This is a genomic window from Arthrobacter sp. SAFR-044 (assembly GCF_059414985.1).
In genome coordinates, this window is sequence record NZ_JBPFDN010000001.1 from 274,669 (window position 1) to 332,339 (window position 57,671).

Genomic DNA, 57,671 nt, shown 5'->3' on the forward strand with positions numbered 1-57,671 from the left:
CAGGCACCGCCTGTCCCGCAGGCTCCCTATGGCGCTCCTTACGGGCAGCAGCCGTATGGCCAGGCACCCTATGGCCAGCAGCCGTATGGCCAGGCACCCTACGGCCAGCAGGGCTGGGGCACGCAGCCCCAGAGCATGACCGACGACCAGCTGCGCCAGATGTACAGCCAGCCGTCCGCCGGCCCCGCAGACACCGGCCGGATGACGTTCGACGACGTCATCATGAAGACCGCTGCATGCCTCGGTGCCGTGCTGGTGGGCGCCGCCATCACCCTCACTGTGGGCCTGCCGCTGGCCTCCATGCTGATGATTGTCGGAGCCCTGGGCGGCTTCGTGCTGGCCCTGGTGAACACCTTCAAGAAGCAGCCCTCACCGGCGCTGATCCTTGCCTACGCGGCCCTCGAGGGCCTCTTCCTCGGCGGCCTGACCAGGATCCTTGACACCATGTACCCGGGTGTTGGCCTGCAGGCAGTAATCGGCACGCTCTCGGTGTTCGCCGTGACACTGGTCCTCTTCAAGAGCGGCAAGGTCCGGGCCACACCGAAGGCAATGCGGTTCTTCATGATCGCCATCATCGGATACGCCCTGTTCTCCTTGGTCAACATGGTGCTGGTCTGGACTGGCGCCGTACAGAGCCCGTTCGGCCTGCGCACCAGCGTCGAAATCTTCGGCATCCCGCTGGGTGTCTTCATCGGCCTGCTGGCCATCGGTCTTGCGGCCTTCTCGCTGATCATGGACTTCACCAGCATTGAGGCGGGCGTCCGCAGCGGCGCCCCGCAGCGCTTCTCCTGGACAGCGGCCTTCGGCCTGACCGTCACACTGGTCTGGCTGTATGTGGAGATCATCCGCCTGCTGGCCATCCTGCGCGGCGACGACTAGCTACTCCGGCAATTTCCGCCGTCGTACGTTAAGCAACCGTGGGCCCCACCAAACTGGTGGGGCCCACGGCCGTTAAAGCGCGTTGATGCGGCGGGGAACAGGCTTAGGCGATGCGCATGGCTCCGGCGGCGGGGGTGACGGTAAAGATGTCCGGGGCTGCAAAGCCGGCGGCCGAGAAAGCCTTCACGACGGCGTCACGCACCTTCTGCTCGGCGGCCACGGGGGTCAGGGCGATCGCCGCTCCGCCGAAGCCGCCGCCCGTCATGCGCGCGCCGATGGCGCCAGAGGCGCGGGCGGTGTCCACTGCCAGGTCCAGCTCCGGGCATGAGATTTCGAAGTCGTCGCGCATGGAGGCATGGCTGGCGTCCAGCAGGGGACCGATGGCGCCCGCGCCGGGGCCGCCCAGGAGCTCGACGGTTTGAAGCACCCGGTCGTTCTCCGTGACCACATGCCGCACGCGACGGAAGGTGACCTCGTCCAGCAGCCCGCTGGCTTCCTCGAGGTCCGCCACTTCCAGGTCCCGCAGGGCCTTCACCCCCATTACCTCCGCGCCCAGCTCGCAGGATGCGCGCCGCGAGGCGTAACCCCCGTCGGCGTGCGAGTGTGACACCTTGGTGTCGATCACCAAGAGCACCAGGCCGGCGGGTTCGGTCTCAAACGGGACCAGTCGCGCCGCCTGGTCCCGGCAGTCCAGGAAGACTGCGTGGCCCTTTGAACCGCGCAGGGACGCGGACTGGTCCATGATCCCCGTGGGCGCCCCGACGAAGTCGTTTTCCGCCCGCTGGGTGGCCAGCACCATGTCCTCGGCCTTGAGCCCGGCGCCCGTCAGGTCATTCAGCGCGGTGATGACGGCGCATTCGATGGCGTGCGACGACGACAGGCCGGCACCGAGCGGCACGTTTGAGTCAAGGAGCAGATCCAGTCCGGGCACGTCGATGCCACGTTTCCGGAGGGCCCACATCACGCCCAGGGGGTACTTGGTCCAGCCTTTGGCCGTTCCGGGCTGCAGCGACTCCAGCGATGTGGTGACCACGCCCTGGTCACCGTAGGTGGACAACAGCCTGACGCCGGCATCTTCCCGGACGCCGACGGCCACCCGGGCGGTGCGGTCGATGGCGAAGGGCAGGACGAAGCCTTCGTTGTAATCCGTATGTTCGCCGATGAGGTTCACCCGTCCCGGCGCCTGCCATACGCCGTCGGGAGCGCTGCCGAACTCCTGCTCAAAGCGGCCGCCCAGATCCTGCAGCGCGGCAGCTGCGGCCTGGTTGTCGGCTTGGTTATGGGTGGTCACGCGGAGGCTCCTTCCGGGGTGGCTGCCAGGGCGGCAGCAGGCGCAGACGACGGCGGGACGGCAACATTGCGCAGCCGTTCCGCGACGCTTTCGGGCGTGGTGTCATTGATGAATGCGCCCATGGCTGCCTCCGATCCGGCCAGGTACTTCAGCTTATCGGCTGCCCTGCGCGGGGAGGTCAGCTGCAGGTGGAGGTAGCCAGCGGGACGCAGGACCTCATCCAGCGGTGCCTGGTGCCAGGCGGAGATGTAGGGAGTGGGCGTGGGGTACAGGGCGTCGACCCGTTTGAGCAGGTCCAGGTAGACCTGGGCGAGCTCATCCTTTTCCTCCCCGCCCAGGGCGGCGAGGTCGGGGACCTGGCGGTGCGGGACCAGGTGGATCTCCAGCGGCCACCGGGCGGCGAAGGGCACGTAGGCGCTGAAATGTCTCCCTTCCACCACCATCCTGCTGCCGTCCTCCCGCTCAGCGCGCAGCAGTGAACCGGTCAGGGTATCCCTGCCGTCCTTTGCGTCGTAGTACCTCCGCGCCGCCGCACCCAGGACGCCGGCGCGCGGCGTGACATAGGGGTAGGCGTAGATCTGCCCGTGCGGGTGATGCAGCGTCACCCCGATGTCGGCGCCCCGGTTCTCGAACGGGAAGACCTGCTTGACGCCCGCCATGGCACTGAGTGCAGCGGTGCGCTGCGACCACGCTTCAACCACGGTCCGGGACCGTTCCTGGCTCAGCCCGCTGAAGGATCCGGTGTGGTCCGGGGTAAAGGACACCACCTCGCAGCGACCGTACGCCGGGCCTTTCGTTCCCCACGCGGCATCCTCCGGGACTGGTCCCAGAGCCGGCCCCAGGGAGGGGAACCGGTTCTCGAAGACCACCACGTCATAGTCTGCAGCAGGAATTTCGGAAGCATTTCCGGGTGTGGTGGGACAGATGGGGCACTGGTCTGCCGGCGGCAAGTGGGTGCGGGCCTGGCGGTGTGCGGCGATGGCCACCCATTCGTCCGTCAGCGCATCGAAGCGGACCTCGCCCGGTTCCCCACGCGGCGGCAGGCCGCGGTGGTCGGTGGTGAGGTGTCCGGCGCGGGAGGTGCCGGTGCCGGCGTCGTCAAAATAGATCAGTTCCCGGCCGTCGGAGAGTGTGGTGCTCGTAATCCCTGTCATGCAAAAAGTCTGGCACAAACGATCAAAAATGAATAGTTAACAACAAAAAGTAACAGGAAGGGGATGCGGGTACGGCGCCGCCCGTTGTACGGTAATCCCCATGACTGCCTCTTCCGAACAGGGAACTTCCGCCCCTGCATCCGCAAGGTCGTGCGCCACCGGCCGGCAACACGAACTTCGGCGGGGTGACGCCGTGGCCGTGGTCACCGAGCTTGCCGCCGGACTCCGCTCTTTCAGCAGGGGCGGCGTCCTGCTGACCGAAACCTACGGTGATGGCGAAATCTCTCCCGGCGGGGCGGGCATCACGCTGGCACCCTGGGCCAACAGGGTGGAGGACGGGCAGTGGTTCCTCGACGGCAGGAAGCAGCAACTGGACATCACCGAAGTGTCCCGCAACAACGCCAGCCATGGCCTGCTGCGAAACACCGGCTACGCGGCCGTGGAGGAATCCCCACATGCCGTGGCGCTGGAGGCAGTGGTCTTCCCGCAGCACGGGTACCCCTTCCTGGTGCGGCACCGGGTCGATTACCAGCTTTCGGAAGACCTGGGGCTGCGGGTCCGGCAGACCCTGGCCAACGACGGTGCGGCAGCCGCTCCCTTCGTCCTGGGCGCGCACCCCTACCTGCGGGTCGGTGACGCCCCGGTGGAGCAGCTGCAGCTGACCGTTGCCGCCGATACCCGGCTGGTGACCGATGACCGCTTGATTCCGCGTAGTTCGGCCCCGGTTGACGGGGATGTTGATTTCCGTTCGGGGCGGCACATCGCGGACCTGGCAGTGGACGTTGCCCTGACTGACCTCCGCTTTGAGGGCGGCGTGGCCCGGCACACCCTCTCAGCGGCGGACGGCAGTGCGGTGTCGCTTTGGCAGGATGAATCCTGCCGGTACGTCCACATCTACGTGAGCACGGTGTATCCCGGCCGGGCCCGGGCAGTGGCAGTGGAGCCAATGACAGGGCCGGCCAATGCCTTCAAATCCGGTGACGGCCTCCGGTGGCTACAGCCGGGGGAGTCCTTCAGTATGGAATGGGGAATCGACTACACACCGCGCGCGGCCCAGTAGTTTGCATTGGGCCACCGCTGGGGAAGTATTGGGATATGACGCCAAAAGAGGACGACGTTACCCTTGCCCGCCCAGTACCGGCCCCCGCGCCCGCACCGGCCGCGGCTGCGCCCCTGCGGGTCCTGACCGACCGTGAACTGGACAAGGACATACCGTACGGCATCCGCATTGCGGCCTCCTGGTCGTGGCGGCTGGGCCTGATCCTCCTGATGGTGGGAACGCTGGTGTGGCTGCTCAGCCACATCACCCTCCTGATCATCCCGGTCATGGTGGCTGCGCTTCTCGCCGGACTCCTCAGCCCGGTGACGGCATGGCTGAAACGTCGGGGGCTGCCCGCAGGCCTGGCCGTCGCCGTGACCGTCCTGGGGTTCGTCGGCGTCATTGCCGGTGCGCTGACCCTGGTGGGCAGGCAGCTTGTCGTAGGTTTCAGCGAGCTTTATTCCCAGGCACTCGAAGGCGTGCGGCAGGTCCAGGACTGGCTCTCGGCGGGACCGCTGCACCTCACTGCAACTCAGATCGACCAGTACATCAAGGAAGCCACCGACGCGCTGCAGAACAACAGCAGCAGCATCCTCAGCGGTGCCCTCTCTTTCGGCAGCACCGCCGGGCACTTTGCCGCCGGCATGCTGCTCTCGCTGTTCATCCTCATCTTCTTCCTCCTGGAAGGAGACCGCATCTGGGCATTCCTGGTGAGGATGCTGCCCCGCAAGGCCCGGGCCGCCACGTTCGGCGCAGGCCGCAAGGGTTGGGCATCCATGGTCAGCTACGCACGCATCCAGATGTTCGTCGCCGCAGTGGATGCCACCGGAATCGGCGTCGGGGCTGCCATCATTGGCGTCCCGCTCGCGCTTCCCCTGGGCGTGCTGGTCTTCCTTGGCTCGTTCATCCCGGTCGTCGGGGCCCTGGTGACCGGCGTCGTCGCAGTCCTCCTGGCACTGGTGGCCAACGGCCCCGTCAACGCCCTGATCATGCTGGCAATCGTCCTGCTGGTCCAGCAGCTTGAGGGCCACATCCTGCAGCCCCTGGTCATGGGCAAGGCAGTGTCGCTCCATCCGGTGGCAGTAATCCTCAGCGTGGCGGCAGGCTCCTACCTTGCCGGCATTCCCGGAGCGCTGTTCTCCGTACCCATCCTGGCCGTAGCAAACTCGGCCGTTCGCTACATTGCCGCAAGAACGTGGGAACATGAACAGGTGCCGGTTATTGCCGGGAGGCCCATCACGGCCGGAGCAGGCGGAGACAACACCATCGAGGACGTTGTGCCGCCGTCTGCATCCGACGCCGGGAGCGGTCCGGCGGCCGGCACTCCATCCCAACACCGTGATGCCCGCACCGCCTCTACGGAAGGCACCGGGGCAGAACCCAGAGGAGAGTAGTCCGTGAAGATCCTTGAAACCCTTCCCGTCACACTGGACGATGTCCTTGAGGCGCAGAAGCTGCTCGACGGGATCATTGCGCGCACCCCCGTTGAATCGTCGCGGGCCCTGGGGGGCATGGTGGGCGGCGACGTCTATTTCAAATGCGAAAACCTCCAGCGCGCCGGCTCGTTCAAGGTACGCGGTGCCTATGTCCGGATGGCACGGCTCTCGCCCGAAGAGAAAAAACGTGGCGTGGTGGCAGCCTCGGCAGGCAACCACGCACAGGGTGTTGCGGTTGCTGCCAAGAGCCTTGGCATCAAGGCCCGGATCTACATGCCGCTGGGCGTCGCACTGCCCAAGCTTGCCGCCACGCGCAGCCACGGTGCCGAAGTCATCCTGCACGGTCACAACGTGGACGAGGCGCTCGCCGAAGCCCAGCGGTACAGCGATGAAACCGGCATGGTCTTCGTCCATCCGTTCGACAACGTGGACGTCGTGGCCGGCCAGGGCACCGTGGGCCTGGAGATCCTGGAGCAGGTTCCGAACGTTGACACCGTCCTGATGGGCGTGGGCGGCGGGGGGCTCCTGGCGGGGGTCGCCGTCGCCATCAAGGCCCGTGCAAAGGAACTCGGCCGGGAGATCCGCATCATCGGCGTCCAGGCGGAGAACGCCGCCGCCTACCCGCCTTCGCTTGCCGCTGACGCACTGGTGCCGCTGAAGAGGGTCTCCACCATGGCGGACGGCATCGCCGTGGGACGGCCGGGACAGCTGCCTTTCAGCATCATCCGCGAGCTGGTTGACGATGTGGTCACCGTCAGTGAGGACTCCCTGGCCCGTGCGCTGATCTTCCTCCTGGAACGGGCCAAGATGGTAGTGGAACCGGCGGGCGCCGTGGGGGTGGCAGCGCTCATGGACGGCAAGATCGAGAACCCCGGAACCACGGTGGCGGTCCTCTCCGGCGGCAACATCGACCCGATGCTGATGCTCAAGGTCATCCAGCGCGGCCTCTCCGCCGCAGGGCGTTACATGACCGTACGGATGATGCTCGACGACCGCCCGGGCTCGCTGGCAACCATTGCCCGTATCATCGCCGAAAACGATGCCAACGTCACCGGCCTGGACCACACCAGGGTGGGCGGATCCATCAGCATGGGCGACGTCTCCATTACCGTAAACCTGGAGACCAAAGGCCACCAGCACGGTGAGCAGGTCCTCAGCGCACTCCGTGCCGAGGGTTTCCAGCCGATCGTTGTGCATTAGGAGCGGCCATGGCCGGACTGGGTAACGGACTGACGGGCAACGGGGGCGTCCCCGGCCGGCAGGCTATCGCGTCGCGCGCCAAGGGTGGCCTGCTGGTGCTGGGTGGCTTCGTGGCCCTGTTGTTCGCCATCGAAGTGGCCAACACGCTGATGATGGGCGCACTCACGCGGACCTTCGGTCTGCGGCCCAGGAGCGCCGACGGGCTGCTGGACATCTTCACCTTCCCGCTCCTGCACGCCAACCTGAACCACCTGCTCTCCAACAGCCTGCCCTTGGTCATCTTCGGCTTCCTGGTGTTCCTTTCCGGGCTGCGCGTCTTCCTCACCGCGCTGGCCTTCAGCTGGCTGGGCAGCGGTTTGACGGTGTGGCTGATCGGCACCGGTGTCACGGTGGGCGCGTCAGGCCTGGTCTTTGGACTCTTCGCGTTCCTCCTGGTGCGTGGATTCTTCAACCGCAGCTGGCGGCAGATCCTGCTCGCGGTGGTCCTCTTCATGGGTTACGGAAGCATTCTGCTGGGTGCCCTGCCGTTTGTGGCAGGCTACGTGAGCTGGCAGGCACACCTGGGCGGCGCCGCCGGCGGGATAATCGCGGCCCTGCTGCTTCGTCCACGCGTCCCTGCGCTTCGTCGCCAGTTCTGAGCGCAGGTCCTGCCGCGCAGCCCCCGCGGCACAGACAGAAAAGCGGCGGCCGTCCCCTGTGGGGACAGCCGCCGCATTCGCCGCGCAGGCTTCCTGCTTTTCCTGGCGCTAGCCGGCATAGGGCTTGGCGGAGAGGATCTCCACCTTGATGTCCTTGCCGTTGGGCGCAACGTAGCTGAGGGTCTCGCCCTCCTTGTGCCCCAGGATGGCCGCACCAAGGGGGGACTTTTCGCTGAAGACATCCAGGTCTGAGTCGCCCGCGATCTCGCGCGACCCCAGCAGGAAGGTCTCTTCATCCCCGGCGATCCTGGCAACCACGAGCATGCCCGGCTCCACGATGCCGTCATCGGCAGGCGCTTCACCCACATGGGCGTCCCGGAGCAGCGCCGTCAGCTGGCGGATGCGGGCTTCAATTTTGCCCTGCTCCTCCTTGGCTGCGTGGTAGCCCCCGTTTTCCTTGAGGTCCCCCTCTTGCCGCGCTGCTTCAATCTTCTGGACGATCTCCGCCCGGCCTGCGCCGGAAAGGTGGTCCAGCTCTGCCTTCAGGCGGTCAAAAGCTTCCTGGGTAAGCCAGGCTGCAGATGCGCTGTTGGTGGTAGACACGGACTTCTCCTCTAGTGGTCCTACATGCAAAAGACCCCGCCACGGTGGCCACTTGTGGAACAGTAACCAGCTCAGCGGGGTAAAGGTATCTCTCCATTGTAGTCAATCCCTTGGAGATAACCCAACAAGCAAGCGTCGCACATCACATCTCTTACGGCGCGGCGCCGGGAATCCAGCAGCTGTCCACCACGCCGGATACGGACGCCGACTCCGTGCGCAAGGTGACGCGCTGGGCGACTGTCCTGCCGCCGTCGGGCGTTCCATCCGCCGCTGATGGCGGAACGTCCACCACTTTCCAACCCACCACCGCAAACTTGGAGTCCAGGGCCTTCACGGCGCACTTGACGGGGTTGGCCGGTTCCCTGGTCACCTGGAAGTCCACTTCCGCGAGCGTGGCATCGGTGGTGCTGTAACCCACGTCCTTGAACGTCACGCCCGAAAGCGAGTTGGACGTGGTCACCCAGGCCAGGAACCCGATTCCCGCAACCAGAGCGACACCGACGGCCGCCCGGGCGGCCCTGGGGGAGAGCCGGCGCTTTTTAGCACCATACCGATTGGCTAGGCTAGTGTCTGCGGGCACGGATTGGGCCGGCTGGTCCGGGGAAGTCACCAGACCAGTTTAGTGCCCTTTCCCCGGGCTCTTTGCGGTGGCTCCAGCTGCCACCCGGGAATGCACCCGCGATAAACATCCGAAAGCTGCCACAAGCCGCGCAAGACGAATAAGGAGCCGTCCTTTCCATGACAGCGTCCAGCAACTCCCAGGTGCCGCTCCGGCTGCTCGCGGTCCACGCCCACCCGGATGACGAATCCAGCAAGGGCGCTGCGACCATGGCGATGTATGCGGCTGCCGGCGTTGACGTCCTGGTGGCAACGTGCACGGACGGCTCCCGGGGCGACATCCAGAACCCCGCCATGGAAGGCGTGCCACATCCCAAACGCGACATGGCCGGCGCCCGCAGGCTGGAGATGCAGCGGGCCGCTGCCATCCTGGGCATCCGCCAGCGGTGGCTTGGCTTCGTTGACTCCGGCCTCCCCGAAGGCGACCCGCTCCCGCCCCTGCCGGCAGGCTCCTTTGCCACCCTGCCCCTGCAGCAGGCCGCGGCGCCGCTGGTGCGCCTGGTACGGTCCTTCAAGCCCCACGTGATCCTCAGCTATGACGAGAACGGCGGTTACCCCCACCCGGACCACATCATGGCGCACCGGGTGGCCGTGGAAGCCTTCGACGCCGCGGGCGACCCGGACCGTTATCCGGAGGCAGGGGAAGCCTGGGAGCCAAGCAAGCTCTACTACGACCGCGCCTTCAGCCCCGAGCGGTTCCGCGCGCTGCACTTCGCGCTGGAAGAGGCAGGTCTACAGTCTCCGTATGCAGAGCGCCTGGCGGCCTGGCTGGAGTCCGACGCCGAGGGGCACACTCCGCCCCCTGCCGCCCATCCCACGACCACGCAGGTGGACTGCGGCGACTTCTTCGAGATGCGCGACGACGCCCTCCGTGCGCACCAGACGCAAGTGGACCCGCTGGGGTTCTTCTTCGCAGTCTCGCCGGACATGCAGCGGCGGGTCTGGCCCTGGGAAGACTATTCCCTGATCCACTCCCGGGTGCCGTCCGAACTCCCCGAGAAGGACCTGTTTGCAGGGCTAAGATAGACAGGCAGGCCATTTCTATCTTGCGTAGAAGACAGGCGCGGCGACAGGCCGTTCCTTCCGCATCCTGCTGCATCCGTTCCACCAGAAGGTATTAACCGTGCATTCTCTGCTCCTCAGCCTCGCCACTACGCCGAGCCCGCTGCCCACTCCGACGCTCCGGGACGGAATTTCCGAGGACCAGGTCACGCCGGGCCTCCTGGGGTTCATCATGACGGCCTTTTTCGTCGTGGCCACCGCCCTGCTCATTGTGGACATGGTGCGGCGAATCCGCAGGGTCCGCTACCGGGCGCAGGTGGAGGAAGAGCGCCTGGCGGCCGCTGCCGCCGCCGACATTGACGCCGCGGACGCCCAGGACGGGCTCGACGGCGGCACGCACCCGGCAGCGCCGGACGCCAAGGGAAACGGCCCGGCCGACGGCGTTTCGCGGCCCCGCGAGTAGGGGAATTCCGCGCGGGAACCGCCTTAGGCGAGGACCGCCAGGGCGATCGCGACGAAGTGTGCCGCGAAGGCAAACACGGTGAACGCATGGAACAGTTCGTGGAAGCCGAAGTGGTAGTAGCTGAAATTCGGCTTCTTCAACGCGTAAAAGACAGCGCCTGTGATGTAGAGGACGCCGCCCACGCAGATCAGCACGGCCGCGGGAATGCTGGCCTGGAAAAATTGCGGCAGGTAGAAGAGCGCGCCGCAGCCCAGTGCGATGTAGATGGGAACGTAGAGCCAGCGCGGAGCATCAGTCCACAGCAGCCGGAACAGCACACCAAGGATGGCACCGGACCAGATGACCCACAGGAGCACCACCGCCTGCTGGCGTTCCAGGAGCGTCCATGCCAATGGCGTGTAGGTGCCGGCGATCACCAGCATGATGTTGGTATGGTCCAGCCGCTTCAGGACCAACTTGACCCGCGGGGACCAGTTGCCGCGGTGGTAAACGGCGCTGACACCGAACAACAAAACGCCCGTGGCGGCGTAGACGGCAGACGTGATCCGACGGTCAACCGTGGGGGCGAGGACCACCAGGATAATCCCGGCAGCGAGTGCCAGCGGGGCCGTGACGGTGTGGATCCAACCGCGCCACTTGGGCTTGATCATCAGTAGTTCCGCCAGGCGGACCGCGGCGTCATCCACTGCGCTGGGCTCCGGATCCGAACCGGCGTTTCTGTCCTCCGGCCGGGGCGCCGGGGAAGCCTGCGAAGAGTCGCTGTTCATGGCACCAGAATAACTTACGGAGCAGTAAGTTACCGCTCGGTAACTTCTATGGCTGTCCGTCCACCGGTGCTGCCCGTCCCGGAGTGCCGCGGGCGGTAGCCTAGGATGTGGATGTACGTACGGCAGGAAAGTCAGGTGAGTGGACGCGTGGAGTTGCCCGGGTTCCTCTATGGCTATTACGAGCGCCGGCTGCTCAAGGACCTTCCGCGCGACCGCATTCCCCGCCACATCGGTGTCATGGTGGACGGCAACCGGCGGTGGGCCAAGCAGTTCAACGCCCCCACCGCCCAGGGCCACCAGGCCGGAGCGGACAAGATCCACGAATTCCTGGGCTGGTGCCAGGAGCTGGGCGTCAAAGTGGTGACGCTGTACATGCTCTCCACCGACAACATGAACCGCTCCAGTGAGGAACTGGACCTCCTGATGGGGATCATCGCCAACACCCTGGACCGGCTGGACGAAGACGCCAACATCTCCGTGCACGCCATGGGCGCCCCCGAACTGCTGCCGGACTACCTGGCCGAGCGGCTGAACAAACTCACCGCCAGGACACCTGTCCGGGAAAAGATCCATGTCAACGTGGCCGTGGGATACGGGGGCCGCCGGGAAATTGTCGACGCCGTCCGCGAACTCCTGCACGACGCAGTCGCCAAGGGCATGGACATCTCAAAGCTCGCCGATGACCTGTGCGTCGATGACATCTCGCGCTTCCTGTACACGCGCGGCCAGCCGGATCCGGACCTGGTCATCAGGACGTCCGGGGAGCAGCGCCTTTCCGGCTTCCTGATGTGGCAGAGCGCCTACAGCGAGTTCTACTTCTGCGAGGCGCTGTGGCCGGCGTTCCGCAAGGTGGACTTCCTCCGCGCCCTCCGCGATTATGCGGGCCGGCAGCGCCGTTTTGGCGCCTGAATCCTGCCGTTCATAACGAGTTCATACATACGCCAGAGAAATCGCCGACAAATGGTTGCGGAAATGACCTGCGGTGGATTTACGTTATATCCATCAGCAGGCAAAACCGCCGGCTGATCGGGGAGGCCAGTACATGGAGCGAAACATCGCACCGGTTGTATGGGAGGCCGGACCCGGCCTCGTGGCCGAGCCGCCTCACCAATAACAAATCCGGGCTGGCGCCCGGGGCTGGAGTCGATGTGGCTACTTCTGAACAACTGCCCGAGGTCCTGGCTGGACAGGGCGGAAAAGCTACCTCTCGCGCCATGCGAGCCACCTCTGTGACCGGCGCAGCAACTGATGCTGCGGCCGGTTTTGCTGTCTCCGGAAGGGAAGCCGACATCCACACCTTCGTCATCGACACCTCCGTCCTGCTCTCCGATCCCCGCGCACTCCTGCGGTTCGCCGAACATGAAGTTGTCGTCCCCGTCGTGGTCATCACCGAACTCGAAGCCAAGCGGCACGACCCGGAACTCGGTTACTTCGCCCGGAATGCCCTGCGGCTCCTGGACGACCTCCGGGTCAAGCACGGCGGCCTGAACCAGCCCCTTCCCATCGGCGACGAGGGCGGCACCCTCATGGTGGAACTGAACCACATCTCCGCGGAGGTCCTGCCGCTGGGGTTCCGCAGCGGCGATAACGACAGCCGCATCCTCGCCGTCGCCAAGAACCTGGCCAACGAGGGACGCAACGTCACGGTGGTCTCCAAGGACCTGCCCATGCGCGTCAAAGCCTCCGCCATGGGGCTCACGGCCGATGAATACCGCAACGAACTGGTCAAGGACTCCGGCTGGACGGGCGTCGCGGAAATCGACGCGGACGAACAGGAGATCGCCACCCTCTACGGCCACGAACCGGTCTTCATCCCCGCCGCCGCCGAACTGCCCGTCAACACCGGGCTGGTGCTGCTCTCCAACCGCGGCTCCGCCCTGGGCCGGGTGGGCGCCGACAAGCAGGTCCGCCTCGTCAAGGGTGACCGCGACGTGTTCGGCCTCCACGGCCGTTCGGCCGAGCAGCGGCTGGCCATCGACCTGCTGATGGATCCGTCGGTGGGCATCGTTTCCATGGGAGGCCGCGCCGGCACCGGAAAGTCGGCGCTGGCCCTGTGCGCGGGCCTTGAGGCCGTGCTGGAACGACGCGAACACCGTAAGGTGATCGTCTTCCGGCCCCTTTACGCAGTGGGCGGCCAGGAACTCGGCTACCTGCCGGGCTCGGAGTCCGAGAAAATGAACCCGTGGGCGCAGGCGGTCTTTGACACCCTCGGCGCCCTGGTCAGCCAGGAAGTGGTGGAAGAGGTCATGGACCGGGGCATGCTCGAGGTCATGCCCCTCACCCACATCCGCGGCCGTTCCCTCCACGACGCCTTCGTGATCGTCGACGAGGCCCAGTCCCTCGAAAAGAACGTCCTCCTCACCGTCATGAGCCGGATCGGCCAGAACTCCAAGATCGTGCTCACCCACGACGTCGCCCAGCGCGACAACCTCCGCGTGGGACGCCACGACGGAATTGCCGCCGTCGTCGAAACCCTGAAAGGACACCCGCTCTTCGGCCACGTCACCCTCACCCGCTCCGAAAGGTCCCCAATCGCGGCCCTTGTGACGGAACTGCTCGAAGGATAGCGGGGGTGCGTGGGGCACCCTTCCTCTGCGTGCTGGCTCGTTCCTCGCCTTTGACGCACGCTGCCGGAAGGCTGCCCCACGCCCGCAGCCACGGACGGGCACTCAACGCACGCTGAGGAACCTGGCTGCCGCCTCGTGGCCCTCTACCTTTAGCTGCCAGTCCGGGCGGTTGAGGGTTTCCGGGCTGAGGCGGACGTGCTGGAGTGTTTCGACATTGGTGCCCCAGGCCTTCCGGCTGGTGCCGTTCAGTTCGTAGCCGAGGGAACGGGATACGCCCAGGGACGCGCTGTTCCAGGCGGCGGCCTCGGATTCGGCGACTTGGGCGCCAAGCCGGTCAAAGGCCCACAGGACGACGGCGGCACGCATCTCCCTGCCCAGTCCCCGGCCTTGGACGGACTGCTTGAGCCAGGATCCGGTGGTGACGGTCTTCAGCACCGCAAAGTCCTTGGCACCCACGTCCTGGCACCCGATGAACTGCCCTTCGTGCCAGATTCCCAGGAGGAGCGTCCAGTCTTCGGGAGTGAACCCAGCGCGGCAGCGCCACTACCAGCGGGCCATGTTGGGGCCCAGTTCGTCGTCGGCCAGCTCTGTCCACGGCGTGCTGAACGGGTTCCTGGCGGCATCGTGGATTCCGCTGCGTGCGGCGTCCACCGCTGCCGGGATGTCCTGGTCAGTGATGGGCCGGAGCTCCAGCCGGGGCGTGGTCAGCCTCAGGTCGAAAAGGGGCCAGATGGAGCTCATCGTCGTCATCCGCGAAGCCTAGCCGACCAGCGCCGGCGCGGCGTGTCACGCTCAGGCGGGAATGTCCCAGCTGATGTGCCGGCGGACATCGGTGAGGTTCATGGACTCGGCCAGGAACAGATCGTCCAGCATGTACTCATCCACGGCGATGATCCGGATCCAGTGGCCATACCCTTCCGTCTCCGGCTCCAGCGACCGGCTGGATACGCAGACGCCGGTGCCCCTGTCCACGCGGAGGAGGGAACGGCCGGGGAGACACAGGGGAGTGGCAGGGTCGGCGGGGCGGTAGGCGGCGTTGGGGACCACCACCGCTTCAATGACGGGCCGGCCTTCGTGGTCGGCATACCCCACCTCCCGGATGTCCAGCGCATTGCTGCCCGGAAACTCGATGGGTACCGGAGCGTTTCCCGCGAGCTCCACGGGGTCCAGCGCAGCCGAGAAGCGGCCATTGCCAAAACCGGGTTCCCCGTAGGCGGCCTCGGGCCGACGGCGGACCAGGCCGCCGTCGTCGTACACAGGGGTGACCAGATGTGGAGGGAGGAGCCAGGACTTGCGGGTGGCACTGACATAGAACACATCGCGGGAATCGTTAATCCCCGTGGTGCTGTGCAGGACCATGCGTTCGGGGCTTTCCAGGCGAAGTGCGCCCGGACGGCGCAGCCAGGCACGGACGAAGGGGGCGCCGGGAGCGGGGGCTGACGCAAAAGCCTGGTCCCAGTACTCAAACCGCAGCGACTGCCACTTCCAGGGGGAGGACCGGCACAGGTTCCGGAACACTGCCGCCAGGTCTGCGGCGGCAGGAGGGTCCGGAACCGGGCTGCGCCGGGAGTCCCAGGTCGACATATCCACATTTTACGCGGGAGCGCTACGGGGGGAATGGGTGGATCCAGTAGCATCCGAGGGGTGATCGGACGACTCGGTGAACTCTGGCAGCACACCCCGCTTGCCTTCTGGCTGGTCCTGGCGGCCTGCCTCTACTTTGCGGTGATGGCGGTCCGGCTGACCGTCATTGACGTCCGGCACCACCTCCTGCCCAACCGGATCGTCTTTCCGTCCTACGCGGTGGCCGGGGTCCTCCTCCTGGCGGCGGCCGCCGTCGCCTGGGCCAGCCCACTTCCGGCCGGTGACGGCAACGGGATCCTGGCAGCTCCTGCCCTCCGCGTGGTGGCCGGGGCCGGGATCCTGTGGCTGTTCTACTTCATCCTCCGGTTCGTCTATCCGCCGGGCATGGGGTTCGGCGACGTCAAACTCGCGGGAGTGCTCGGCATGTACCTTGGGTACCTCAGCTGGGGGCACCTGTTCGCGGGCACCTTCCTGGCCTTCCTGCTGGGCGGGCTGTGGTCCCTGGCCCTCCTTGCCGCCCGGCGGGGAACCTTGAAATCATCCATCCCCTTCGGGCCGTTCATGCTCGCCGGGGCCGCGGCCGCCATGCTGCTTCCCGCCTGAGCCGCGGGGTGTTCGGCTTGGGCGTTGGATAAGGTGGCCCTATGCCTGCACCCGAATACGTCCTGAAGCTGCGCAAGAAAATCGGCAACGACCCCCTCTGGGTTCCCGGCGTACGGGGCGTGGTGGTGGATGACTCGGGCCGGATCCTGCTGGCCCAGCGGGCGGACAACCGCCAGTGGGCGCTTGTCAGCGGCATGCTGGACCCCGGGGAGCAGCCGGCCCGCGGCCTGATTCGTGAGATCTTCGAGGAAACGGCAGTCGTGGCCGAGGCCGAGCGCGTGGTGTCCGTGGGCACGGTAGGTCCGGTCACGTATCCCAACGGCGACGTCTGCGAATTCCTGGACGTGGTGTTCCTATGCCGCTACGTGTCCGGCGAAGCCAGGGTCAATGACGACGAATCCCTGGCCGTCGGCTGGTTCACCCTTGACTGCCTTCCCGACCTGATGCCCGGGCACCTCACCAGCATCCGGCAGGCGCTGGCCCCCTCCGCAGCCGTCCACTTCGAGCCGTAGCGGCCGAAGCGAGGGAGGCTTAAACGAAACAGGGGCGCCGCAACCCCCAAGATTGCGGCGACCCTGTTGGTCTCTTCCGTCCGGGCCGTCAACGGCCCTGGGAAACCAGTTCGCCGTCGTCGTCCTTCACCACGTCCCCCTCACGCCCAGCGTCCGCGGCGCCGGCAGCGGTGCCAGGAAGCCCGGCGGCGAGCCGCTCGGCTTCCTCGCCGCCTACTGCCTCCCCGCGCGCCACCATACCCGCGGTGTCCGACAATGGGATCTGCTTCAGCGTGAGGGCCAGGAGCAGCGCAACGGCGATGAAGGGGAGCAGGTACCAGAACACCGGGGCCAGGGAATCGGCGTACGCGTTCACGATGGCGTCCCGCAGCTGTTCCGGGAGCTGGCTCAGGGCCTGCGGGTCCAGTGTGCGGGTTGACTGGCCCGCCTGCTCGGCGGAGGCTCCCGCTCCCGTGAATGCCTTTGTGAGGGCTTCGGACAGCCGCGTGGTGAAGATCGAGCCGAACACAGCCACGCCCATCGCGGCACCCACCTCGCGGAAGTAGTTGTTGGTGCTGGTGGCGGTGCCGATCTGGTCCGCCGGGACCGAGTTCTGGACCACCAGGACCACCACCTGCATGATCAGGCCCAGGCCTGCGCCGAACACGAACAGTTGGAGGCAGATGACCCAGATGGGGGTGCTGGCGGCGAGCGTGGTCATCCAGAGCATGGCCGCCATGGTGAAGACGGCGCCCAGGATGGGGAACATCTTGTATTTTCCGGTCTTGGAGATCCGGATGCCTGAGTAGATGGAGGTGCCCATGAGGCCGGCCATCATGGGAAGCATCAGCAGACCGGATTCGGCAGCGGAGGTACCGGAGGACATCTGCAGGAACGTGGGCACGAAGGCAATGGCGGAGAACATGCCCAGGCCCAGCGTGAACCCAATGGCAGTGGCATTGATGAAGATCCGGTTCCGGAACAGGCTGAGCGGGATGATGGGGTCCTCGGCGCGGCGCTCCACCATCACGAAAGCGGCCGCAGAAACCAGCAGGCCCGCACCAAAGGCCCAAGTGAGGGGGGAGTCCCAGCCCTCGTCCTTCTTGCCGCCGAAGTCGGTGAAGAAGATCAGACAGGTGGTTGCGGCGGAGAGCAGGATGACGCCGAGGACATCGATCCGCTTTTCGGCCTTTTTGTTCGGCAGGGTGAGGGCAAACCAGGCAATGGCGAAGGCGGCGATCCCGACCGGGATGTTGATGTAGAACGCCCACTCCCAGCTGAGGTGGTCCACGAAGAAGCCGCCCAGCAGCGGGCCGGCCACGGCGGAGAGGCCGAAGATGGCACCAAGCGGGCCCATGTACTTGCCGCGCTCCTTGGCGGGAACGATGTCGGCGATGATCGCCTGGGAGAGGATCATGAGACCGCCGCCGCCCAGGCCCTGGATGGCGCGGAAGATGACGAAGCCCCAGAAATCGCTGGCCAACGCGCAGCCCACCGACGCCACAGTGAAGAGTGCGATGGCTACCAGGAACAGGTTGCGCCGGCCCAGGATGTCACCGAACTTGCCGTAGATGGGCATGACGATGGTGGTGGCCAGCAGGTAGGCGGTGGTGATCCAGGCCTGGTGCTCCACCCCGCCGAGCTTGCCCACGATGGTGGGCATGGCCGTGGAGACGATGGTCTGGTCCAGGCTGGACAGGAGCATTCCGGCGATCAGCGCGGAAAAGATGATCCAGATGCGTTTTTGCGTCAACAGCAGCCGCCCAGCCGGCGCCTTGGTGGTGGCGGTACTCATGATTGTCCTTTTGCGGCGGTGGTGTCAGGGAGGTCGAACGGTTGTGAAAACAGGACGCTGGCGGCGGAGATGTTCTCCAGCAGCAGGTCCGGGTAGCTGCGGGTATTGCCGTCAGAGAAGTAGGCCATGCTGCTTTTGCGCGCGATAGTGCTGAGCAGGACAACGGCCATCTGCACCACTGGGTGGTCCGGCGCCACGCCTTCACGCCTGGCGACGTCCCGGGCGAACTGGGCTTCGCGCTGTTCCGTGACCCCGATGATTTTCAGGATGAGCTGCGGTTCCTTTTTGACGACCCCGATCAGCTGCCGGGTTTCTTCCTCGGACTCCGTCATTCCTTCGGCCAGGCGCAGGGAGAGCCGGACCAGGTCGCTGAACAGGGTGGGCGAAATTTCGCCGGCGCGGGAGCCGGCGGCACCGGCCACGAATTCCTCGATGACATCGGCCGGAACGTCGTCCTCGGCGTGGCCGATGATGGCGTCTTCCTTGGTGGGGAAGTAGTTGAAGAAGGTCCGGCGCGAAATCCCGGCCGCTTCGCAGACTTCCTCCACGGTGTAGCCGTTGAGGCCCTTTTCGGAGGTAAGGGCGCGCGCGGCGGAGGTGATGGCGCTCCGGGTGGCCGTCCGCTTGCGCTCGCGCAGGCCGTCAGAAGTTGCACTATCAGTCACAAAGTAAAGTTTTGTACTCTTTCTAAAAGAGTGCAACTTAGGCCAGGCCCCTCGCGGTTGCTTAAAGTACGACGGCGGCCGCCCGCCTCCGTTGGGAAGGTGGGCGGCCGCCGTCGGGCGCTGAGTGCTTTTACGCCTTGTGTGCCGGGGCCGTCATGGTGGTGACATCCAGTGCCTTGTCGAGGTCGGCCTCGGAAACCTTGCCCTCGCCTTCGCCGACAAAGCCGAGCTTCTCGGTGGCCTGGCGGATGGTCAGGCCCTCCTTGACGGCGGTCTTGGCGATCTTGGCGGCGTTCTCGTAGCCGATGTACTTGTTCAGCGGCGTCACGATCGAGGGGGAGGCTTCGGCCAGGAAGCGGGCGCGCTCCACGTTGGCGGTGATGCCGTCGATCATCTTGTCCGCCATGACGCGGCTGGTGTTGGCCAGCAGGCGGATGGACTCGAGCAGGTTGGCGGCCATGACCGGGATGCCGACGTTGAGCTCGAAGGCGCCGTTGGTGCCGGACCAGGCGATGGCGGTGTCGTTGCCGATGACCTGGGCGGCCACCATGATGGAGGCCTCGCAGATCACCGGGTTGACCTTGCCGGGCATGATCGAGGAGCCGGGCTGCAGGTCCGGGAGGGCGATTTCGCCCAGGCCCGTGTTGGGGCCGGAGCCCATCCAGCGGAGATCGTTGTTGATCTTCATGAAGGAGATGGCGATGTTGCGCAGCTGGCTGGAGGCTTCGATCAGGCCGTCGCGGTTGGCCTGGGCCTCGAAGTGGTCGCGGGCCTCGGTCAGCGGCAGGCCGGTGTCCGTGGCGAGCAGCTCGATGACGCGCTCGGGGAAACCGGCGGGTGTGTTGATGCCGGTGCCCACGGCGGTGCCGCCAAGGGGAACCTCTGCAACCCGGGGGAGCGAGGCGTTGATGCGCTCGATGCCGTAGCGGACCTGCGCAGCGTAGCCGCCGAACTCCTGGCCCAGGGTCACCGGGGTGGCGTCCATGAGGTGGGTGCGGCCCGACTTGACGACGTCCTTGAACTCAACAGCCTTGCGCTCCAGCGACTCTGCCAGGTAGCCCAGGGCGGGGATGAGGTCGTTGATCAGCGCGGAGGTGGCGGCAACGTGGACGGACGTGGGGAACACGTCGTTCGAGGACTGCGATGCGTTGACATGGTCGTTGGGGTGGACCACCTTGTCGCTGCCCGCAGCCTTCAGCGCGCGCGTCGCCAGCTCGGCCAGGACCTCGTTGGTGTTCATGTTCGAGGACGTGCCGGAACCGGTCTGGAAAACGTCGATGGGGAAGTCGCCGTCGTACTTGCCGGTGGCCACCTCATCGGCTGCGCCTGCAATCGCCTTGGCCAGCTCGCCGTCGAGCACGCCCAGTTCTGCGTTGGCCTGGGCAGCGGCCTTCTTGACCCGGGCCAGCGCCTCGATGTGGGTGCGCTCCAGGGTCTTGCCGGAGATGGGGAAATTCTCTACTGCCCGCTGCGTCTGCGCGCGGTACAGTGCGTTCACGGGGACGCGGACTTCGCCCATCGTGTCATGTTCAATGCGGAACTCTTCAGTGGAAGTCATGGGGCTAGCTTATGGCGATCCGGCGCCCCATCGAAAACCGTTAAGGAAGCGTTGCCGGCGGTCCGCGGGACCGCCGGCGTACGGCCCCTACAGCTCGCCGATTCCTGAAACAAGGTCGGCACGGCCCTCTGCCAGCCGGTATGAGAGGCCGATGACGGCCGTGCGGCCGTCCTCGATTGCGGCGGAAATCACACGCGAGCTGTCCGCGAGGCGCTGGGACATCTGCTTGACGTTCTCCACCACCATGTCGTTGACCTCGGTCTGGTTGTTCCGCAGGGACGTCAGGACCGAGGGCGTAATGCGTTCCACGAGGTCGCGGATGAAGCCGGCGGGCATTTCACCCGTCTCAACTGCGTCCCTGGTGGCCGTTACGGCACCGCAGCTGTCGTGCCCAAGCACCACGATCAGCGGCACCTCCAGCACGGCGACGCTGTATTCCAGCGAGCCCAGGACGGCGTCGTCAATCACCTGCCCGGCAGTGCGGACCACGAAGACGTCGCCGAGGCCGACGTCGAAGATAATTTCAGCAGCCAGGCGGGAATCCGAGCAGCCAAAGATCACCGCGAAGGGATTCTGAGTGTCCACCAGCGACGAACGCCGCGAAGCGTTCTGGTTGGGGTGGGAGGACTCGCCGTTTACGAAACGTTCGTTGCCTTCGCGCAGGCGGCGCCAGGCCAGTGCAGGGGTCAGGTTAGTCGTCACGGCCCCACCTTACGGGGTGGGAGCGGCCGACGGTGAAACCGTGACGGCCGGATTGCTCTCGAGGGAGCCCACGACGGCGGCCGCCAGGGTTGCGAATTCGTCCAGTTGCGCCGTGCCGGAGAGGATAACTGTACTGCCGCGGTAGTTCAGGACCATCGACTTTTCACCCTTGCCGGTGTCCCGCAGTTCCCATTCCTGGCCCCCGGCGTTCCGGGAGCCGGTAACGGGGGCGTTCTTGGTCTGCTGGAGCAGCCAGGTGGGGTTGGCCTGCGTGGTCTGCACCAAAGCGATGAACGACGTCTTGGGGGTCACGTAGCCAACCTCCCAGGTTGGCACCCCGCTGCCCGTTCCTGCTTCCCACCGGGCGTAATTTGCCCGGAAGGCGTTGCCGGGGTCCGGTGCCACGGGTGTGAATCCTGCCACATCCGCCGCGTTCCGGGCCACGGACGCAACATCGATGTCCGGCCGGTAGCCCTCGCTCTTCGGCTGCGGATTCATCAGGACAACGGGCAGGAATGCTGCGATGCTGAGCACCAGGGCAATGATCATGCCGATCACTGAAGCATTGGCACGCTTGGCGGCGGCCGCCGGAATGACGGGCTTGACCGGGGTGCCGGCACTGCTGCCCGCGGCGCCGGGGCGGCCGTCGGGCTGGGCCTGGCCGGAGCTGGGACTGGTGGCTTCCTGCATGTCATTCACCCCTCTATAGTCGCCCATCCCGGAGCCGGACTTCTATTCGGGCCGCTGCACAGGCCGCCGCCTGGCGCAATGCACATTTCGGGGTTGCGTCACGGGCCACCCCCAGCGCGGCGCCACGACTATGATCGGTATCAGAGGAATCACCGTTCTGCTGCACCGGCGGGCGGGTTCAATGATCGCCACTCGAAGAAGAGGTTCACGTGTCACCAGCGTCCATGACCCAGAAGTACTCCACGATTTCGCCGTCCCTTGCGGTGGGCCACGACGAACCGGACCGCAACCTTGCCCTTGAACTTGTCCGCGTCACCGAAGCCGCGGCCATTGCCGGCGGCCACTGGGTTGGCTTCGGTGACAAGAACACCGCCGACGGCGCTGCCGTCGACGCCATGCGTTCCTTCCTGCAGACCGTGCACTTCAACGGCGTCGTGGTGATCGGCGAGGGCGAGAAGGACGAAGCGCCCATGCTGTTCAACGGTGAGCGTGTTGGCGACGGCACCGGCCCCGAGGTGGACGTCGCCGTCGACCCGATCGATGGAACCCGGCTGACCGCCCTGGGCATCAACAACGCACTGGCAGTGCTGGCTGTTGCCGAGCGTGGCTCCATGTTCGATCCCTCCGCCGTGTTCTACATGGAGAAGCTCGTCACCGGCCCCGAGGCCGCAGACATGGTGGACCTCCGCCTGCCGGTCAAGCAGAACCTGCACCTGATCGCCAAGGCCAAGGGCGTGAAGGTCAACCAGCTCAACGTCATGATCCTTGACCGCGACCGCCACCGCCCGCTGGTGGAGGAGATCCGCGAAGCCGGCGCCCGCACCAAATTCATCATGGACGGTGACGTCGCCGGTGCCATCGCCGCGGCCCGCTCCGGCACGGGCGTGGACGCGCTCATGGGTATCGGCGGCACTCCCGAGGGCATCGTGGCGGCCTGTGCCATCAAGTCCCTGGGCGGCGTCATCCAGGGCCGCCTGTGGCCCACCAGTGATGAAGAGAAGCAGAAGGCCATCGACGCCGGGCACGACCTCGAGCGGGTGCTTTCCACCAACGACCTCGTCTCCAGCGACAACTGCTACTTCGCTGCCACCGGCATCACGGACGGCGACCTGCTCAAGGGCGTGCGCTACTCCAAGGACAAGGTGCTGACCCAGTCCATCGTGATGCGTTCCAAGTCCGGCACCATCCGCTTCGTGGACGGGGAGCACCAGGCCAGCAAGTGGGAAGGCTACGCCCGCAAGAACTGACCCGCGGCCCCCGCTGACTGAAAGCCCCTGGCGCACCACGCGCCGGGGGCTTTGGCGTTAAGCCTTGGTATAGGGTTTAAGCCATGATTCCTGCTGTTGTGCCCTGTACTGACCGCGCCCTTTGGGACGAGCACGTTGACCGGTTCGAGGGGCATCCGCAACAGCTGTGGGGCTGGGGCGAGACCAAGGCCGCGCACGGCTGGTCCGTTGACAGGGTCCTGGTCAAGGAGGGGGATGAAACCATCGGCTGCGCCCAGCTCCTGGTCCGTCGGCTTCCCGTCCCCTTCCGCGCCCTGGTCTACGTTCCCCGGGGTCCCATGTGCTCAGTGGAGAACGCATCGGCGGTCCTGAACCGGTTGGCAGAGCACGCAGCCCTCCGCCACCGCGGCGTGGCCCTCAGCATCGAACCGGACTGGGACCGGGACTCCGCCTTTGCCGGCGCCGTGGCCGCGGCAGGCTTCCGCGAGTCCACCAACACCGTCCTCATCCCGCGCACGCTCATCCTGGACCTCGGCCGCTCCGACGACGAGCTGATGGCCGAGATGTCCAAGTCCACGCGGGCGAACATCCGCAAGGCGATGCGGAGCGACGTTGAATTCCGCAAGGTCAAGAACGAGTCAGAGCTGGAGCAGGTGCTGGCCATCTACCACCAGACCGCCGAGCGGGCGGGCTTTGGCATCCACGAGGACCAGTACTACAGGGACATCTTCCGGAACCTCGGTGATTCCTCGCCGATCATCGCCGCGTTCGACGGCGAGCAGATGCTTGCGTTCACCTGGCTTTCGCGCAGCGGTGCCACTGCTTTCGAGCTCTACGGCGGCGTTTCCGCCGAGGGCCAGAAGCAGCGTGTGAACTACGGCGTGAAATGGGCGGCACTTCAGGCCATGCGGGAAGACGGCTGCAGCCGGTACGACTTCAACGGCCTCCTGAACGACGGCATTTCCGACTTCAAGAAGCAGTTCGCCAAGCACGAAAACATGCTCCTGGGGACGTGGGAGAGGCCGCTCTCGCCGTTCTACCCGGCCTACGCGAAGGCGATGCCCCTGGCGCGCAAGGGCCTCCAGCAGGCGCGTCTGCTGTTGAAAGGCGCAGCCGGGCGGGTCCGCCCGCTTGTCCGGAAGCTGCGGCCGGGCAACTAGCCGCGGCAACCAACCCGGTCAACGCCGAAGGGCGGCGGCGGCACCAGTCCGGGTGCCGCCGTCGCCCTTTTTGTTGCTTAGTGGCGCCCGGGGTTAGAGTCCGGTGGTCACGGCGAAGGCCAGTGCGGGCCCGGTGCTGCCGGCCACGCGGTGGACGTTGACGGGGGCTTCGGCGGCGGCGATGAACGCGCTGCCGCCCTGCGCGAGTTCCAGGTCGCCCTTGGGGGAGTCGAGGTACACGGAACCGGCTACCACGATCACTACAGCCGCCCCGGCCTGCGCCAGCGGAACCGGGCCGGAGTCCGGGCCCAGCTCGATGCGCTGCAGCTGGAACTCCCGGAACGGCGGACGGAACAGTTCCTGGTCCATCACCGTCTTTTCGGCGTCCACCATGGGCACGGCCACCGGGTGGAAGTCGATGGTGGCCAGGAGCTCCGGGACGTCCACGTGCTTGGGTGTCAGGCCGCCGCGCAGGACGTTGTCCGAGGACGCCATGACCTCAACGCCCAGCCCATGCAGGTAGGCGTGCACATTTCCGGCGGGAAGGTAGACAGCCTGGCCCGGCTTCAGGGAAATCCTGTTCAGCAGCAGCGAAATCAGGACGCCGGGATCGCCGGGGTACTTCTCGTTGAGGCTGATGACCGTGCCCAGCTCGGCCTGGTAGGGCTCAAGCGGTGCCCCGGACAGGAGGGCTTCCACCACCAGGGCGGTGTCCTCTGCCACACCCTGTCCGCCGGTGATCAGCCGCCCAAAGGCCTGGCGCAGTCCTTCACTTTCATCGGCGGCGGCAAGATCGTCGATCAGGGCCTGGACCAGCTTTGGGGACTGGCCGTCCGCGGGGAAGGCATCCGCAACGTGCTGCAGGATCTTCCGGGTCTCGGCCGCCGGCCGGAATCCGCACAATGCCTCAAACGGCGTGAGCGCGAAGATCATCTCGGGCTTGTGGTTGTCATCCTTGTAGTTCCGGTTCGGCGCATGGGCATCCAGTCCGGCTTCGTTTTCCCGCGCGAACCCCTCCCTGGCCTGTTCCAGGCTTGGGTGGACCTGGAGGGACAGCGGTTGCGCGGCGGCAAGGATCTTGGCCAGGAACGGCAGCCGGGGGCCAAAAGCGGCGACGGATTCTGCGCCCAGGAAGTGGTCTGGATCGGAGGAGACCAGGGAGTCGAGCGGCCTGCGCGTCCCGTCCTCCGGCAGGTGCGCCACCGACGGTGAGTCAGGATGCGCGCCAATCCAGAGTTCGGCCTCCGGGCGCCCGGATTCGGCGCGGCCCAGCAGCGAGGCGATGGCCGTCGTCGAACCCCAGGCGTAGTCCCGCAGGACGTTGTCAATCTCGTACAAAGCCGTTCCGTTCCTTGATGGGTGGGCGCTGATGGGTGCTCGCTAGAGCGGGGCGCACTGTCCGTTGGTGGCCACGAGCTGGCGGATGGCCTCTTCGTTGCCCTCCAGCTTGAGCTGGGTCAGCATCTCTTCGGTGATCGGCTCGCCGTCGGGCGTGGTGGTCACCGGCGTGAAGTCCGACGGCGAAGGCTGCTGTGCCGCGTTGCCCGCGGCGGGCAGGGTGGCGGGGACAGCCCCGGCCGCCTGGACGTGTCCGGCGCCTGCCTGCGGAACTGCCGTGCCGTCGTCGGGAATTCCTGCCGACTGTGCGCCCTTGGCGGACGCGGACGCCAGCAGCTGGTCCACCCGCTCGTGGATCTGGTCGAAGTCAGGGTTCGTGGAGAACGACGCGTCAAAGTCCGGCGGCCCGATGGTCAGCCGTTTGACGTCCTTGCCCCTTGCCTTGATGGCGAGGTCCAGGAAACTGCCCAGCTGGGCGGAGGAGATGTTGGACTCCACCACCTTGGTCCCGGCGCCGGCGATGTCCTCGAACTTGGACAGCAGGGTGGCGGGGTCAAGCTGTTTGAGCATTGCCTGCTGCACACACTGCTGGCGCTGGATGCGGGAGTAGTCATCCACGTATTCGCGCGACCGCCCGTACCAGAGGGCCTGCGCGCCGTTGAGCGTCTGGTCCCCGGCCGGAATCCACCCGAGCGGCATTCCGTGGGTCTTGGTTGCCTCGTCAAAATAGCCGCTCATGGGAACCCAGCCGCCGGCCTTGATCCGGATGCCGCCCATGGCGTCGATCAGGGTGGAGAATCCCTCCATGTCAACGAGCACATACGCCTGGATTTTCATGCCCAGCGTTCCGGAAACTGCTTCCATGGTTGCCTGTGCGCCCGGGTCTGCCACGCCTGGATAGAGGTCCGCGTGCTCGTTGGTGACCTCGGTGTTGATGGCGTTGATCAGGCACTCGTCGCCACAGTCGTAGCCGTCGGGATAGAGGGCCCGCATGGGGGAGCCTTCGCTGAACTGCGCGTTCTGGAAGTTCCTGGGGACCGAAATGATGGCGGTCTGGCCCGTCTGGGCGTCCACGCTCAGGATGGACAGGCTGTCCGGGCGGCGTCCCGTGCGGTCATCGCCGGCGTCGCCGCCCATCATGAGGAAGTTGTAGCGCCCGTCAACCGGCTCTATGGCGGGACCGGACGAGAAGATGTTGCCGATGGCATTGCGGCCCACGTTCAGCAAGTAGGCGGCATACCCCACGGAGCCGCTGCCCAAAACCAGCGCCACCACCAGGGCAATGCCGACGGCGGGACGGGCCCGCGGTGCGAGCAGGACAGGGCGGATGAGGCGCAGGGTATTGAGGAACAGCAAAGCCCAGCCGAGGGCCAGCGCAGCCAGAACGACCACCAGCAGCAGCGAGGTGACCGGGCTGGTGACGATGTTGATGACCAGGCTGCGGTCGACCAGCAGCATGACCGCTGCCAGCAGCAGGACCGCCCATACGCAAAGCGTTACGCGCAGGGCGGTCCGTCCCAGCTTCCGGTCGCCTGCCACGAGTTGGGCGCTGCCCGGTACCAGGAGGGTCAGCAAGACCAGGACGAAGGCGCGCTTGGTCCTGACCGCGGGAGAAGCGCTGACGGGATAGCGGACCGGGTCCGTCAGCGACGGACCGGAGCCGGTATTGAGCACGCTGCTGCTGCTGGCCATGCCCGGCGCCCTAACGGCTGCCCCGAAGAGCGCTGGAGCCGCCCGGGAAGACTTCGCTTACCTTCTGCCGCAGGTTCGCGCCCTTGCGGGCGGCGACAGCGTTCAGGTCCGCGGCGAAGTCGAGGAGATCGGCGCGAAGGGAAGCGGCAAGTTCATCAGTGCCTGATGCCAGCATCCGCACGGCCAGGAGCCCTGCGTTCCGGGCGCCTGCGATGGAGACTGTTGCCACCGGAACGCCTGCCGGCATCTGGACGATGGAGAGCAGGGAGTCCATCCCGTCGAGGGTTTTCAGGGGAACGGGAACCCCGATCACCGGCAGGGGCGTGACGCTGGCGAGCATGCCCGGCAGGTGGGCCGCGCCGCCGGCACCGGCGATGATGACCCGCAGCCCGCGCTCGTGCGCGGTCTGGCCGTACTTGATCATCTCGGTAGGCATCCGGTGGGCCGAGACGACGTCCGCTTCAAAGGGGATGCCGAACTCAGCCAGGGCGTCCGCCGCAGCCTCCATGACCGGCCAGTCCGAGTCGGAGCCCATGACCAGGCCCACCAGCGGACTGGCGCCGGAACCTGCTGCTGGGGTGGCTTCGGCGCTCATGCGTTCTCCTCGAAAATTGCGGAAGGTTCTTCGGTGGTAACCCGCCCGTCGCGGATGATGCCCGCCACGGCTGTGGCCCGGCGCCGGACGGAGTCCACCTCGGCCGTGGAAGTGCCCATCAGGTTGACGTGGCCGATCTTGCGCCCCGGCCGCACGGACTTGCCGTAGCAGTGGACCTTGGCAGCAGGCTCGGCGGCCAGCGCCATGGGGTAGGCGGTGTATAGGTCCTGGTTGTCCCCGCCCAGGAAGTTCTTCATCACCGTGACGGGCGCCAGTGCATCGGTGGCGCCGAGGGGCAGGTTCAGGACCGCGCGGAGGTGTTGTTCGAATTGGCTGGTGATGGAACCGTCCTGGGTCCAGTGGCCGGTGTTGTGTGGCCGCATGGCCAGTTCGTTGATCAGGAAGCCGGCCCCCGAACCCGGGGTTTCGAACAGTTCCACGGCAAGGACGCCGGTGACGTCAAGCTCGGCGGCGATGCGCAACGCTGCGTCCTCAGCGGCGGCAGCAACTTCCAGCGGGATATCCAGCGCGGGTGCGATCACCTCGTCGCAAACACCGTCCACCTGGATGGTGTGGACCACTGGCCAGGCACGGGCCTCACCGTCGGGGGTGCGGGCCACCAGCGCCGAGAGTTCGCGGGTGAACTCGACCTTGGCCTCGGCCAGCAGGGGACTCATGGCGGCAAACCAGTCGGCGGCCTCCGCAGCTTCTTCAGCTGAGGCCACGATCCGGACGCCCTTGCCGTCATAGCCGCCCCGGGGGGTCTTCAATACCACGGGCCAGCCTGTTTCGTCGCCGAAGCGGACCAGCGCGTCAACGTCCGCCACGGACGCCCACGCAGGGTTGGGCAGTTCCAGCCGGTCGATGGCGGCACGCATGACCAGTTTGTCCTGGGCGTGGACCAGGGCGTCCGGTCCGGGCTGGACGTTGACTCCGGCATCCTGCAGGGCGCGGAGGTGGGCCGTCGGCACATGCTCATGGTCGAACGTCATCACATCCAGGCCCTCGGCGAAGTCCAGGAGTGTCTGCAGGTCCTTGTAATCGCCCACCGGAGTGGCGGGTACGGCCGACACTGCGGAAACGTCCTCACCCTCGGCGAGGACCCGGAGTTCAAAGCCGAGTGCTGTAGCGGCAGGGGCCATCATTCGCGCGAGCTGGCCGCCGCCAACCACGCCTATCACTGGGAAAGTCACATGTGCCAGCCTACCGAAGACGGGGCCAATCCTGCTTTTACGGCCCGGCGGGGGAACGGGATTTTCAACAGGACGGTCAAACGCCACCTGCTTCTGCGGGGCCGGCTCCAAGCTTTGGGGGCTAAAATGGATCCTTGGCCGAGTGGCCCACAGTTCGTCGCGGCCATGGAGGGTCATGTTTAGCACACTTGCAGATCGTATCCGGGGGCTCGCCTCACTCTTTTGGCGCGAGGTGGCCAAGTTCGGTGCGGTGGGCGGTGTGGCATTTGTCATCGACAACGGCCTGACCTATTACCTGATGCACGGTCCCATGTCGGACAGCGAGGCGAAGGCACGCTTCGTGGGCGCCACCGTGGCCACGGTCTTCTCGTGGGTGGCAAACCGCTTCTGGACCTTCCGCCACCGCCGCCAGGCCAACGTGCTCCGCGAGTTCGTCATGTTCGTCATTATCAACGGCATCGGCATCGGCATCTCCACCGGCTTCACCGCACTGGCCAAGTATGGGATGGGCATCGACAACAAGAACCTGCTGTTCCTGGCAGGCGTGGCGGGCATCCTGGTTGCCACGGTTGTCCGCTTCTTCGCGTACCGGTTCCTCGTCTTCAACCAGGAACTGGACCAGGAGCCGGAGTTCTCCCACGACCACGAAATCATCGAAGCCCACCCGCACCGCGAGCCGGCACGCACGGCGGAGAGTCCGGCGTCCACATCAGCCGACGGCGGCCCGCAGGCCTAGCTGTACACCTAGCGCTGCGCGGCTGCTAGCTGCCGTGGATGCGTTCGTCGGCACGCAGTTTGTCAGTGAGCGCCACGTCGGGATGGGTGAGCACAACGGAGCCGTCCCGCTGCCAGGCTCCCAGCGCACTGGACAACGCTGATTCCAGCCCCCTGTCAGCGGGGATATGTACCCTGGCGCCCTCCTCATGGTGCATGGCAAAGCCGGTCAGCAGTTCCCGGTGGGGGACCGTCCGCCCTTCATTGGTCCGGAGGGCACATCCTGCCGGATCCGGGTCGGAATGCGGCATGAACACATCGCCGTGGGAACGCACTTCCGAGGCGTAGTCGATCCAGCCTGCAGGGAGTTCGCCGGTCCACCGCATGGCGAGGGCCGGGAGTGCGACGGCGATGACGGCGTCGTGCTGCCCCATGGCCGCGGCGGGATTGTCCGTGGCCAGGAAGTCGGCCGGGCCGCCGTCGAGCACTGTTTCCAGGCCAAGCTGCCATCCCGCCAAGGCCCACACCATGGCTTTCCAGTGCGCCGGAAGGGCAAGCCGCAGCCGCATGCCCGGCTCCGCGTCCAGTTCGTCCTGCAGGAGGTTGCTGGTTTTTGCCACCCAGTTGTCCAAGACCCGTCCGGACAGCTCCACCCGCTCGGAATCGGGGCCGTACCAGGTGAGTCGTGGTGCCGTGGAGTTGCCCGAGCGGAGGGTGCCCATGAGGTCGATCGCGGGGGTTGTCATCATGGGTTCATCCTGCCACTCCCCAATGTCCCGGTCATCCAGCGGTGAGAGGCGATTTCGTCTCCTCGGCAGAAAGTGATGTTAATCACTGTCATTGCTAAGCGTGCTTGCTATTTAGGTGATGACCGGGTATTTTCCCCGCCAGTCGTACCTTTTGAGGCATTTTTCGGCCTCGAACCGCCCGCTGCCGGGCCCGCCACGCCCAAGCCGGCGAAAATCCCGGGCGTGGCGTGCGCAAACTTCTGAACGGAGACTGTCTATTATCCCGGCAACGGCTTGACTCGCCCTAGTTACACACGTGTAATTAGGTAACTAAAGCAATTGCGTAAATACCGGCACACAACCGAGTGTCCACGTATCCAGGCAGTGGCTGAAACATCAGGAGGGTCGCCGTGGGGCAAGCAGAGCGTATCCAGGAAGATGCCGTCGTGGCCGGCCAGGCAACGGCAAAGTACCGTGCGCGGGGGGTGCCGAGCGACTGGTATGTGGATCCCGCGGATCCTGATGCTGCGGAGCGGTATAACAGGAATTCCACCAGCGTCCTCGAGGACCAGGCTACGGCGTTCCTTGCGGCGCATGAAGCCCTCCTGGACGGCGGCGCAGAGCCGGAAGACGACCTTGATCCGCCCATGGAGCTCGCAGCCGCCGGGACGGCCCAGCCGGTATGGATTGGATTCCCGCTCCAGCAGGACTTCGATGACGAAGGTGAACTGGGCTGGCAGACGGACGCTTTGTGTGCCCAGACCGACCCGGAAGCCTTTTTTCCCGAAAAGGGCGGCTCCACCCGCGATGCCAAGAAAGTTTGCGGCGCCTGCAACGTGAGGTCCCAGTGCCTCGAGTACGCGCTGGCCAATGACGAACGGTTCGGCATCTGGGGCGGCCTTTCCGAGCGTGAGCGCCGGCGGCTAAGGAAGCGAGCAATCTAATTCTTCAGGATGTCCATGTCACTGCCGTTGTGGTTGCCCACAACGGCAGTGCCTATCTGCCCAGAACCCTTTCGGCCCTGGCGGCCCAGACGCGCCCGGCTGACCGTGCCGTTGGCGTGGACGCCGGCTCCGGCGACGATTCGTACAGCCTCCTCAGGGAGGCCCTTGGTGACGCCGGGGTTGTCAGCCAACCCCGGGGCAAAGGCGGCATGGGTGCCGCCGTCTCCGCCGCGCTTGCAGCGCTGGTGCCCTTCGACGGAAGCACCGACGGCGCCCGGACGGAGTGGATCTGGCTGCTGCACGACGATGCCGCGCCGGCGCCGGAAGCCCTCGCGGAACTTTTGGGCGCCGTGGAGCGCGCACCCTCGGTCACTGTTGCCGGCTGCAAGCAGCTGGATTGGCATTCGCCGCGCAAACTGATGGATGTGGGCCTTTCCACCAGCAGGTGGGCCGAGCGGCTTACGCTCATCGACGCCGATGAGATGGACCAGGGCCAGTACGACGGCCGCACCGATACCTTCGCCGTGAACTCGGCCGGCATGCTGGTTCGCCGCGACGTCTGGGAACATCTGGGCGGCTTCGACCCCGCACTGCCGGGCAGCGGCGATGACGTGGACTTCTGCTGGCGGAACCGCCTGGCTGGCCACCGCGTGGTAGTGGTTCCCGCGGCCCGGATGTTCCATGTGGCGCACCGGCCCCACGCCCTTGGAAACCCGTCCGCAGCCCGGAAGGCGCAGGTCCACCTGCGCCTGAAGCACAGCCCGCTCTGGATGGTGCCCATCCACGGCATCGGCGCCTTGCTGGGCAGCCTCTTCAAGCTGGTCCTGCGTATCGTGGTCAAAGATCCCGGCCACGGCATCTCCCAGCTTCTTGCCACCTCCGCTGCCCTGGGCCGGCCGCGTGCTGTGGCCAAGGCCCGGCGCGCAGCCAAACGCACGCGGCGCATCCGCCGCTCCGTCATCCGCAAGCTTCAGACACCCCGCCGGGAGGTCTGGAGCCACCGCCGGTCCTTGATGGAGGCGCTGGGATCCGACGGCTCAGCTGCCGACCACCTCGTGCAGGACCCGCTCGCGCACCAGCCAACCGGCGACGCCGCGGACGACTTTGCCGCCCTGGCCACCAGCAAGCGCGGCTGGGTGGGCAACGGTGCCCTGGCCGCCGTCATCATCGCGGCAGTGGCGTCGCTGCTGGCGCTGGCAGGACTGTTCCGTGCCGGCGCCGTAGCCGGCGGTGCCTTGATTCCCGTGTCCGCGGACCTGGGGGACATCTGGCACAACGCCTCCAGCTGGTGGATCAGCCTCGGAGCGGGCCTGCCCGGCCGCGGTGATCCGTTTGGCTATGTCCTGTGGATCATCGGCCTCGCCGGCGGAGGCGATGCCAACGCCGCCATGGCCTGGCTGCTCCTGCTCGGTGCCCCGCTGTCCGGGCTCACCGCGTGGTTCGCAACGGGCGGGGTGACCGAACGCCGCCGGCTCCGCTTCGCGGCGGCAATCTTCTGGGCCGCGGCGCCGGCACTCCAGGCCGCGCTGAACCAGGGCCGGGCCGGCGCCTTGATCGCGCACATCATGCTGCCGCTGGTGGTCCTGGGCCTCCTGCGGGCTACCGGCTCAGCCGTTGGCCATGGCCGTTTCAGCCCCGCTGCGGCACCCGGCGACCTGGCGGGTGAACAGACTCCGGCCAAGGCGGGCATCAACGGGGTGCCGTCGTGGACAGCCGCCGCAGCTGCGGGCCTGGCGCTGGCGGTCACTACCGCGTCGGCGCCGTCCCTGCTCATCCCGGCAACTGTGGTCATCGTGCTGTGCGGCATCGTGCTGGGGCGGCGCGGACGGACAGTCTGGTGGGCACTGCTGCCCAGCGCAGCCCTGTTTGTCCCGTTCGCCCTCTCCACCATCGACCGGCCGCGCGCGCTCCTGGCCGATCCCGGACTCCCACTGGGATTCGACGCCGCGCCGCTGTGGCAGCAGGTCCTGGGCCAGCCCCTGTCATTCGACCCCGCCGGTGGCCTGCGAGGGTTGGCGGCCTTCGCGGGCGGGACGGTGCCGTGGGCCCTGCTGCTGGCCTTGCTCATCGCAGGTCCGGTGCTGATCCTTGCCATTGTGGGACTCTTCAGCCCGGGACGCCGGGCGCGGACTGCCAGATGGTTCTGGACGGGCTCGATCATCGCCCTGGCCGGCGGTTGGCTGGCAGGCCACGTTGCCACCGGCCTGGCAACGGATGTCATGGTGACGCCTTTCCCCGGCCCCGCCGTGTCCGCCGCGTCCTTTGCCCTCCTTGCAGCGGCACTCCTCGGGGCGGAGCAACTGCTGTCCGCTGCGGACGTGGCTTCCGCCGCCGGTGCGAAGACCAGGACGGCAGCCCGTGCCGGCCTGGCGCTGGGCCTGGTGGTACTGCTGGCCGGGCCGCTGGCAGGCATGGCCGCCTGGTCCGCGCAGAACCTGCTGCGCCCGGCCACTGCTGCCGCACCCGCTGCCCGGGCGGTCGCCCCCGATTCAGGTCCGGCTTCAAACCCGGCCACCCCCGGAGACGGGGGAGCGGGAGCGCTCGGCACAACGCGGCTGGTGGACGCCGCTACCGGACGGTCCCTTCCCGCCACCGCCATCGACCGCGGGACCGGACCTGAACAGACGCGCACCCTCCTGCTGAGCACCGGAGACGACGGAAGTTTCAACGCGTCGCTGATGCGCGGGTCCGGGACCACCCTGGACAGCCTCTCGGCCATCGCCTCCGCCCGGAACATCATCGGCGCTCCCGGTGCCGAAGAGGTGCGCGACGACGACGACGTCACCGCAGCTGTCCGGCGCGTCGTGGCCACCATGGTCGCGGGCCAGGGCGTGGATCCCCGGTCCGACCTCGAACAGCTCGGTGTCGGCTTTGTGGTGCTCCGCGCCGCGGACACGGCAGCCCAGCTGACCGCCAGCCGGATGGACGCAGTCCCGGGCCTGGTGGCCGTGGGGCAGACCGACGTCGGCTGGCTGTGGCGGATCAGCCCGCTGAACCAGCGGGGCCTCCAGGCCGCCGACGTGGCGCACCGCGTCCGGATCGTGGACGCCGGCGGGACGGCGACAGCGTTGGTCGCTTCCGGCACTGACAATGTCGACGCAGCTGTCCCTGGCGGGGCGGAAGGCCGGCTGGTGGTACTGGCAGAGCGGGCCGATCCCGGTTGGAGCGCCTGGCTCGACGGGCGGAAGCTGACCTCCACCACCTCCGGCTGGTCGCAGGCCTTCACCCTCCCGGCGTCGGCCGGCCAACTGACGGTCCGCTACGAAAACCCGTGGTCGTTCTGGGCGGCCGCCGGCCAAATCACGGTCATTGGGCTCACCGTCATCCTTGCCATCCCCATGCCGGCCCGGCGGCCGCGGACCGGCCTGTCCCGTGACGAGGGCTCCCTGCGTAAGGAACACCAACATGCATGAGCACAACCCACCGGCTGCCAAGGCCCGGGCTGATGCCGGAACGCCGGACCCCGCCGAACCGGCGCATTCCGGAGAAAAGCCGGCAGCACCGGGGAAGCCCGCTGCCGCCGCCGCTCCTGCCGCACGCACCGGTCCCGGCCAGGGCCGGAAACCGTCCGGCCGCGGGGCCACCCGCCTGCCGGGCGGAAAGGGCCGTGCTGCTTCCGTTGCCGGCGTGGCGGCAGGTGTCCTGATCCTCGCCGGCGGCGGGGCCGTCGTGGCCGCCGGATCGCTGATCCCGGAGCCTGCATCCAGCCGGACGGTGCCGCTGGCCGAAACCGCCGTTCCAGCCGGGGCCAGCCTCGGCGTATGCCCCGGCCCTGCACGGCTGCTGGAGGGCACCGAGGCAGGCACCGATGCCCAGTTCAGGCCCGAGTCTGCCACCGCGGCAACCAAGGTCAGCGCCGCGGTGCTCAGCGCCGGAGGTGTGCTGCCCGGGAGCCGGCTGGCGCACCTGGACGGAACCGCCGCCGTCGAAATTGCCAAGGACCCAGGCCCGGCGCCCAGCGTCGGAGCCCCCCAGGAACTCCTTGCCGGAGTGGTGACGGACCGTGCCGTGGGCCAGGTGAACGTCCTCAGCGCCAACGCCGTGGCCAACCAGAATGCCTCGGCCGCCGGGGCCATGAAGTACACCGCCACCGACGGCGACTTGCAGGGCAGTGCCGCTGCGCCCTGCGGGCAACCCTCGAATGACCAGTGGCTGGCGGGTGCCAGCACCACTGTTGGCCGCACCTCCGTGCTTGCGCTGACCAACGCCTCCAGCACGCCCGCCACCGTAAGCCTGGAACTGTTCGGTGCCGGTGGGCAGGTCCAGGCGCCCGGCAGCCGTGGGCTGCTGGTTGCCCCCGGCACCACACGCAGCGTGGTCCTCGCCGGACTCGCGCCCAACGAGTCCAAGCTCAGCCTTCACGTCCGCAGCGCCGGTGGACCGGTTGCAGCCTCGATCCAGCAAAGCTTCCTGCGCGGCCTCACCCCGGGTGGCGTGGATTACATCAGCCCGGGGACTGCCCCCGCTGTCCGCCAGGTGATGACCGGAGTGGACATCCAGGACCCTGCAGGGCTTGCCGCCCTGACGGCACAGCCCGGCTACCGCGATGCCGGTCCCGCCCTTGAATTGACCGTTCCCGGCGCATCAGATGCCGTGGTGGAGATCAAGCTGTTCGGACGCGACGGCCAGCACGCGCTTCCCACCGGCGGCGTCATCACCGCAAAAGCCGGATCAACCACTGAGGTCTCCCTGGCAGGGGTGCCTGCAGGCCAGTACACGGTTGCCGCCTCATCCGACGTCTCCTTCCTCGCCGCCGCGCGCATGAGCCGCGGCCTCCAGGCGGGACAGCCCTCGGATGTGGCCTGGGCGGCGTCGGCAGTGCGGCTGGGCAGCCAGCACGTGGTTCCCGTCCCCAAGGGCGGCCAACGCCAACTGGTCTTCGGTGCCCTGGACGCCAGGGCCACGATTACCTACGCGCCCATCACGGCCGACGGAAAGGTACGGGCCGCGGCCTCCGCTGACATCGCAGGGGGAACCACAGCCTCCATCAGCATTCCTGCCCAAGCTGAAGGCGCCGACGTCGTCGGCTACGTGGTGTCCGCCTCCGGTGGCGCTGCCTACGGGGCGGTGCTTTTGGGGCAGGACGGCCGGAACGACGTCTCATCCCTGGCCTTCCTGGCTGCCGCTGCGGGCCAGGAAACAGTGCCGGTCACGCTGGGGTACTAGGGCCGGGGATGCCGGCGGCGCCGTCTGCCTGCGGCCCCGCGTCAGTAGCGGCGGCGGTACACGGGATCCAGAGTCTCCGGCGCCACGCCCAGCATTTCCGCGGTGTGTTCCACCACCACGTCGTGGACCAGGTCCTGGAGTTCTTCCACGCTGGAGCACGTCTGCTCCACCACCCGCCGGTACACGGTAATCATGGGTCCGTCCTCACCGGCGGCGGGGGTGTAGGAGCCCATGGGTGGCGTGGATGCATTCGCGGCCAGCTGCTCGAGGTCCGGCGGGATTTCATCCACGCCAAACCGGACGCCGTCGAGGGTCTTGCCCCAGATGTCGTGCAGCCGCTGGGCTGAGTCGAGCACCATGTCGTCAAAGCGGTCGCCGCGCGTGCGGTATCCGGGATGGGTGGGCAGCATTACCTCGCCGCGGAGGCCGCGTCCGTGGCGGTTCCGGCGCCGCCTGGAGAAGCTCCTGCCGGCGGTCTCCGCGCCCGTTGCCACTGGGGCATCCGGGTCAGCCAACCGGACCGAAAAACCTGATTCATGGTTCGATGACTGCATACATCGACTGTAAACCCGGGGGAGGATTTACGCGATACATGCCGCCCGCTCCGGCGGCGCGTCGGCCATGGCCGCAATGCGCGGGTTTTCGGCGGCGAAGGGGTAGTCTGTGATGTCGTGGGAGCTATCCGTCAATGTTCAAGGTCTGCCTGCCGCCAGTCGGCGGTAGCCACCCTGACGTACGTGTACGCGGACTCCACCGCGGTCCTGGGCCCGCTCGCCACCTACGCCGAACCGCACTGCTACGACCTCTGCGAGCAGCACGCCGATTCGCTGACGGTGCCCCGCGGCTGGGAAGTGCTGCGCCTGGCCATGCCGTCCACCCCCCAGCAGCCAGGACCCGATGACCTGCTGGCCCTCGCCAACGCTGTTCGTGACGCCGCCGCCCTGCCCCCGGAGCCGCAGGCGCCCGCCCAGCGGGCACACCACTCCGCCCTGGAAGCTCCGGCCGGTACCGAAGGCGCACGTCGGGGGCACCTGCGCGTCCTTCGGGAACCTTCCTGACGCCCATCTGGCGGTAGGCTGGAAGCTGCACATCTTTTCCGCTACCGGCGCGAGCGCGCCCGCCAGGGAGCATGAACAAATGCCAAAGATCAGCCCCGAGCTGTTGTCCGTCCTGCGTTGCCCCGTGACCGGCTCACCCCTGGTCCAGGAGGGGGAGGAGCTGGTGGCCACCGCCGCCGGGGATACAGGCGCCAGGAACCGGTATGCCATCGAGGACGGGATCCCTTTGCTGCTACCCCCGGAGCTGCTGGCGGCAGCAGCCTCGGCAGGTTCCGACCAGCATGATCCCGCTGCGGCAGGCCACTAGTTCACCTGCGTCCGCACGCACAGAAACAGCAGAACGGGGACTGGACCAGGACCCGGACCAAGCAAAGGACCACCCATGACTTTTGACTACAAAGTTGCCGACATTTCACTGGCGGAAGCCGGCCGGCACCAGATCCGCCTTGCTGAGCATGAAATGCCCGGCCTGATGTCCCTCCGTGAGGAGTTCGGCCCCACCCAGCCGCTCAAGGGCGCCCGGATTGCCGGTTCCCTGCACATGACGGTGCAGACCGCCGTGCTGATCGAGACCCTCACCGCGCTGGGCGCCGAGGTCCGCTGGGCCTCCTGCAACATCTTCTCCACCCAGGACGAAGCGGCCGCAGCCGTGGTGGTGGGCAAGGGCACCGTCGAGGACCCGCAGGGCGTACCGGTGTTCGCCTGGAAGGGCGAGACGCTTGAGGAATACTGGTGGACCGCGGAACAGATCCTCACCTGGCCCGGCGCCGGGACGAACCCCGAGCTTGGTCCCAACATGATCCTGGACGATGGCGGCGACGCCACCATGCTGGTGCACAAGGGCGTGGAGTTCGAAGCCGCCGGCAACGTCCCTTCCGCGGATCCCGAGGATTCGGAGGAATACGGGATCTTCCTCGATGTGCTGCGCCGCTCCCTGGCCGCAGACGCGCAGAAGTGGACCCGCACGGCTGCCACGATCAGGGGTGTCAGCGAGGAAACCACTACCGGCGTCCACCGCCTGTACCAGCTGGCGGACCAGGGCAAGCTGCTCTTCCCGGCCATTAACGTCAACGACTCCGTGACCAAGAGCAAGTTCGACAACAAGTACGGTATCCGCCACTCCCTGCCGGACGGCATCAACCGGGCCACGGATGTGCTCATGGGCGGCAAGGTCGCCGTCGTCTGCGGCTACGGCGACGTCGGCAAGGGTGCCGCGGAAGCGCTGCGTGGGCAGGGCTCGCGCGTCATCGTCACCGAGATCGACCCCATCTGCGCGCTGCAGGCGGCCATGGACGGCTACCAGGTGGCCAAGCTGGAATCCGTCCTGGCAAAGGGCGACATTTTCATCACCACCACCGGCAACAAGGATGTCATCCTGGCCGAGCACATGGCCGGGATGAAGAACAAGGCCATTGTGGGCAACATCGGCCACTTCGACAATGAAATCGACATCGCCGGACTGGCACGCATCCCTGGCGTCAAAAAGGTCGAAATCAAGCCGCAGGTCCACGAATGGGTCTTTGATGAAGGCACGGACGCCGAGCGCTCCATCATCGTCCTGTCCGAAGGACGCCTGCTCAACCTTGGCAACGCCACGGGCCACCCGTCCTTTGTCATGAGCAACTCGTTCGCCAACCAGACCATTGCGCAAATCGAGCTGTGGACCAAGCGGGACCAGCACGAGTATGAGAACAAGGTCTACGTCCTCCCCAAGGTCCTGGACGAAAAGGTGGCCCGGCTGCACCTGGACGCCCTGGGCGTTGAGCTCACCGAACTGAGCAAGGACCAGGCGGAATACCTGGACATCGACGTCGCGGGCCCGTACAAGCCCGAGCACTATCGTTACTGAGCCGTAAGGGCCCGGGTGCGCATCGTGCCCGGGCCCGTTATTTTCTGCACGTAGGATCGAAAACATGGAGCCTGATGTAAAGCCCCGCCGCCGGGGGACTGCCAAGAAAATCGTTGCCGTGGCTGCTGTTTGTATCCTGGCCGCTATGGGCGGGGTTTTCGCCGCTGTCGCGCCGGGCCTTGCCGGCGGACCCCTTGAATCGGAAGCAGGCTCCGCACTGCGGACATCGCGGGGCATCGCTTCACCCGTCGTGCCGCCGGTGAAGCTCGACGCGGCCCCGGTTGACGGGGCCAAGCAGGTGAATCCCGCCGCCCCGGTGTCCCTGAAGGTGGGCAACGGGACCATCCAGCGCGTCACCCTCGCCAGCACCGCCGGGAAGACCATTGACGGCAGCATCGACGCCAGCGGGACATCGTGGTCGGCCACCGCGCCTTTGGAGTTCAACACCGAGTACAGCTACACCTACGTGGTGAAGGACAGTGCGGGACGCGAAACCAGCACCACCCAGTCCTTTAACACCGTCTCCAGTTCGCATGAGGCGGACGCGGCCATCTACCCGCTGAACGGCATGAAGGTCGGCGTCGGCCAGCCCCTGCAGATCATCTTCAGCGAGCCCGTGACCAACCGTGCCGCCGTGGAAAAGGCCATCAAGATCACCAGCACGGCAGGACAGACCGGTGCATTCCACTGGTACAGCGACACCATGGTCCGGTACCGCCCCGAGAACTTCTGGGCGGCGAACTCCACCATCACCATGGACATGCAACTCTTCGGCGTTGACCTTGGGAACGGCCAGATCGCCAACTTCAACAAGAAGGTGAACGTCAACATCGGGGACAAGAAGGTGGCCATCGCCGACGCCACGGCCCACACCTTCACGCTGAGCATCAACGACCAGCCTGTTAAGACCCTGCCCGTCAGCATGGGGGACAAGCGTTTCCCGTCCGCCAAGGGATATGCGGTGCTGATGGAGAAAAACCGGTTCGACCACTTCAGGGCGGCAAGCATCGGCCTGAAGCCTGACGATCCCGCCTACTATGGCGAGGCCGACGTCGAATACACCATCCGGCTCACCCTCAGCGGCGCCTACATCCACCAGGCACTTGAGTCCGCCTATCCGTACATTGGCAATACCAACGTGTCCCACGGCTGCATCGGGTTCCTGCCGGACGGGGCAGCCTGGGTGTTCGACAACATGGGGACCGGTGACGTAGTACAGATCATCAACACCGAAGGTGACTACGCGGCGAACACTGACGGGTTTGGCGACTGGAACATTCCGTGGAGCGAGTACGACAACTAGGTCAGTTGCCGAACGGCAGGCGCTGCAGCCGTCGGCCCGTCTCCGTGTTCCGCTGCCGTGACTGCGACAGCCTGGTGAACTCCCTGTTCCGGCGCTCAGCCACGACGGCGGCCAGATAGTCTTCGGGGCGGGTTCCCGGCGGCGGGGCCGGGGCCACGTGTACAGACAGCTCCTCGGCGACCGCCTGTGCCATGCCTGCCCTGGACAGCGGAGCCATCCGGTCCGCCTGGCGGAGGAACTGGGCTGCCCGGCGCGCCGTGGCGTCAGGGATACGTCCGATGTCCGCCGCGGCAGCCCACGGTTGCAGGTAGGGTGGAACGAATACCCGGAGGGCCGCTTCGGCAGGAACCCGGCTGCGCACAGCGTACGTGCCAGCGAGCAGGTCTCCGAGCCGCCTGGATTTGTCGTTGAAGAGCGCCACGGCGAGGGCAAGACCTCCGAACGTCAGGTAGATCTCGAGGAATCCGGTCAGTCCGCGGATCACGGCGTGCCGGAAGCGGATGGCGCCGCCGTCCTCGCGCACCACCCGAAGGCCTGTGGCCAGTTTGCCGAGCGACCGGCCCCGGCTCAGTGTTTCCACCGCCACCGGCACTACCACCAGGCAGAATACGACGGCGGACAGGCCAAGGGCCCGCGCAGCGGCACCGTCCAGGTCAGCACCGGCGGCGGACAGGCCAAGCATGATCAGCACGAGCAGGACCACGTGCAGGACGACGTCGATGACCAGGCCCAGGGCCCGGGCAGCAAAGCCCGCGGGCCGCAGCTCGAGTACTACTGCCTCGCCGGTGATGATCTGGCTCACCCTGCGTCCCCGCCCTTCGCAGCTGCTGGTATGGACCGTCCGATGGTGCGGACGGTCAAAGTCTAATGCCGGGCGCTAGGCTGTAGCCGTGGACATGGATGCCTTCGCCGCCGTTAATGCGGACAAGTGGGCGCGGCTGCAGGAGCTCGCGGGCAAAGGCAGGCTCACCGGCGCCGAGCCTGACGAATTGCTGGCGCTGTACCAGTCAACGTCCGGCCACCTGTCACTGGTCCGGTCCGTTGCCCCGGAGAGCGGGTTGTCCGCTTCCCTCTCGGCCACGCTCGCCCAGGCCAGGACCCGCTTTACCGGCGCACGCTCCAACCTCATGGCCGACCTCGCCAGGTTTTTCGTGGTCGCACTGCCCGCGGCGCTGTACCGGCTGACCTGGCTTACCCTGGCGTGCGGAACAGCTTTCGTCCTCGTCGCTGCTGCGTACGCGGCGTGGATCGGAACATCGCCCGAAGCGCTCAGGGCCGTGGCGTCGGAGACCGCTGCCGCCCAGTACGTGGAGCAGGACTTCATCAACTACTACTCAGAGAACCCTGCAGCATCCTTCGCCGGAGCCGTATGGACCAACAACGCGTGGATCAGTGCGCAGGCGGTGGCCCTGGGGATCACCGGGGTCTGGGTGCCCATGATCCTCTTCAGCAATGCCCAGGGAATGGGCATCGCCGCCGGAATCTTCGCTGCCGCCGGCAAATCCGACGTCTTTTTCAGCTACATCCTGCCTCACGGGCTGATGGAACTGACTGCCGTCTTTGTTGCCTCCGCCGCGGGACTGCGGATCTTCTGGGCCATGGTCTCGCCGGGGCCGCGGACCCGGGGACGGGCGGTGGCGGAAGAAGGGCGGTCGCTGGTCACGGTGGCCCTGGGACTGGTCCTCGTACTGTTCATCTCGGGGCTCGTGGAAGGGTTTGTCACTCCCAGTCCGCTGCCTGCCTGGGCGCGGATCAGCATCGGCGCGGCAGTCCTCGCTGCGTATTGGACTTACGCCGTGGTCTGGGGCAGGCGGGCTTTCCTCGCCGGGGAACGCGGGGACCTCCGCCGGGAAGATGCCGGGTACGCGGAAATCGCTGCCTGAATCGTTGTAATCCTGCCGGGGTGGTTCCTCGCCCAGCGGAAGTCCGTGACGGTAGGCTCGACAGCAGAATCAATCGCACCGGCGGCATGGGGCCGGTGCGGAACCCAACGGAAGTGACGCTGCTGTGAATGACGAAACACCGGTCCGCGCCAAAAGCGCTGCGCCGCAGCCGGAACCTTTGCTGGATACGTCCCGGGATTCCGACGAGCCCGCGTTCTCCTGGCTGACGCCCACTGACGCCCACAAGGCCGACGCCGACAAGGCCGACGCCGACAAGGCCGACGGCGACAGGACCGACGGCGACAGGACCGGCGGGGAGGAACCCGGCGACAAGACCGGCGGGGGAGCATCCCACGGGAAGCGGCCCGACCGGGAAGAACCCACGGCAGCGGGCAAGACTGTCCAGCCCGAAAGCCGTGCCCACCGCAAGGCTGCGGAAGCCGCAGTCGAATCCTCCGCCCCTGGAAGCCACGCTGCCGGTCCGTCGGCTGCCGGCCGTCCTGCCGCCGGCCCGTCAACGGCCGCCACTTCCGCAGATGGGCCCGCGGGCAGCACTGCCTCGCCGGTCTTCAAGGAGCCCCTCCCCACCTCAGCGCTGCACGTCCGTCCCCCTGCGGAGGAAGTGGAGCGCCGCAATGCCCAGCGGGAAAGCGCTGCGAACGCCAAGCCCGTGGCGCCGCGCGTCCTGCAGGTCGTGCTGGCCATCATCTACCCGTTCATCCTCCTGATCCTTGCCGTCCGGGCAGTGACCACCCCGCTCTTCCTCTGGGTGGAGTACAACCGCCCCGGTTTCCCGGGCGACGGCTACGGCTTCAGCACCGATGACAGGATGACGTACGGCTCCTACGCCGTGGACTACCTCATCAACTGGTCGGGCCCCAGGTATCTGGGCGATCTGGTGCAGCGCGGCGGCGAAAAACTCTTCAAGGACGGCGAAGTCAGCCACATGGCGGACGTCAAGGCGGTCATCCTCTCCACCTTTGGCGCCGGTGCGCTGCTGCTCCTCCTGGCGCTGATCGCAATCCTTTACCTGCGCAGGCGCAGCACCGGCGGAGTCCGGCGCGGCCTCTTCGCCGGCTCCATCATCACGCTGGTCCTGATCCTGGGCCTGGGCACCCTGGCGGCGCTGGGCTGGCAGCAGTTCTTCACCGAATTCCACCGCGTCTTCTTCGCCAACGGGTCCTGGACGTTCAGCCTGGACGACACCCTGATCAGGCTGTTCCCCAGCCAGTTCTGGATTGACGCCGGCATCGCCATCGCCGGCCTGGTGCTCCTGGCATCCATCGTGACCCTGGTGCTCACGTGGCCCACCCGCCGCCGCCGCGGTTTGGCAACGGAGGACAAGCAGGTAAGCCCGGACCAGGAAAAGATGGATCAGCCGTAAATTTTGGCGATCTCCGCCTGGAACTCCTTGACGACGGCGGCCCGCTTGAGTTTCAGGGAAGGCGTCAGGTGCCCGGACTCCACGCTGAATTCAGCGTCCAGCAGCCTGAAAGTCCGCACCGACTCGGCTTGGGACACCATCTGGTTGGCAAGGTCCACTGCTTCCTGAAGGGCAGCCAGGACCTTGGGGTCGTCCGCGGCTTCCCGAAGGGGGAGGGGACGCATGCCACGCTCAGACCGCCAATTGGCCACGCCTTCCGGGTCCAGGGTCAGCAGGGCTGAGACGAAAGGCTTGCCGTCGCCCACCACCACGGCATGGCCCACCAGTTGGTGGCTACGGATCTTCTCCTCCAGCGGCCCCGGCGCCACATTCTTGCCGCCGGCCGTGACCAGCAGGTCCTTCTTCCGGCCCGTGACGGTGAGGAAACCGTCCTTGTCCAGGACGCCAAGGTCACCGGTACGGAAGAAGCCGTCCACGAACGCCTCCGCGTTCGCCGCGGGGTTGGCGTGGTAGCCCCTGAACACCCCGATCCCCTTGACCAGGATTTCGCCGTCCTCGGCAACGCGGATGGTGGTGCCTGGGATGGGTATGCCCACTGTACCCACCTTGGTGCGGGACGGGGTGTTGGCCGTGCAGGGCGCCGTGGTCTCGGTCAGGCCATAACCTTCCAGGACGGGAATTCCCACGCCCCGGAAGAAGTGCGCGTCCTCTGACGCCAGGGGACTGGCCCCGGAGACGGTGTATCCCACCTCTCCGCCCAGCGCCTGGCGCAGGCGCGGATAGACCAGGCGGTCGTACACCGAATGCCGGACCCGGCTGAGCAGGCCGGGGCCCGGACCTTCGCCCTGGTTCTGGCGGTCCTGCGCCCGGGAGTATTCGATGGCGGCTGCCGCTGCGGCATCGAACAGCCTCCCCTTGCCTGCCACGGCAGCCTTGTGCGCTGCAGTCGCCCGGACCTTTTCGAAGATGCGCGGCACCACCAGCAGGAAGGTGGGCCGGAACGTTCCGAGGTCCTCGAGCAGTTGCGCCGCGCCCGGGGTGTGCCCCAGGGTGGCTCCCGCGGCCAGGCAGACCACCTGGACCGCCCGGGCCAGCACATGGGCAAGCGGGAGGAACATCAAGGTGCGGGCCTGGTCCTTTTGCAGGACTTCGGGGAGGAAAGCGACGATGTTCCTGGCCACCAGCGCGAAGTTCCCGTGCGTGATCTCGCACCCCTTGGGTTGGCCTGTGGTCCCCGACGTGTATACCAGCGAGGCGAGATCGGCCAACCCTGCGCGGCTTCGCTGCCGCTCCAGCTCGGCATCGCTGACGCCCGTGCCCGCAGCGGCGAGGCTGGCGAGGTCCGGGGCCTCGCCGTCGTAATCCATCCTTACGACGTTGACCAAGCGGTCCCTGAGCTCGGCCGAACCGGCCACCACGCCGCTGACCAGCCGCACGGTGGCGCGGTCGCCCGCGAAGACGCGGCGGACCCCCGCGTCCTGGATGATCCACTGCACCTGGCTGGCGGAGGACGTTTCATAGATAGGTACGGTGACGCCGCCGGCGAACCAGATGGCAAAGTCCACCAGCGTCCACTCGTAGGAAGTGCGGGACATCACCGCCACGGTATCGCCGGGTTCCAAGCCGCCGGCGATCAGGCCCTTTGCCAACGCGCTGACGTCCTGCAGGAACTTTTGCGCGGAAACATCCACCCAGCCATTGGGCCCCTTCCGCCGGTACAGCGCGTGGGCCGGGCTGGCGGCGTGCTGCTCCAGCAGCAGGTCAGTCACGTTGCTGTTGGCGTCAAGCTCAACCAGCAGTTCCGTGCTCGCTTCTCTCACAGCAGGTCTCCGTTTCCGCTGCCACGCCGCGGCAGCGGCTCCTTCAGGTCTCCCTTGCCATCCTGCCCTAGATCCAGGATGGCATCCACATCCGCACCTTCCAGTCGACGTAGGGGAACACTTCGGCCGTCCAGATCGGGTAGAAAAACGCCGACAGCAGCACTGCCGCAGCAAGGAACAGGGCCACCAGGTACACCCCGGAGCGGCGCCGCCAGGGCGGGTCCGTGGACCTGCCCAGGACCAGCCCCAGGCAGTACACCAGGGCCAGGACAAGGAACGGTTCAAAGGACACGGCGTAGAAGTAGAACATGGTCCGCTCGGGGTACATGAACCACGGCAGGTAGCCCGCAGCGACGCCGGCCAGCACGGCCCCGGCGCGCCAGTCCCGGCGTCCCGCCCACCAGAACAGCAGGACCACCAGTGCGATGGCCGCCGGCCACCAGACCAGCGGGTTCCCGACCGACAGGATGGCGGAGGTGCACTTCTCCACGTCACAGCCCGGGGTGCCCTGGGGCGGGGATTCGTAGAAGAACGACGTGGGCCGTCCCATCACCAGCCAGCTCCAGGCGCTGGCCTGGTAGGGGTGCTCCGAACTCAGGCCCTGATGGAAGTTGTACGCTTCCAGGTGGTAGTGGACGAGGGACCGGACGGAGTCGGGGAGCCATCCCCATTCTGCCGACGGGTTGCTTTCCGCCCAATGGCGGAAGTAGGCGTTGTCCGACAGGAACCAGCCTGTCCAGGTAGCGGAGTAGACGATCCCTCCGACCGGGACCATGCCCATGAAGGCGGGGATACCGTCCCGGATGACGCCGCCGCTGATCCAGCCGCGGATGCCTGCCACCCGCCTGGCGTTGAGGTCCCACAGCACCGTGAGGATGCCGAACCCGGCCAGGAAGAACAGCCCCGACCATTTGGTTCCCACTGCCAGGCCCAGGCAGACGCCCGCGGCAACCCGCCACCAGCGCATGCCCAGCCATGGTCCGGACAGCAGCGCACCGGCCGGGGGCTGTCCGCCGTTCGCGGCGGCGATGCGTGCCAGCCGGGCGGCCAGGCGGCGGCGTCCGTCGTCGCGGTCCATCAGCAGGGCGCCGAAGGCGGCGAGGATCCAGAACGTGAGGAAGATGTCCAGCAGCGACGTGCGGGACATCACCAGGTGGTGGCCGTCGACGGCGAGGAGCAGCCCGGCGGCGCCCGCCAACGGAAGGGAGCGGAACAGCTTCAAGGCGATCAGGGAGACCAGCAGCACGGTGAGGGTGCCCGTGAGTGCCGCCGCAAAGCGCCAGCCAAACGGATTTTCCGGTCCGAACAGCCACATGCCCGCCGCGATCATCCATTTGCCCACCGGGGGATGGACCACATATTCCGGGGTGTTCAGCAGGACGTCCGGATTCCCGGCGTTGAAGGAATCATTGGCTTTGTCCGGCCAGCTGCGTTCGTAGCCGCTGATGAGGTAGGAGTACGCGTCCTTGACGTAGTACGTCTCGTCGAAAACAAGCTTGTGCGGTACTTCGAGGCGGATGAACCGGAGGAGGCCGCCGATAACTGCGGTGAAGGCCGGGACCAGGATGAACCAGAGCCGGAGCGACGGCGGATATTCCCGCCAGGACGTGCCGGTCCCGATGAGCCTCGCCTTCAGCGCCTCGACGGTGAAGGCCTCGTTTGGCCGGCTGATCCACGGCCGGTCCGCCTTCGCGGGTTCCACCGCAGTGGCGCCGGTACCGGTGGGGGATGCCGCCGGGCTGGGTTTCCCGGCCCCGGCGGGCCGCGTCGAGGTCTGCGTCACGAGCCCCATGCTACCTTTTGCGGCTGGAAGACCCGGCAGCAGTAGGCTTGGTGGGTGGACCCGAACCCCAGCCCCCTTCCCGAGCCCGCCCCTTCGACGGCGGGACGGATCGTCCTTGCCGCCACTCCGATCGGGAACACCGGCGATGCCTCCGCCCGGCTGGTGGAACTGCTGGGCACCGCGGACATCGTGGCGGCAGAGGACACCCGGCGGCTGCACCGCCTGGTCCAAAGCCTGGGTGTTGCCGTTGCGGGGCGCGTTATCAGCTATCACGAGCACAATGAGGCCACCCGGACGGCCGAGCTCCTGGACCAGGTCCGTGCAGGCAGCACGCTTCTGATGGTCACCGACGCCGGGATGCCTGCGGTGTCAGACCCCGGTTTCCGGCTGGTGGAGGGGGCCATCGCCGCGGGACTTCCGGTTACCGCTGTCCCCGGGCCGTCCGCGGTCCTCACGGCACTGGCACTGTCCGGCCTGCCCACTGACCGGTTCTGCTTTGAAGGATTCCTGCCCCGCAAGGCCGGTGAGAGGGCCTCGCGCCTCGCGGACCTTGCGGGGGAGCGGCGCACCATGGTGTTCTTCGAGGCACCGCACCGGCTTGAAGCCATGCTGCGGGCCCTGCGGGAGAGGTTCGGCCCGGACCGGCCCATCGCAGTGTGCCGCGAACTGACCAAAACGTATGAGGAAGTCATCCGCGGCACCGTGGGCGAACTCCTGCAGTGGGCTGAGGACAACGAGGTCCGCGGCGAGATTGCCGTAGTGCTTGGCGGCGCGCCCGAACAGGCGGCCGGCACGCCGGAGGACCACGTTGCGGCCGTCAATGAACTGGTGGCCCAGGGCATCCGGCTGAAGGAGGCCGTAGCCGCCGTCGCCGAAGATGTCCGGGTCAGCAAGCGGGAGCTCTATTCAGCGGTCCTCGCCGCGCGGTAGCCTGCCTCCCAAGCCGCTCCCCACGCCACGCTGCTGCGCTGTGCAGCTGCACAGCGCAGCAGCGATTCCGCAGTGCGCCGCGGCGTAGACCATGGGTGTCGCCGGCAGTAGTCTGGCTGTTAATCAGCCCCATGATCCCGGTCACTCCGGCCGCGGCGACGGGCTGCCACAACCCTACCGACGAGGGAGTCATCGTGACTGTCACTGCACAGCCGGCCGTTACCGCCGAGCGCGAAACCCGGCTTTTGGCCTCCGTTCCCACTGGGCTGCTCATCAACGGCGAGTGGCGCGACGCCGCGTCCGGCAAGACGTTCGACGTCGAGGATCCCGCCACCGGGAAGGTGCTGCTGAGCATCGCCGACGCCGGCCCCGAGGATGGTGCGGCGGCCCTCGACGCTGCCGCGGCAGCCCAGGAGTCCTGGGCGAAAGTACCGCCCCGCGAACGGGGTGAAATCCTCCGCAGGGCCTTCGACCTGGTGACCGAGCGGGCAGAAGACTTCGCCCTCCTGATGACCCTGGAAATGGGCAAACCGCTGGCCGAAGCCCGCGGCGAAGTGACCTACGGCGCCGAGTTCCTGCGCTGGTTCTCCGAAGAAGCAGTACGTGCCTTCGGCCGCTACTCCGTGTCCCCGGATGGCAAATCCCGCCTCCTGGTGACCAAGAAGCCGGTTGGCCCGTGCCTGCTGATCACCCCGTGGAACTTCCCGCTTGCCATGGCCACCCGCAAGATCGCGCCCGCCGTCGCTGCCGGCTGCACCATGGTGCTGAAGTCCGCAAACCTCACGCCGCTGACGTCCCAGCTGTTCGCCGCCGTCATGCAGGAGGCCGGACTGCCCGCCGGTGTCCTCAACGTCATCCCCACCTCCACGGCGGGGGCCACTACGGGACCGCTGATCAAGGATTCCCGCCTCCGCAAGCTGTCCTTCACCGGTTCCACCGAGGTGGGCCGCCGCCTGCTGGCCGATGCCTCCGAAAACGTGCTGCGCACCTCCATGGAGCTGGGCGGCAATGCCCCGTTCCTGGTCTTCGAGGACGCCGACCTGGATGCTGCCGTCACCGGCGCCATGGCGGCCAAGCTGCGGAACATGGGCGAGGCCTGCACTGCTGCCAACCGGTTCATCGTCCACGAGTCGGTGGCCGGTGAGTTCGTGGAGAAGTTCGCCGCGAAGATGAAGGAGATGACCACCGCCCGCGGCACCGAACCCGAATCAAAGGTGGGCCCGCTGATCGATGGCAAGAGCCGGGACAAGGTGCACGAGCTGGTGTCCGACGCGCTCGCCTCCGGTGCCAAAGCAGTCCTGGGCGGTGCTCCCGTGGAGGGGCCGGGCTACTTCTACCAGCCCACCATCCTGTCCGGCGTCTCCGAGGGGACCCGCATCCTGTCCGAGGAAATCTTCGGACCCGTGGCCCCGATCATCACCTTCAGCAGCGAGGACGAGGCCGTCCGGCTGGCCAACAACACCGAATACGGGCTGGTGGCCTACGTCTTCACCAAGGACATCAACCGCGGTATCCGGATGGGCGAACGCCTGGAAACCGGCATGCTTGGGCTGAACGCCGGCGTCATCTCCAACGCTGCAGCACCGTTCGGCGGGGTGAAGCAGTCGGGCCTGGGCCGCGAAGGCGGCCTCGAAGGCATCGAGGAGTACCTCTACACGCAGTACATCGGCATCGCCGACCCCTACGCGGGCTAGCCCGGCGCCTCTCCAACCGCATGTGCCGGCCGGGAACTTTCCCGGCCGGCACTGTGCGTTCAGCCCCCGCCGGCCCTCCTGCCGACGTCGTCCGGCGCCCGCCTGAAGCGCGCCCCGGTGTGCGGCAGCCGGCGGATGGCGCGGCCGGCTGCGCTGAACGGCATCCTGAGCAGCTGGCCCAGCCGGCGGGTGACCGACGGCGGGAGCCACGAAGCAGCCCATCGCCGGGGCAGGGGAGCATTGGCCTGCAGGGACGCCTCCACTGCGGCGATACCGGCCGCGAGGTCCCTGACACCCGCACCCGCGGAACCGCCGGCGCCGGGACGGCCGTACCTGTGGTGCTCGAAGGCAGAGGTGAGGGACGCCACCGCCTCGTGGGCGTCCCGGTCCATACCGTCGGGCTCGCCCAGCAGCGTGCCGCGGAACCGGGCCGCATAGGCCCTCGGGGTTTCGTTGTCCCCGGCAGGCAGCCTGTAGTCGGTGCCGAGGTCCCTGAGCTCGCTCCAAGCCAGCGGGACGGCCAGCTCCGGGCGCTTTGGGCGCAGCCGCCGAGACCGGGTGCCGGTGCGGACCATGCGCGGGGCGGTGGCCAGGAGGACCAGGCCCACCGCTCCTGCCGTCCCGAGGAGCCAGGGCATCAACTGCACGCCGTCGCTGGAGCCGCTGCCGCCGGCACCTGGGACGGCCAGTGCCGTTGCGCTGGCCGAAGGTGATGGTACCGGGGCGGTATCGGGAATGAGCCCGTCGTTGTTGTCCAAAGACTCCGCAACGGATGGTGCTGATGCGTCGGAGGCATAGTCGGGAACCACTCCCCGGGAAGGCGTCGGTTCGAACGACACCCAGCCCAGGCCCTGGAAGTACAGTTCCGGCCAGGCGTGGGCGTCGCGGGCATCCGCCTCGTACTCCGGGAGGGCACCCTGGCCAGCCAGCGTTATCGTCGCCCCGGTCAACCGTCCAGGAGCGTACCCCACGGCGATCCTGCTCGGGATTCCCTCCAGCCGTGCCATGACTGCCATGGCGGAGGCGTAATGGATGCAGTAGCCGCTCTTTTGCTGCAGGAAGTCGGCCAGGACAGAAAGCCCGTTGCCGTCGTAGCCGCCCTGCACCGGTGACTGCAGCGAGTAGGTGAACTCGGACGACCGCAGGTACTTCTGGATGGCCATGGCTTTCTGGTACGGCGTGCCGGCGGCTCCGGCCACCGTCTGCGCAGTGGTTTTCACGATGTCCGGCACATTGCCGGGGACCCTGGTGAAAACGTCGGGAATGCCGCGTGCCGGAGCGGAGGACTGGGCCAGCAGGGCTGCGGTGAGCTTGGGCACCGCAGAGGTCACCAGGTATTCCTGCCGCCGGGTGGTGGTGTCCGTACCCTTGATGCTCAGCGTGGCCGGATCCCAGGTCCACTGCCCGCCCAGGCCACTCACGGTTTCAGGTGCATAGGGGACCGGCAGGTAGGGGCTGGTGAAGGAACCGGCGTCGATGGCTGTGACCAGGCGCACCTGCTCGTCCGTGAGGACCGGATAGCCGGGGTCGATCCGGCCGTCCAGCGGCACCCTGGAGCCGGTCCGGTCGTCCGGGCCCCAGGAGTCGCCGTCGAAACTGTCCACCGTGACCGAGCGCAGGTAGAGGGGTGCAGGCGAGTTGGTGGCGTACGTGATCCTGCCGCTTCCGTCAGGGGTGCGCAGGCTGCTGCCCAGGGTGATCATCGGGTTCAGGCCGGTGGAGCCGCCCCACGGGTTCAGCCGTGAACCCTGGGGGAAAGTGCCGCGGTCGAAGCCAGGGATGGCCAGCGGCAGTACCAAGGTGGCCGCCAGGGCCACGGCGCCGGTCAGCGCGGCCCGCCGCATCAGTCCGGGGCTGCCGGCAGAACCGCCTTGCAGCCTGCCGTCCGGGGCAAACCACTGGCTGCAGGCGAGGATCAGCAGGTATCCCGCCGCGGTGGCAACGAAACTCCACACGCCCACGCTCTGGGGTTTGATCATGGCCGGGACCACCAGCAGGGCCAGCAGCCCGATGCCGGAGGCAGCCGGCATCCCCAAGGGCACCGCCAGGGCATCGACCAGGATGACAGCCAGGCCGAGTACGGCGCAGACCACCATGACGATTCCAGCGTTGGGCGCCACGGGCGCTGTCTCCGCCAGGACGGTCTCGCTGGCGCGCCGCATCAACCGGTCCAGCTCAGGCAAGGTGGCGCCGGTGGGGACGACCCAAAGGAAGCTGGAACTGCGGAAGAACGTCAGTGTCAGGACGCCGCCCAGTGCCACGAACCCTGCGGCCGTGACCAGCAGGGGCTGGGCACGGAGGGTACGGAGTGCTGCCAGCGTGAAGCCAACCGCCACCACCGTGGTCATGGCGGGCCAGTACCAGTTCCAGCCGCGAAGGACGCCGTTCAGGGACAGGGCGGCCCCGCAGGCCGCCACGGCGATTGCTGCCGCCATGGCCCAGGGATAGGCTCCCATTCCCGTGCGGCCCGCCGGGATCTGCGGCTTATGCTCCGCCTGGTGTTCCGCACCCGCTGGCCGGGCCGGTGCCATCGTCATTTGGCCACCCCCGCTCCCCGGCGGACCTCCGCTGCCGGCGCCACCGGCAGGGCGGGGTCCTGCTCGAACTGGCCCCACACGGCCGCAAGCCGGGACTTCGGCGCAGCTGCCACCGCCCGCCAGCCGCCCTGCCGCAGCACGTCCAGGACGTCCTGGAATTCCGCGGGCCGTTCCACAGCAAGGAGGGCGAACGCATCGGTGCCATACGCTGCCGCCGGTGCCAGTGCCGCTGCTTCCTCCCCGGTAATCCGACCAAGCACGGCGATCAGCGGCCCCCGCATCCGGTGCGCGGACAACTTGTCCATCAACTGGTCGTCAAACGCCGGCGGACCATGGTCGGTTCCAGCATGTGTCCGCGCACCCCCAGCGGCCCGGTGTTCGGTGTTCCTGCCGGTGATGTCCAGGAGCGTGCCGTCCCGCCACGGGTGGAACGTTCCGGAGAGGTGGATTGCAGCCAGGCTCTCGGCGATCGATTGCAGGCCAGACGGGCCGCTGTACTCTTCCGCCGCTGGTTCCGGGGAGGAGGGGGAGTGCAGGAACGCCGGGTGGCCGCCGGTATCCAGCAGGCGCAGGGAGTAGTTGCGTTCAGCCAGGTGTGTACTGACGGACATCGCGGCAACAACGGACCACTCGAAGGTGTCGCTTGTTGAGGGTGCATGGCCATCGAGGCCGGGCAGCCCCGGCATGGATGTTCCGGGCCTTCCGCCAAACGAGCCGGAACGGTGGTCCAGGATGATGGTCGCTTCCGGGGTAGTGACCGATTCCTCCTGCCGGACCATCAGCTCCCCGTGCCTGGCCGTCGCGGCCCAATGGACCCGCCGCATGGGATCCCCGTGGCGGTATTCACGCGTCATCACGTCGTCATCGCTGGGGTTCGCCCGCACCCGGGTGGCCGTGACGCCGTCATTGCCGCGCGCTCCCGCCAGCCCGGTGGAAGGCAGGACGATGGCGGCGGGCGTCACGGTGAGGACGTCGCCGTCGTCAATGGCCCGCCGGTGCAGGGAGAGACCGAACGGGTCGGTGAACTCGGCCGTCACCGGCCCAATCCTGAACTGCCCGCGGTACCTGGAGGTGAGGTGGTATTCGTAGCGGCTGGTGCCGCCGGAGGCGGAACGGGACGGGAACCGGAAGGCAGGCGCCTGGCCGAACTGCGCCGGCAGCCGCTCCTCCATGACCACCCGCCCGGTGCCCGGGCCGGTCCTGGCCACCGCAAGGTTGACCGCTGCCGGTGCCGACGTTTCCAGCGGCGAAGGGCTGAATTCGCGGTAGACCCGGAAGCGTGGCTTTACCAACCGCACGCCGGCCAGTGAGACAAGCGGAAGCACCAGCAGCAGCAGGGCCAGCGTCAGGAGGTCACGGCGGCCCATGACCTGGGCCGCGGCCAGCGTAAAGGCACCCGCCGCCAGCATGCCCCATCCGCGCCTGGTGAACAGGTGCCGGGGGAGCTTGTCCAGGAGGGCCATGGTTCGTGCCCCTAGCGGTTCCTGCTGCCTGCGGCGGCTGCGGCCCGGTTGGGCTGTCCGGGGGCGGCCTGGGGCACGGGCAGCCGGGACAGGATGCCGCGCAGGACGCTGTGCGGGGTCTCGCCGGCGCCGGCAGCCTTCCGGTCAAGGATGATGCGGTGTGCCAGGACGGCTTCTGCCACGTCACCTACATCGTCCGGAAGGACAAAATCGCGTCCGTCCAGGGCCGCCGTGGCCTTGGCGGCGCGCAGCAACTGCAGCATGGACCGGGGGCTCGCACCCAACCGCAGCAGCGGGCTTTCCCTCGTTGCCCGGCCGACCGACACCGTGTATTCCTTTACCGGACCGGAGACGTAGACCTGCTGGACCGTGGCGATCATCGCGGCGACATCGGAGGCAGTGACGACGGGCGAGACGTTGGCCAGCGGCGAGACCGCCTGGTGGGTTTCCAGCATCTCGATCTCCGCGTCCTTGTCCGGGTAGCCCATGGAAATCCGGGCCATGAAACGGTCCCGCTGTGCTTCCGGCAGCGGGTACGTCCCCTCCATCTCGATGGGGTTCTGGGTGGCCACCACCATGAACGGCTCGTCGAGTTTGTAGGACGTCCCGTCCACCGTGACCTGGTGCTCCTCCATGCATTCCAGGAGGGCCGACTGGGTCTTGGCGGATGCGCGGTTGATCTCGTCGCCGATGACGATGTTGGCGAAGACGGCGCCGGGCCGGAACTCGAAGAGCCTGGAGGCCTGGTTGTAGATGGACACCCCTGTCACGTCGGAAGGCAGCAGGTCGGGGGTGAACTGGATGCGGTTGACCGTGCAGTCGATGGTACGTGCGAGGGTTTTAGCCAGCAGGGTTTTTCCGACGCCGGGCACGTCCTCCACCAACAGGTGGCCCTGCGCCAGAAGGACGGTGAGCGCCAGCTTGGCGGCATCCGACTTGCCGTCGATGACGGTATTGACAGTGGTGAGGATGCGCTGCGCGGCGGCGTGGAAGGCGCCTGAGTCCATGGCTGCCGGCCGGTGGCCGTTCAGGTGGCTCACTGAATCGGCGACGCCGGCCAGGTTGAGGCTGGGTGCGCCTGCATTGTTGGCAGTGCGTCGGTGGGGTTCCATCGGCAACCTTTCAGCCCGGGTTTCACCTGGACGTGACAGCAAGCCTGCCTTCGCCCCTCGGTGGGCGTGCGCATGTGTCCGTTCCAGACTACTAACACAACTGCCATGCCTGACAGAGAGTTCCGGCAAATATGGGGGAGCCTCGGGCCGTTAGGCTGACTGGATGTGCAATTCGTCGATTCCCGCTGCCTACCGGGAGCCTGGGGCAGGCTCCGCACCGGATCCGGAAGCCGGGCGCCGGAGGGACTTTCCGCCCGCGCCGGAGCCCTTGCCCGTCCCCGTCATGGACAACCACACCCACCTGGACTTCCCGGACGGAGAGGCCCCTGTGGGGATAAGGGCCGCGCTCGATGCGGCAGCGGCCGTGGGCGTGCAGGGTGCCGTGCAGGTGGGCTGTGACCTGGAGTCCTCGCGGTTCACGGTGCAGGCGGTGGACCAGGATGAACGGCTCCTGGGAGCTGTTGCGCTGCACCCCAACGATGCTCCAGACTACGCCGCCAAGGGTGAACTCGAGGTGGCCCTTGCCGAGATCGAACGGCTGGCCGCGCATCCCCGCATCCGGGCCATCGGGGAAACCGGCCTGGACTTCTACCGCACCGAAGGTGAGGGGCTGCGGCACCAGGAGTACTCGTTCCGGCGCCACATCGACATCGCCAAGCGTCTCGACCTCACCCTGCAGATCCACGACCGCGATGCGCACAGCGACGTGGTCCGGGTGCTCCGGGAAGAAGGTGCACCGGAAAGGGTGGTGTTCCATTGCTTCTCCGGTGATGAGGCCCTGGCCAGGACGTGCAACGAACAGGGCTGGTGGATGTCTTTTGCCGGCACCCTGACCTTCAAGAACGCCGGGAACCTGCGCGCCGCGCTCGCCGTCGCGGACCGGCAGCTCATCATGGTGGAAACGGACGCCCCCTTCCTGACGCCGCACCCGCACAGGGGGCGTCCGAACGCGAGTTATATGGTTCCTTACACCGTGCGGGCCATGGCAGAATTGACAGGCTCCGACCTCGGCGGGCTCTGCACCGCCATCAGCGAAAATACCGTGCGGGCATACGGATCCTGGACCTGATCGGGACCAACCGGCCAGCTGCCGAGGGCATACCTGGTATGCAAAAATGTTGGCTGGTTTATAACGCTACGGTTACAGTGGAAAACTATTAGCCGGGGTCGGGGAAGGCCAACGGGTAATTTCACTCCACGTGCAGCCGGGCCGGCCTGTCCAATATCCGGCCTTGCCGCTGCGCGGAGTGTGGCGGCGCACTGGTGCCCGGACTCTCCTTTTGAGGTTGCTCCGGGCATTTTACTGCGCATTCCCCGTGCCCGGATGGACCGAGAGTTACGGGCAATCGTGATCAAGTTCTTTACATCGGACGGCAAGTTCAGCTTTATAAAGGTTGGCGCCCAGCTGCTGGTGCTTTGCGGCCTGGTCGCAGGCCTCGTAGCCTTCGTGGGCAATAACAAAACAATTACGCTCAACGTGGACGGCAAAGCGTCGTCCGTGCAGTCCTTTGGTGGAACAGTGGAACAGGTGGTTAAGAGTGCCAACCTGGACCTGAAGCCCGGCGACCGGGTTTCCCCCTCCCTTGACGCCACCGTCCAGAACGGCACCGTCATCAACATCAACCAGGCGAAAGAAGTCAAGGTCAGCCTTGACGGAGCCGAAAAGACGGTCAACACCACGGCGCAGGACGTCGAAGACCTGGTGACGGAACTCGGTGTGGCAAGCGCCTCGTCCGTTTCAGCGCCCAAGGATGCCACCCTTTCGCTGGCCGGTTCCTACGTCTCCATCTCCACGCCCAAGACCGTCAGCATCGTGGCCGACGGCAAGGTGGACACCGCCACCACCACCGCCCCCACGGTCGGCAAGGTCCTTGAAGATTCCGGCGTGACCCTCGGCGCCAACGACCGCACCTCCCAGCCGGCCAACGCCAACGTAGTGAACAACATGGTTATCAAGGTTTCCCGGGTTGACACCGGCCAGACCGCGGTCACCAGCGAAGACGTTCCCTTCGACACTGTTACCGCCGAAAGCGCGGACATGCTCAAGGGCGAGAAGGAAGTGACCCAGGCTGGAGCCGCCGGAAAGATCGAGCGCACCTTCAAGCTGGTGCTCGTGGACGGACGGGAAGCTTCCCGCACCCTGGTCTCAGAGAACGTAGCCGTCCAGCCGGTCACCGAGAAGGTCACCGTGGGCACCAAAGCCAAGCCCGCGCCCCAGGCCGCCGCGGCCCCCGCAGGCGCCAACAGCGGGGCAGCAGCACCGGCCATGATGAACGAAGCCATGTGGGACAAGATTGCCCAGTGTGAGTCCACCGGTAACTGGAGTATCAACAGCGGCAACGGCTACTACGGCG

The 57,671-nt window shown here is 67.0% G+C and carries 50 protein-coding genes and 1 pseudogene (2 of these 51 only partly in view); 27 read left to right on the top strand and 24 right to left on the bottom strand.

Annotated elements, in window-relative coordinates; translation table 11 throughout:
• A protein-coding gene (locus ACR65J_RS01210) for a Bax inhibitor-1/YccA family protein (protein ID WP_440165349.1) crosses the window boundary here: on the top strand, window positions 1–879 show its 3' portion. Its footprint begins 54 nt before the window's first position; only the last 879 of its 933 coding nucleotides appear in the window; its start codon lies off the left edge, out of view; the stop codon is at window positions 877–879.
• A gap of 103 nt (window positions 880–982) precedes the next feature.
• Here ACR65J_RS01210 and galK read toward each other — a convergent pair whose 3' ends face one another.
• On the bottom strand, window positions 983–2,170 hold the full coding sequence (galK, locus tag ACR65J_RS01215; protein WP_440165351.1) for a galactokinase: 1,188 nt from the start codon (window positions 2,168–2,170) through the stop codon (window positions 983–985).
• Complete coding sequence (gene galT, locus ACR65J_RS01220) at window positions 2,167–3,324, bottom strand: galactose-1-phosphate uridylyltransferase (RefSeq protein ID WP_440165353.1); 1,158 nt, start codon at window positions 3,322–3,324, stop codon at window positions 2,167–2,169. The genes galK and galT overlap by 4 nt, the downstream gene beginning before the upstream one ends.
• Window positions 3,325–3,424: 100 nt before the next feature.
• On the opposite strand from galT, the gene ACR65J_RS01225 reads away from it, so the two are divergent.
• Genes ACR65J_RS01225 through ACR65J_RS01240 form a run of 4 tightly spaced genes read left to right on the top strand, consistent with a single transcriptional unit; the run spans window position 3,425 to window position 7,637 of the window.
• Entirely contained in the window at window positions 3,425–4,384 is a 960-nt protein-coding gene (locus tag ACR65J_RS01225; RefSeq protein ID WP_440165354.1) for an aldose 1-epimerase family protein, read from the top strand.
• Between the two features lie 35 nt (window positions 4,385–4,419).
• Window positions 4,420–5,757, top strand: a complete 1,338-nt coding sequence (locus ACR65J_RS01230; RefSeq protein WP_440165356.1) for an AI-2E family transporter — start codon at window positions 4,420–4,422, stop codon at window positions 5,755–5,757.
• Window positions 5,758–5,760: 3 nt separating this feature from the next.
• A complete protein-coding gene (gene ilvA, locus ACR65J_RS01235; RefSeq protein ID WP_440165359.1) occupies window positions 5,761–6,999 on the top strand; it encodes a threonine ammonia-lyase in 1,239 nt (412 codons plus the stop codon).
• Window positions 7,000–7,007: 8 nt separating this feature from the next.
• Complete coding sequence (locus tag ACR65J_RS01240; RefSeq protein WP_440165361.1) at window positions 7,008–7,637, top strand: rhomboid family intramembrane serine protease; 630 nt, start codon at window positions 7,008–7,010, stop codon at window positions 7,635–7,637.
• A 108-nt stretch (window positions 7,638–7,745) separates the two neighbouring features.
• Here the strand turns inward: ACR65J_RS01240 and greA are convergent, their stop codons facing one another.
• Together greA and ACR65J_RS01250 are read right to left on the bottom strand one after the other, a co-directional pair.
• Window positions 7,746–8,240, bottom strand: coding sequence for a transcription elongation factor GreA (gene greA, locus ACR65J_RS01245; RefSeq protein ID WP_440165363.1), 495 nt, complete (start codon window positions 8,238–8,240; stop codon window positions 7,746–7,748).
• A gap of 151 nt (window positions 8,241–8,391) precedes the next feature.
• Window positions 8,392–8,850, bottom strand: a complete 459-nt coding sequence (locus tag ACR65J_RS01250; protein WP_440165365.1) for a DUF4307 domain-containing protein — start codon at window positions 8,848–8,850, stop codon at window positions 8,392–8,394.
• A gap of 128 nt (window positions 8,851–8,978) precedes the next feature.
• Between ACR65J_RS01250 and mca the strand changes: the two genes are divergently transcribed.
• Window positions 8,979–9,884, top strand: coding sequence for a mycothiol conjugate amidase Mca (gene mca, locus ACR65J_RS01255; protein ID WP_440165366.1), 906 nt, complete (start codon window positions 8,979–8,981; stop codon window positions 9,882–9,884).
• 97 nt (window positions 9,885–9,981) lie between these two features.
• Entirely contained in the window at window positions 9,982–10,323 is a 342-nt protein-coding gene (locus tag ACR65J_RS01260; protein ID WP_440165368.1) for a hypothetical protein, read from the top strand.
• A 23-nt stretch (window positions 10,324–10,346) separates the two neighbouring features.
• On the opposite strand, the gene trhA is transcribed toward ACR65J_RS01260, so the two are convergent.
• Window positions 10,347–11,090 carry a PAQR family membrane homeostasis protein TrhA gene (gene trhA / locus ACR65J_RS01265; RefSeq protein WP_440165370.1) on the bottom strand — a complete coding sequence of 248 codons (744 nt, stop codon included), beginning with the start codon at window positions 11,088–11,090 and terminating at the stop codon, window positions 10,347–10,349.
• A 147-nt stretch (window positions 11,091–11,237) separates the two neighbouring features.
• Between trhA and ACR65J_RS01270 the strand changes: the two genes are divergently transcribed.
• Both ACR65J_RS01270 and phoH2 read left to right on the top strand, forming a co-directional pair.
• Complete coding sequence (locus ACR65J_RS01270) at window positions 11,238–11,999, top strand: isoprenyl transferase (RefSeq protein WP_141161648.1); 762 nt, start codon at window positions 11,238–11,240, stop codon at window positions 11,997–11,999.
• Window positions 12,000–12,238: 239 nt separating this feature from the next.
• Entirely contained in the window at window positions 12,239–13,657 is a 1,419-nt protein-coding gene (phoH2, locus tag ACR65J_RS01275) for an RNA 5'-3' helicase PhoH2 (RefSeq protein WP_440165371.1), read from the top strand.
• A gap of 102 nt (window positions 13,658–13,759) precedes the next feature.
• Here the strand turns inward: phoH2 and ACR65J_RS01280 are convergent.
• A pseudogene (locus ACR65J_RS01280) lies at window positions 13,760–14,407 on the bottom strand (GNAT family N-acetyltransferase).
• Between the two features lie 42 nt (window positions 14,408–14,449).
• Entirely contained in the window at window positions 14,450–15,241 is a 792-nt protein-coding gene (locus ACR65J_RS01285; RefSeq protein WP_440165373.1) for a hypothetical protein, read from the bottom strand.
• A 60-nt stretch (window positions 15,242–15,301) separates the two neighbouring features.
• Here ACR65J_RS01285 and ACR65J_RS01290 point away from each other — a divergent pair, with 60 nt between their 5' ends.
• Together ACR65J_RS01290 and ACR65J_RS01295 are read left to right on the top strand one after the other, a co-directional pair.
• Window positions 15,302–15,844, top strand: coding sequence for a prepilin peptidase (locus ACR65J_RS01290; protein ID WP_440165375.1), 543 nt, complete (start codon window positions 15,302–15,304; stop codon window positions 15,842–15,844).
• Window positions 15,845–15,885: 41 nt separating this feature from the next.
• The gene (locus tag ACR65J_RS01295; protein ID WP_440165378.1) at window positions 15,886–16,356 is read left to right on the top strand and encodes an NUDIX hydrolase; all 471 of its coding nucleotides are present in this window, start codon (window positions 15,886–15,888) and stop codon (window positions 16,354–16,356) included.
• Window positions 16,357–16,444: 88 nt separating this feature from the next.
• Here ACR65J_RS01295 and ACR65J_RS01300 read toward each other — a convergent pair whose 3' ends face one another.
• The 5 genes from ACR65J_RS01300 to ACR65J_RS01320 form a co-directional block, all read right to left on the bottom strand.
• Window positions 16,445–18,130: an MDR family MFS transporter gene (locus ACR65J_RS01300; RefSeq protein WP_440165380.1), complete on the bottom strand. Its 1,686-nt coding sequence runs from the start codon at window positions 18,128–18,130 to the stop codon at window positions 16,445–16,447.
• Window positions 18,127–18,795: a TetR/AcrR family transcriptional regulator gene (locus ACR65J_RS01305; protein WP_440165382.1), complete on the bottom strand. Its 669-nt coding sequence runs from the start codon at window positions 18,793–18,795 to the stop codon at window positions 18,127–18,129. The genes ACR65J_RS01300 and ACR65J_RS01305 overlap by 4 nt, the downstream gene beginning before the upstream one ends.
• A gap of 130 nt (window positions 18,796–18,925) precedes the next feature.
• Window positions 18,926–20,353 (bottom strand): class II fumarate hydratase, encoded by a 1,428-nt coding sequence (locus tag ACR65J_RS01310; protein ID WP_440165384.1) that lies wholly within the window; start codon window positions 20,351–20,353, stop codon window positions 18,926–18,928.
• A gap of 87 nt (window positions 20,354–20,440) precedes the next feature.
• On the bottom strand, window positions 20,441–21,055 hold the full coding sequence (locus ACR65J_RS01315) for a carbonic anhydrase (protein WP_440165386.1): 615 nt from the start codon (window positions 21,053–21,055) through the stop codon (window positions 20,441–20,443).
• A 9-nt stretch (window positions 21,056–21,064) separates the two neighbouring features.
• Window positions 21,065–21,745 (bottom strand): DUF4245 domain-containing protein, encoded by a 681-nt coding sequence (locus ACR65J_RS01320; protein WP_440165835.1) that lies wholly within the window; start codon window positions 21,743–21,745, stop codon window positions 21,065–21,067.
• A 224-nt stretch (window positions 21,746–21,969) separates the two neighbouring features.
• On the opposite strand from ACR65J_RS01320, the gene glpX reads away from it, so the two are divergent.
• Both glpX and ACR65J_RS01330 read left to right on the top strand, forming a co-directional pair.
• Window positions 21,970–22,992: a class II fructose-bisphosphatase gene (glpX, locus tag ACR65J_RS01325; protein WP_210411426.1), complete on the top strand. Its 1,023-nt coding sequence runs from the start codon at window positions 21,970–21,972 to the stop codon at window positions 22,990–22,992.
• An 83-nt stretch (window positions 22,993–23,075) separates the two neighbouring features.
• On the top strand, window positions 23,076–24,131 hold the full coding sequence (locus tag ACR65J_RS01330; protein ID WP_440165387.1) for a lipid II:glycine glycyltransferase FemX: 1,056 nt from the start codon (window positions 23,076–23,078) through the stop codon (window positions 24,129–24,131).
• Between the two features lie 93 nt (window positions 24,132–24,224).
• On the opposite strand, the gene manA is transcribed toward ACR65J_RS01330, so the two are convergent.
• From manA to ACR65J_RS01350, 4 genes are read right to left on the bottom strand one after another with little or no spacing between them, the layout of a single operon-like run.
• A complete protein-coding gene (manA, locus tag ACR65J_RS01335) occupies window positions 24,225–25,469 on the bottom strand; it encodes a mannose-6-phosphate isomerase, class I (protein ID WP_440165388.1) in 1,245 nt (414 codons plus the stop codon).
• A gap of 42 nt (window positions 25,470–25,511) precedes the next feature.
• Entirely contained in the window at window positions 25,512–27,161 is a 1,650-nt protein-coding gene (locus ACR65J_RS01340; protein WP_440165390.1) for an LCP family protein, read from the bottom strand.
• A 10-nt stretch (window positions 27,162–27,171) separates the two neighbouring features.
• Window positions 27,172–27,756: a 5-(carboxyamino)imidazole ribonucleotide mutase gene (gene purE / locus ACR65J_RS01345; protein WP_440165392.1), complete on the bottom strand. Its 585-nt coding sequence runs from the start codon at window positions 27,754–27,756 to the stop codon at window positions 27,172–27,174.
• Window positions 27,753–28,901, bottom strand: coding sequence for a 5-(carboxyamino)imidazole ribonucleotide synthase (locus tag ACR65J_RS01350; protein WP_440165838.1), 1,149 nt, complete (start codon window positions 28,899–28,901; stop codon window positions 27,753–27,755). Before ACR65J_RS01350 ends, purE begins: the two co-directional genes overlap by 4 nt.
• A 223-nt stretch (window positions 28,902–29,124) precedes the next feature.
• On the opposite strand from ACR65J_RS01350, the gene ACR65J_RS01355 reads away from it, so the two are divergent.
• Window positions 29,125–29,685: a GtrA family protein gene (locus ACR65J_RS01355; RefSeq protein WP_440165393.1), complete on the top strand. Its 561-nt coding sequence runs from the start codon at window positions 29,125–29,127 to the stop codon at window positions 29,683–29,685.
• A 25-nt stretch (window positions 29,686–29,710) separates the two neighbouring features.
• Here ACR65J_RS01355 and ACR65J_RS01360 read toward each other — a convergent pair whose 3' ends face one another.
• Window positions 29,711–30,409, bottom strand: coding sequence for a TIGR03089 family protein (locus ACR65J_RS01360; RefSeq protein WP_440165840.1), 699 nt, complete (start codon window positions 30,407–30,409; stop codon window positions 29,711–29,713).
• A gap of 392 nt (window positions 30,410–30,801) precedes the next feature.
• Between ACR65J_RS01360 and ACR65J_RS01365 the strand changes: the two genes are divergently transcribed.
• From ACR65J_RS01365 to ACR65J_RS01375, 3 genes are read left to right on the top strand one after another with little or no spacing between them, the layout of a single operon-like run.
• Complete coding sequence (locus ACR65J_RS01365; RefSeq protein ID WP_440165394.1) at window positions 30,802–31,335, top strand: WhiB family transcriptional regulator; 534 nt, start codon at window positions 30,802–30,804, stop codon at window positions 31,333–31,335.
• Between the two features lie 29 nt (window positions 31,336–31,364).
• Entirely contained in the window at window positions 31,365–34,748 is a 3,384-nt protein-coding gene (locus ACR65J_RS01370) for a glycosyltransferase family 2 protein (RefSeq protein WP_440165396.1), read from the top strand.
• On the top strand, window positions 34,741–36,501 hold the full coding sequence (locus ACR65J_RS01375; protein WP_440165397.1) for a DUF5719 family protein: 1,761 nt from the start codon (window positions 34,741–34,743) through the stop codon (window positions 36,499–36,501). The genes ACR65J_RS01370 and ACR65J_RS01375 overlap by 8 nt, the downstream gene beginning before the upstream one ends.
• Window positions 36,502–36,542: 41 nt before the next feature.
• On the opposite strand, the gene ACR65J_RS01380 is transcribed toward ACR65J_RS01375, so the two are convergent.
• Entirely contained in the window at window positions 36,543–37,055 is a 513-nt protein-coding gene (locus ACR65J_RS01380) for a metallopeptidase family protein (protein WP_440165399.1), read from the bottom strand.
• A 117-nt stretch (window positions 37,056–37,172) separates the two neighbouring features.
• Between ACR65J_RS01380 and ACR65J_RS01385 the strand changes: the two genes are divergently transcribed.
• The 4 genes from ACR65J_RS01385 to ACR65J_RS01400 all read left to right on the top strand — a co-directional run bounded on the left by ACR65J_RS01385 (window position 37,173) and on the right by ACR65J_RS01400 (window position 40,711).
• Entirely contained in the window at window positions 37,173–37,559 is a 387-nt protein-coding gene (locus tag ACR65J_RS01385; RefSeq protein WP_159632513.1) for a DUF3499 domain-containing protein, read from the top strand.
• 79 nt (window positions 37,560–37,638) lie between these two features.
• The gene (locus ACR65J_RS01390; RefSeq protein ID WP_142120732.1) at window positions 37,639–37,866 is read left to right on the top strand and encodes a Trm112 family protein; all 228 of its coding nucleotides are present in this window, start codon (window positions 37,639–37,641) and stop codon (window positions 37,864–37,866) included.
• A gap of 75 nt (window positions 37,867–37,941) precedes the next feature.
• The gene (gene ahcY / locus ACR65J_RS01395) at window positions 37,942–39,408 is read left to right on the top strand and encodes an adenosylhomocysteinase (RefSeq protein WP_440165402.1); all 1,467 of its coding nucleotides are present in this window, start codon (window positions 37,942–37,944) and stop codon (window positions 39,406–39,408) included.
• A 64-nt stretch (window positions 39,409–39,472) separates the two neighbouring features.
• A complete protein-coding gene (locus ACR65J_RS01400; protein ID WP_440165403.1) occupies window positions 39,473–40,711 on the top strand; it encodes a L,D-transpeptidase in 1,239 nt (412 codons plus the stop codon).
• Between the two features lies 1 nt (window position 40,712).
• On the opposite strand, the gene ACR65J_RS01405 is transcribed toward ACR65J_RS01400, so the two are convergent.
• Window positions 40,713–41,513: an RDD family protein gene (locus tag ACR65J_RS01405; protein WP_440165405.1), complete on the bottom strand. Its 801-nt coding sequence runs from the start codon at window positions 41,511–41,513 to the stop codon at window positions 40,713–40,715.
• A gap of 88 nt (window positions 41,514–41,601) precedes the next feature.
• Here ACR65J_RS01405 and ACR65J_RS01410 point away from each other — a divergent pair, with 88 nt between their 5' ends.
• Window positions 41,602–42,594, top strand: a complete 993-nt coding sequence (locus ACR65J_RS01410) for a stage II sporulation protein M (RefSeq protein ID WP_440165407.1) — start codon at window positions 41,602–41,604, stop codon at window positions 42,592–42,594.
• A 124-nt stretch (window positions 42,595–42,718) separates the two neighbouring features.
• On the top strand, window positions 42,719–43,978 hold the full coding sequence (locus ACR65J_RS01415; protein WP_440165408.1) for a TIGR01906 family membrane protein: 1,260 nt from the start codon (window positions 42,719–42,721) through the stop codon (window positions 43,976–43,978).
• Here ACR65J_RS01415 and ACR65J_RS01420 read toward each other — a convergent pair.
• Entirely contained in the window at window positions 43,969–45,798 is a 1,830-nt protein-coding gene (locus ACR65J_RS01420; protein WP_440165409.1) for an AMP-dependent synthetase/ligase, read from the bottom strand. The genes ACR65J_RS01415 and ACR65J_RS01420 overlap by 10 nt on opposite strands.
• Window positions 45,799–45,865: 67 nt before the next feature.
• On the bottom strand, window positions 45,866–47,590 hold the full coding sequence (locus tag ACR65J_RS01425) for a dolichyl-phosphate-mannose--protein mannosyltransferase (RefSeq protein ID WP_440165411.1): 1,725 nt from the start codon (window positions 47,588–47,590) through the stop codon (window positions 45,866–45,868).
• A gap of 45 nt (window positions 47,591–47,635) precedes the next feature.
• On the opposite strand from ACR65J_RS01425, the gene rsmI reads away from it, so the two are divergent.
• Window positions 47,636–48,511 carry a 16S rRNA (cytidine(1402)-2'-O)-methyltransferase gene (gene rsmI / locus ACR65J_RS01430; protein ID WP_440165412.1) on the top strand — a complete coding sequence of 292 codons (876 nt, stop codon included), beginning with the start codon at window positions 47,636–47,638 and terminating at the stop codon, window positions 48,509–48,511.
• Window positions 48,512–48,705: 194 nt separating this feature from the next.
• Entirely contained in the window at window positions 48,706–50,205 is a 1,500-nt protein-coding gene (locus tag ACR65J_RS01435; protein ID WP_440165414.1) for an NAD-dependent succinate-semialdehyde dehydrogenase, read from the top strand.
• Between the two features lie 59 nt (window positions 50,206–50,264).
• Here ACR65J_RS01435 and ACR65J_RS01440 read toward each other — a convergent pair whose 3' ends face one another.
• Genes ACR65J_RS01440 through ACR65J_RS01450 form a run of 3 tightly spaced genes read right to left on the bottom strand, consistent with a single transcriptional unit; the run spans window position 50,265 to window position 55,317 of the window.
• A complete protein-coding gene (locus ACR65J_RS01440; protein WP_440165416.1) occupies window positions 50,265–52,742 on the bottom strand; it encodes a transglutaminase TgpA family protein in 2,478 nt (825 codons plus the stop codon).
• The gene (locus ACR65J_RS01445; protein WP_440165417.1) at window positions 52,739–54,205 is read right to left on the bottom strand and encodes a DUF58 domain-containing protein; all 1,467 of its coding nucleotides are present in this window, start codon (window positions 54,203–54,205) and stop codon (window positions 52,739–52,741) included. The genes ACR65J_RS01440 and ACR65J_RS01445 overlap by 4 nt, the downstream gene beginning before the upstream one ends.
• Before the next feature lie 11 nt (window positions 54,206–54,216).
• Window positions 54,217–55,317 carry an AAA family ATPase gene (locus tag ACR65J_RS01450; protein ID WP_440165419.1) on the bottom strand — a complete coding sequence of 367 codons (1,101 nt, stop codon included), beginning with the start codon at window positions 55,315–55,317 and terminating at the stop codon, window positions 54,217–54,219.
• 163 nt (window positions 55,318–55,480) lie between these two features.
• On the opposite strand from ACR65J_RS01450, the gene ACR65J_RS01455 reads away from it, so the two are divergent.
• Together ACR65J_RS01455 and ACR65J_RS01460 are read left to right on the top strand one after the other, a co-directional pair.
• Window positions 55,481–56,386 carry a TatD family hydrolase gene (locus tag ACR65J_RS01455; RefSeq protein ID WP_440165421.1) on the top strand — a complete coding sequence of 302 codons (906 nt, stop codon included), beginning with the start codon at window positions 55,481–55,483 and terminating at the stop codon, window positions 56,384–56,386.
• Window positions 56,387–56,665: 279 nt separating this feature from the next.
• Window positions 56,666–57,671, top strand: the 5' portion of a protein-coding gene (locus ACR65J_RS01460) for a resuscitation-promoting factor (RefSeq protein WP_440165422.1). It continues 161 nt past the right edge of the window; 1,006 of the gene's 1,167 nt are visible here — the first part of the coding sequence; the start codon lies at window positions 56,666–56,668; its stop codon lies beyond the right edge, outside the window.

Excerpts from the sequence above, each read along its gene's own strand:
- galT (WP_440165353.1), bottom strand. The coding sequence starts at position 3,324 with ATGACAGGGATTACGAGCACCACACTCTCCGACGGCCGGGAACTGATC.
- ACR65J_RS01225 (WP_440165354.1), top strand. The coding sequence starts at position 3,425 with ATGACTGCCTCTTCCGAACAGGGAACTTCCGCCCCTGCATCCGCAAGG.
- ACR65J_RS01230 (WP_440165356.1), top strand. The coding sequence starts at position 4,420 with ATGACGCCAAAAGAGGACGACGTTACCCTTGCCCGCCCAGTACCGGCC.
- ACR65J_RS01240 (WP_440165361.1), top strand. The coding sequence starts at position 7,008 with ATGGCCGGACTGGGTAACGGACTGACGGGCAACGGGGGCGTCCCCGGC.
- mca (WP_440165366.1), top strand. The coding sequence starts at position 8,979 with ATGACAGCGTCCAGCAACTCCCAGGTGCCGCTCCGGCTGCTCGCGGTC.
- trhA (WP_440165370.1), bottom strand. The coding sequence starts at position 11,090 with ATGAACAGCGACTCTTCGCAGGCTTCCCCGGCGCCCCGGCCGGAGGAC.
- ACR65J_RS01285 (WP_440165373.1), bottom strand. The coding sequence starts at position 15,241 with ATGTCGACCTGGGACTCCCGGCGCAGCCCGGTTCCGGACCCTCCTGCC.
- ACR65J_RS01295 (WP_440165378.1), top strand. The coding sequence starts at position 15,886 with ATGCCTGCACCCGAATACGTCCTGAAGCTGCGCAAGAAAATCGGCAAC.
- ACR65J_RS01300 (WP_440165380.1), bottom strand. The coding sequence starts at position 18,130 with ATGAGTACCGCCACCACCAAGGCGCCGGCTGGGCGGCTGCTGTTGACG.
- ACR65J_RS01310 (WP_440165384.1), bottom strand. The coding sequence starts at position 20,353 with ATGACTTCCACTGAAGAGTTCCGCATTGAACATGACACGATGGGCGAA.
- ACR65J_RS01320 (WP_440165835.1), bottom strand. The coding sequence starts at position 21,745 with ATGCAGGAAGCCACCAGTCCCAGCTCCGGCCAGGCCCAGCCCGACGGC.
- glpX (WP_210411426.1), top strand. The coding sequence starts at position 21,970 with ATGACCCAGAAGTACTCCACGATTTCGCCGTCCCTTGCGGTGGGCCAC.
- ACR65J_RS01330 (WP_440165387.1), top strand. The coding sequence starts at position 23,076 with ATGATTCCTGCTGTTGTGCCCTGTACTGACCGCGCCCTTTGGGACGAG.
- ACR65J_RS01340 (WP_440165390.1), bottom strand. The coding sequence starts at position 27,161 with ATGGCCAGCAGCAGCAGCGTGCTCAATACCGGCTCCGGTCCGTCGCTG.
- purE (WP_440165392.1), bottom strand. The coding sequence starts at position 27,756 with ATGAGCGCCGAAGCCACCCCAGCAGCAGGTTCCGGCGCCAGTCCGCTG.
- ACR65J_RS01350 (WP_440165838.1), bottom strand. The coding sequence starts at position 28,901 with ATGATGGCCCCTGCCGCTACAGCACTCGGCTTTGAACTCCGGGTCCTC.
- ACR65J_RS01355 (WP_440165393.1), top strand. The coding sequence starts at position 29,125 with ATGTTTAGCACACTTGCAGATCGTATCCGGGGGCTCGCCTCACTCTTT.
- ACR65J_RS01360 (WP_440165840.1), bottom strand. The coding sequence starts at position 30,409 with ATGACAACCCCCGCGATCGACCTCATGGGCACCCTCCGCTCGGGCAAC.
- ACR65J_RS01375 (WP_440165397.1), top strand. The coding sequence starts at position 34,741 with ATGCATGAGCACAACCCACCGGCTGCCAAGGCCCGGGCTGATGCCGGA.
- ACR65J_RS01380 (WP_440165399.1), bottom strand. The coding sequence starts at position 37,055 with ATGCAGTCATCGAACCATGAATCAGGTTTTTCGGTCCGGTTGGCTGAC.
- ACR65J_RS01390 (WP_142120732.1), top strand. The coding sequence starts at position 37,639 with ATGCCAAAGATCAGCCCCGAGCTGTTGTCCGTCCTGCGTTGCCCCGTG.
- ahcY (WP_440165402.1), top strand. The coding sequence starts at position 37,942 with ATGACTTTTGACTACAAAGTTGCCGACATTTCACTGGCGGAAGCCGGC.
- ACR65J_RS01400 (WP_440165403.1), top strand. The coding sequence starts at position 39,473 with ATGGAGCCTGATGTAAAGCCCCGCCGCCGGGGGACTGCCAAGAAAATC.
- ACR65J_RS01425 (WP_440165411.1), bottom strand. The coding sequence starts at position 47,590 with ATGGGGCTCGTGACGCAGACCTCGACGCGGCCCGCCGGGGCCGGGAAA.
- ACR65J_RS01440 (WP_440165416.1), bottom strand. The coding sequence starts at position 52,742 with ATGACGATGGCACCGGCCCGGCCAGCGGGTGCGGAACACCAGGCGGAG.
- ACR65J_RS01445 (WP_440165417.1), bottom strand. The coding sequence starts at position 54,205 with ATGGCCCTCCTGGACAAGCTCCCCCGGCACCTGTTCACCAGGCGCGGA.
- ACR65J_RS01450 (WP_440165419.1), bottom strand. The coding sequence starts at position 55,317 with ATGGAACCCCACCGACGCACTGCCAACAATGCAGGCGCACCCAGCCTC.
- ACR65J_RS01455 (WP_440165421.1), top strand. The coding sequence starts at position 55,481 with ATGTGCAATTCGTCGATTCCCGCTGCCTACCGGGAGCCTGGGGCAGGC.